Origin of the sequence: Pseudomonas sp. AU11447, from assembly GCF_001672555.2 — a bacterium.
Taxonomy (GTDB): domain Bacteria; phylum Pseudomonadota; class Gammaproteobacteria; order Pseudomonadales; family Pseudomonadaceae; genus Pseudomonas; species Pseudomonas nitroreducens.
Genome location: NZ_LZDG02000047.1, coordinates 111,686 through 166,581, shown reverse-complemented (window position 1 = coordinate 166,581; position 54,896 = coordinate 111,686). Strand labels below are relative to the sequence as shown.

Here is a 54,896-nt window from a genome sequence, read left to right as displayed (position 1 = left end):
GGGCTCCATCTGCTCGCCAGCGGTGATGCGGCGGTCGACGCGCTTCCACAGGCGATAGCGCGCCATGGAATCGGTCGGAATCTCGAAGGTGCTGGGAGCGGCCAACGCGGCGGCGTAGCGGCGGGCCTCGCTGATCTGCTCGGCACTCAGGTCGGCAGTTGGCGCGGCCTTTGGCACAACGCGCAGTTCGACGTCCTGACCGGTGAGGGTCTTGATCTTGGTGACGGCGCGGGCGATCTGGCCCTTCTCGCGGCGGTCTCCCGCCTTGTCCAGCAGGGAGCGCGGCATGGCTGGCGATGCGTTGCCATCCACCAGGGCCTCGCAGATCAGCTCGCCGTCCAGGTTGTGGACCCACACGCGGCTGGCATCGCGGAAGTCGTAGGCGACGCGCACTTCCTGGCCGTGCAGCGCTTCCAGCTCACGAGCGAAGTAGATGCCACCGCCAAACCTCACTTCGGCGCGGTTGGTGGTGCGAACGACCTGCGGGCGAGTCAGGCCAGCTACGACATCGGCAGGCGCCTGCAGCGGCTCCCATCCCTCAGCGACCGCCGACTTCCAGGACTCCATCGGGGTTTGGCTACGCATCCGGCCTGTTTCCAGGTCGCGGACTTTCGGGAGGCCGCGATGTGACTTGTGGTTGTAGTCGTCCAGGGCGTCCTGCAGGTCGCGGAAGAACACGTCGAAGGTGGGAATCTGAGTGGGCTGGATGCCCTCGGCCAGTTGCTTGCGGGACAGGCGATGCACGCGGGTAGCGGCTTCTTTGTCCATGTCCTTGCCGATGTAGCTGTCGTACGTCTTTGCCAGCTTCACCAGGATGCTTTTGTGCGGGCGCTCAATGACGCCGCGTGCCTGAGAGTTGTAAGCAATGGAGTGGGTCATATCACCACCCAGGCGATCCACCACTTCCCGCACCGTGTCGTTATCGAAGCCGCTGCCGTTGTCGACATAGAAAAGCTTGAACATGCCGACGCGGGTTACGCCGTCGCGGATGGTGTCGACGGTGGCAATGGTCGACTCGGCCAGGTTGACCGAGAAACCGACGATGCGGCGGGTCCCCCAGTCGATGACCATGGTGATCTCGGGCTTGAAAATCTGGCCGGTCAGCGGGTTCATGACCTCGGCGTCGAAGGTGTGGCCGTCCGCCACCCATACATCGTTAGGCCAGAGCATGTCGGCCTTACGGCGGTTGAACGCCTTGACCGCTTTGATTTCGCGGGAGCCCATGCGGCCATGCTCACGGGCTTCCGGGCTGAGCTTGGCCAGAAATCGACGTACTGCATGGATGCTCGGGCAGCCCTGGTACTCGCCCTTGAAGCGCTCATACGCCGCCTCAACGCTGGGCTTCTGCGGCTTCTGGTAATGCTTGAGGAACACGGGCGCCCACACCGGCACGCTCATGTCAGGCTTGCGGCGAGCCGGAGCCAGGGCGATTTCGCCATGCTTGCGATAGTCGGCCAGCCAGCGCTTGAGAGTGCGCTCGCTCAGGGTGCGGTCTGCGGTCTTACGGTCGTTGGCGCGCTCTACACGCTCCACCAGGTAAGGGCTGAGATTGCCCTCACGCGCCAGGCCGACCAGGGTCAAGATGGCGCGCTGCTGGCTGACGAACTGGCTCATCCGCTCGACTTCACGGATTAAGGACACGCGCGCGGCCATCACTTCACGCTGATCATCGTTCAAGCGTGACGTGGAAATACCGTCACGCTTCGGCGTAATCAGTGTGTGCGGGGCGGCAGGCTCTTGCGCTTCGGCAGGCGCCTCTTGCTGGACCAGGCGCGCAACTAGTGCTGCCTGAGTTTCAGCAGGAAGCTGATGGAAGTAGTACTCCACGGCCTTGGTGCCGATGCGGCGCTGGCCTTCCCAGTGCTCCCGCTTTGCCATGATTTGAATCGCGCGATCAGTACCTGGCAGACCTGGCAGGCCTGCAAGTTCCCGAGCGGAGAACCACTTATGCATGGGATTCCTCGCTTGCCTCAAGATCGGCAATCAAGGCCGCCCCTAGGTTCAGGGCCGCAGTGCGAAGCCACTCATGGGCGTCAGTCCATGCACCGTTTTCTACTGCAGGGCTTTCAGCCTCCACGCACTTGTAGAACTCGGTCGCATGGCGCAGATCGTCGAGCAGGCCTTTCTGGATGTCCTGAAGGCGGGTCATTGGGCACCCCCGAGGCGGCGGCGCAGTTCGCGGGCTTGGCGGGTCGCCTCATCCTTGATGCTCTCGACGCGGCCCAACTCAGCCAGCAAGGCATCGCGCCCCCAGCTAACCCGACCACCACGCACGGTGACGATCAGGTCGGTCAATTGATGGCTGCCGCAGACTTGCTCCAGGAGGGCCGCGCGGTAGAACGGCAGGTTGTGATCGATGCGGGCCGTCGATGACCAGGCGTCCAGCATGGCTTTGCTGATGTCTTCGCCGGCCAGGTGCGACATCTGCGCGGCTACATCAATGCGCTCAAGCCCGGTGCTCTTTGCCCCTGTCAGCATCTCGCTGACGATTTCGCTTACCTGGACCCGGAAGTCGCAGGCGCTAACCAGCTGGGGCTGCGGCACATCGAAATCGATGTTTATGGTGCGGTCGTCTTTTCCGTGACGCATGTTCAAGCCTCCGTGCCGGTTTTACGGTGCGGAACAGGAGAGTAACGGCTATCCTTGGCAGCACTTCTCGGTCGGCTTTCCGCCCTGTTTGGGCGTTGGCGCCGAGGGGAACCATCAAGGTTCCAACGCTCCGGCCAAAGCTCAAACGGCTCCACACCGAGCTTTTTGGCGATCTCGCGCTCGATGCGTGGATACGGTGCGTTCTTCACCGCACGAATAGCGCGGTCGGTGATGTCGAGCTGGCGAGCCAGCTCAGCCGGCGGACAGCCATGGATGCGCAGCTGGTATTTGATCCACTCCCAGCGGGGAGCCGGATCGAGCGGCATTTCGGCGATGTTCATCAGTAACAACCATCTTGGCGGGTGGTTTTTTTAGGCCGTCTAACAGCCTGTTACGGATAAACATAGCCATAACCAACTATGCGGTAAAGCGAAAAATGGCGTTTCGCTTTCCAAAACCAGCCATAAAGGTGGTTATATTTGGCTAAGTCATTGATGCATAAAGGGTTTGCGACAAAGCGAAATTTCGCTTTGTCGGATGCGCGTATTTCGTTTTCTGCTGGGGGAAAGCGAAATGACTGATGGATTGGCGGCTCGCATCCGTCAGTGCGCGGAGATAGCCAAAAGTGGCGACGAACTGGCGCGATTGACTGGCATCCCTCGGCGGACACTTGAGTACTACCTGACCGGGCAAAGTGAGCCCAAGGTCGCGCGCTGCGTGGAGATAGCAAAGGCAGTGGGCGTTGACTTAGGCTGGCTCGCCTCTGGTGAGGGCGAGCCTTTCCCGGCAGCTCCCAAGCAGGAGCCCCTGGACTTAGAGACGTACGCGTTCATTCCTCTCTACGACGCTCGCTGCAGCTCAGGTCATGGCGCGTGGAATGAGCGCGCGCGCGTACTGACAGAGCTTGCATTCACTCGATATTCCTTGCGGAAGAAGGGGCTGAGCCCGGAGCGCCTGGCTTGTCTGCGGAATGACGGTGACTCGATGAAAGGACTCATCGAAGACGATGACACGGTGATGATCGATCAGAGCCGCAATTTGCTTGAGGGGGAAGGCGTCTATGTCATCCTCCTGGATGACCACCTTTACGCGAAGCGCCTGCAGCGCCAGTTCGACGGCTCTGTGCTGATCATCAGCCACAACAAGGACTATCAGCCCATGACGGTCCCTAAGGATCGCCTGGCTGAGTTGCAGATCGTGGGGCGTGCGGTTTGGGCTGGGGGGTGGTTGATCTAATCCCGGCTGACAGGGGGTATGCCAATTACCCCCGCTAAATTTTCCGTTTGCCCCATTTGCCAGTTTTGGCACTGTTCAGCTGGGCTTGTCCGCTAAGCCCGCGCCATCCGGGGCTCTCCGGCGTCTTCCGGTTTCTTCCGGCTTCCTCCGGCCCTGTGCCAATACTCCCACTAGCTCACAGCAATGACGCTACTTGTCAGGCCCCCAGGAGCCGGCCCTGCCAGCGTTAGCCCATCGGCCAGAACAGCAACGTCAGTACCAGCATCCCGGCGTAGAACCCCGTCTCCACGGTCTCCGTCCACGGCTGAATCCTGCGCAACGCGCCGTAGATGTGCACCACCACCATGAGCCCTGCCACTGCCGCCAGCACCTCGAAAGTGGTCACCAGGGCCTCGCCGGTCAACGCCGCGCGCAACATCAGCCCCTCGACGATGAGGATGAACGCCCCCAGGCAGCGCCCGAAATACACCGCAAGATCGGTGTGTTCCGGCAACTGCCACTGCATCACCCGCGCCCACAGCAGCGGCACCAGGAAGATGGGCAAGGCGAACACCAGGGTGGTGGCGATGGACAGAACCAGCAGGTAAGTCTGCGCGTGCGCGCTCCACGATCCGATCATGACGAACCTTCCTTGAAGTGAAGAAAAAAGGCGGGCGACACGCTGTGCCAACCCGCCGAAATGGAGCCAAAGGAGTTTGCGGAGTTACCAGTTGAGGACGGCGCCCACCGCGAAGGTGTCGGTGTCCTCGCTGACGGTGGAGCCCTTGCGCCCGTCGATCTCGTAGACGTTGTACTCGGCCACCAGCTTGAGGTTGTCGTTGATGGTGCGGAAGTAGGCGATGCCCTTGGTGGAGTAATCCGCCGCGCTGCCCAGGCCATTGCCGTCGTCGCGGGTCTCGCCGGTGGACAGCGCCACACGGTTCTTGCCCCAGCTGTAGGAGCCCTGCAGCAGCACGCCGCGGCTGTCTACTTCGCGCAGCGCGGCTTCGCCGGCGTTGTTGGTGAAGAACGGGTTGATGCCCTTGGCGGTGAAGCCCGAACCGGTCAGCGAGAGGCCGCCCATCTTCGCCTGGATGCCGTAGCCCAGGCCCTTGGAAGTCACGCTGTCGACTTCGTCGTTGGTGTTCTTCGAGGTCTGGTAGGCGCCGTTGACCCAGCTGTAGATCTGGGCGCCGCCGACGTCGAACTGGTAGCTGATCTCACTCTCGTAGCGCGGGTTGTCCTGGTAGGCCTTGTCGTCGAGGCCGTCGCTGGCGTCCTTGTCGATCTGGTTGGTGTCGATCGGGTCCATGATGCCGACGGCGACGCGCAGGCCGTCCACCAGGTTGTTGTTGCGGTAGGTAATCTGCGAGGTCGGGAACGGGTACGGGTAGCCGGTGCCGATGTTGCCGAAGGACACGCCCTTGCCATCCACCAGGCCAAGGGTGTCGCTGGCGTTGCCGAAGCCGGCGAGCAGTTCGTCGAGGAAGATGTTGGAGCGCGAGAACAGGCCGAAGTCCTTGCCGATCAGCACCTCGCCCCAGTCGCCGGCGACATTGCCGTAGAACTGGCGAACGTCGATGGCGGTATCGGTGCCGTCCTGCTCGCTGTCGTTGATGGTCACCCAGAACGACGAGCGCCCGGTGAGGGTCAGGCCGTCGATCTTCTTGCCGAAGTTGAAGCCGATGTAGTTGGGCAGGAAGCCCATCTTCACCCGCGACTGGCGGCGGTCGTAGGTATCGCCGTTGCGGTCGACGTCGCTGTTCACATAGAAGGCGTTGAAGTAGCCGTCGGTGGAAAAGGTGGTGTCATCCTTGTCGTACAGCAGGATGTCGGCGCGAGCCCCGCTCGACGCTGAAGACAGGGCCAGGGTGGCCAGTGCCAGCGGCAGAAGCTGGCGGCGGACGGCGATGTTGTTCTTGTTCATGGCGCTCTCCGGGTGAATGGAACGACTGCGGTTTCAGTCGTGACGGAGGCGATTATCGAAATGGCGGAAGCGGCGACATACGCTGCTTTGGCGCCGCTTCACCGGGCCCTTCGGGCGTTCTGCCAGAGCGCTGCGCAAGGCTCTGCGACCGCCACTACCTCAGGCTCGCGGCGATGGTCGCGCAGGGTCGCGACCGCCGGGCCACTACCTGGGACCCGACCCTGGGAGCAGGTCGCGGGGCGTAAGGCAGAAGTCGACCGGGCAACCGCCTTGCGGACGGTACCCTCGGTCGAAAGTACGAGTCTCAGGCGCGGCTGAGCAGCAGCCAGTGGCCGCCCTGGGCAGAGGTCAGCGCGGAATGCGCGGCGCGTAGCTCGGTGCCGCAAAGGCTCTCCAGGGCCTCGGCGATGAGTGCCCGATGAGGCGGCAGGACACCCGCCAACTGGTCATGCCAGGCCTGCTGCAGGCGCTCGGCGAAATCGCCCGGCGCGCGGGCCAGCTCGGCAGCCAGCGAAGCACGCAGGCTGTCGACACGCTGCGGGTCGATGCGCAGCAGGGCCTCGCTCTGCTGGTAGAGGAAGCTGTCCACCTCGGCCTGCAGTTCCACGGCCGAGAGCAACGGCGACTGCACCGCGAAGAGGATGCCGCGCCGCATGCCTACCTGGCGGAAACCGCAGTACAAGGCATAGGCCAGCTGCCGCTCACCGCGCAGCCAATGGAAGAAAGCCGGCTCCAGCACACGGGCCAGCAGGCGCCACGCGGCTTCGTCCGTCACCGAGCGGGACACCAGTGGGCAGAACAGCAGCAACGCTGCTTCACCCGGCATCTCCAGCACCTGGCGGTGGCGGCCGGGCGGCCCGCTGCGCGGTGGCAGCGCGCTGGTGGTCGAGTGATCGGCCAGGGTATCCGGCAACTCGATGCCCAGGGCCAGGGCGTCCCAGTGAGCAGCCGACCAGTCCGGCAGTGCTTCGCTGTCCCCCGCCAGCATCTGCGGCAGCAGGTCGATCAACTGACGGATGGGCATTTCGCCTTCGCGGCGACGGCGTTCGGCCGCCAGCAGGCGCGCGCCCTGCCCCAGTACTGCGGCTGGAGGATGCTGGAGGGCATTGATAGCGCACTCGGCCAGGTCGGCGAGCTGGTTTCTTGCGCCGGACAGCAGCAGCGTCCAGTCACTTTCCAGGGCTTCCAGGCGCAGCGTGACACCTTCGTGCCGCGCCGCGCCAGCCAACGGGCGCAACACCTGCCGCGCACTGAGGAAGGCCTGTCGACCCGGCGCCTGGGGGAAGCGCCAGCGCAGGTGCAGGGCCGCGGGCTCGCTGTCGGCCGGGAGCTGCGTCGGTGCAAAGGACCAGGGCTCGGCACGCAGCGGTTCGGCGGGGCGCTTCGCGCAGCGCACGACGTCGAGAATGAAGCCGGCCGAGGTCAGGGATTCGCCGATCACCGACTCCGAGGCCAACAGGCGGATCATTCGCGACGCCACCAATTGGCCGAGCCACGCCGATGACGCGTCGCTGCGCGCTCTGCGCTGCAACTGCGCCAATGAGCCCGTTGCCCCATCGGCAGGCGCAGCGGCGAGCACATCCGCCGGCAACTTGCGCAGCGCCTCCAGCCAGGAGAGAAAGGCCGACTCCACGAGATCGGCCGTGGACGCTTCGGCCAGTTCGAAATCGAAACGCAGCAACGCCTGGCCGTCGGCGAAGCGGCTCAGGCGCGCACGAGCACTGTCGGCCAGCCCGTTCTGCCCCAGGCAGGCCAGCAGCGAGCCGGGCGCCTCGTCGGCCAGCCAGCCCTGCAGTTGCTCCAGCAGCGCGCCGCCCTCGCCCGCCATGCCATCCAGGGCGAATGCCAGGACCAGCCGTGGCGCGCCCGGCAGGCGCAGCTTAAGTTCCTCACCGCTGAGCGGCAGAAGGGATTCCCGGTCAGCGCTTGCGACGGCCGCGCCCAGGGGAAACACACTCCCTTCACGCTCCGCCAATACCGCCAGCTCTTCCAGTGTTTGCGGCCCCTGCAACCAGAGTTCCAGCGCACCGCTGACCTGGCAGGAGCGGATGAAATCACGCAGCGCCTGCTGGAACTCGGCGCTTTCCACCTTCAGCGTGTCGCGCCGGCCAGCCACGAAACGCCCCAGCGCGTGCCCCGGCACCACCGCCAAGGCCAGGGCGGCGTCGATCAGGGTGTCGGGATCGCGGCCGCGGGCAAGAAACTCGGCCTCCAGCACTTCACGTTCAGCCACCTGCACGGTTTCATCCAGGCGCGGTCGCGCGAGCATGTCCACCAGGCGCGCCAATCCATCCCCCAATGCATCGGCCGGCACCTCGAAGAAGTAGTCGGTCTGCCGCGCGCGAGTGCTGGCGTTGACCCGCCCTCCGCGCGCCTGCACCCAGGGCATCAGTCGCTCGCCCTCGACGAAGCGTTCGCCGCAGAGGAACAGCAGGTGTTCGGTGAAATGCGCAAGGCCCGGGAAGGCTTCGGGCTCGTCGTGGCTGCCCCGGGCAATGCGCAGCAGCGCAACGGCGTGGCTGGCGCCGGGAGCATGAACGACAGTGGCGCGCAGGCCGTTGGCGAGGGTCAGGGTCTTGGCGGGGAATGTGTTCATCGGCATCCGGTCCGGTTCATGGCCGACACCATCGCCCAAGCCAGGGCAAAGGGAAATACGGCTTTGGCAGCAAGTGCCTGCCGGCATTGGCCCGCCGCACTCGGGCGGCTACCATTCCCAGCTTCACTGAACCTTCGGAATTCCCTGACCATGAGCACCGCCCTGCTGATCATCGACGTCCAGTCCGACCTGTGTTCCGGCGACTCCGCCTGTTTCGACATCGACAACGTCCTGCAGCGCATCAACAGCATGAGCCGAGCAGCGCGGGAGGCCGCTGTGCCGGTGGTGCTGGTACAGCACGAGGACGATGACCTGCAGTATGGCAGCGCCGGCTGGCAGCTGGAAACGCGCCTGCTCACCGATCACTCCGACCTGAAGGTGCGCAAGACCACCCCGGATTCCTTCCTGCGCACTGACCTGGCCGAGCTGCTGCAATCGCGCGGCATCGACCACCTGGTGATCTGCGGCCTGCAGAGCGACTACTGCGTCGACACCACCACCCGCCGCGCCCTGGCCCAGGGCTATGCGGTGACGCTGGTGGGCGATGCCCATTCCACCGTCGACAACGCCGTGCTCAGCGCCGCGCAGATCACCGCGCATCACAATGCGGTGCTGGGCAGCATCAGCAGCTTCGGCCCGCGAGCCAAGATCATCCCGGCCGCCGACGTGTGCTTCTGAAGCCCGCCAGGAGATCGCCATGAACTTCGACTGGAACGACATCCCGATCCTCCTCGCCCTCGCCCGCCACGGCAGCATGAGCGCCGCCGGCCGCGCGCTGGGCGTCGATCCCTCGACCATGAGCCGGCGCCTGGTGGCGGCGGAAGCCGCACTGCAGACGCGGCTGTTCATTCGCGACAACTCCGGCTACAAGGCCACCGACGCCGGCGAGGCCTTCCTCAGCCATGCCGAACGCATCCTCGGCGATGTGCAGAGCATGCTGCTGGAGACCCGCGACGAAGCCAGCGCCATCAGCGGCAGCGTGCGCATCACGGCGGTGGACTTCCTCTTCAGCCACTGGCTGGTGCAGCACATGCCCCACCTGGCGCGCACCTACCCAAGCCTGCAGTTGCAGCTGATCCCGGCGAACCGTTCGTTGTCCTTCACCCGTCGCGAGGCCGACTTCGCACTACGCCTGGCACGCCCGGCGGAAGACGCCGCACTGGTGATGCGCAAGGTCGCCGACATCGGTTTTGCCGTGTACGCGGCCACGTCCTTTTCCCGCGTGCCGGTGGAGCTGTGGCCACAGCAGGCCTGGCTGGGCTACGGCGAGGAACTCGACGATACGCCGGAGATGGCCTGGGTGCGGCGCTTCGCCCCCGGCGCCGGCTTCGCCCTGCGCGCCAGCAGCGTGACTACGCTGATCCATGCCTGCCAGAGCGGCCTGGGCATGGCCCTGCTGCCGTGCATCCTCGGTGATCGGGAGGGATTGGTGCGGCTGTCCGGGCCGGTGGTCGTGCGGGAAATCTGGCTGCTCAGCCACCGCGACGCCGGCCGTATCGGCCGCTTCCAGGCGATCAGCGACTGGCTGCGCGAAGTGTTCGACCAGGATGCCGCGCAACTCAGCGGCGAGCACCTGGACGCCCGCGTGCTGGGCCCGGTGGAAATCAGCCGCGGCTGACCATGAAAAAGCCCGGATGTCTTGCGACATCCGGGCTTGCTGCTGCCGGGACCGAATGCGTGGTTACGGCTGGACCGGCGGCAGGTACTGCAGAGTGGTGCCCAGCGCCCAGAGCAGGAACAGCACCAGCGGGATGTGCACCAGCAACTGGACGAAGCTGAAGCCGATCAGGTCGCGGGCCTTCAGGCCCAGCACACCCAGCAGCGGCAGCATGTAGAACGGGTTGATCAGGTTCGGCAGCGCCTCGGCGGCGTTGTAGATCTGCACCGCCCAGCCCAGGTGGTATTGCAGCTCATTGGCCACCTGCATCACGTAGGGTGCCTCGATGATCCACTTGCCGCCGCCGGACGGGATGAAGAAGCCCAGCACCGCCGAGTACACGCCCATGAGCAGCGCATAGGTGTCGTGGGAGGCGATCTGCACGAAGAAGGTGGAGATATGGTGGGCGATGGTCGAGCCGTCGCCGCCCTTCACCGTGGTCAGGATCGCGGCGATGGAGCCATACAACGGGAACTGGATCAGCACACCGGTGGTGGTCGGCACGGCGCGGGCGACAGCATCAAGGAAGTTGCGCGGGCGCCAGTGCAGCAGCGCGCCGGCCATGATGAACAGCAGGTTGTAGGTATTCAGCCCGGAGATCGCGGTGATCGCCGGCTTGGTGCTGAACTCGTGGACCAGCCAGCCACCGGCAAGGGCCACCAGCATCAGGATCAGCAGCGGGCTGTGCTCCAGCCACTCGCCCGGGCGGGTCGCCTTCGGCGCGCTGGGTGGGGTGAAGCTGACGTCCACGCCGCAGGCCTTGGCATCGCGAGCGCTGCCGGCGCCGGGTGCGGTCATGTAGGCGATCACCAGCGACACCAGCACCAGGGCCAGCAGCATCACGCCGGATTGCCAGAGGAAGATGGTCTCGGTGAACGGGATGACGCCCGTGATCGCCAGGATCGACGGCGGCAGGCTGGCCGGGTTGGCCTGCAACTGCGCGGCGGACGACGACAGGCCCAGCGCCCACACGGCGCCCAGGCCCAGGTAGGCGGCTGCGCCAGCGGCGCGGTAATCCATCTTCAGGTCTTCGCGGCGAGCCAGTGCGCGCACCAGAAGGCCGCCGAACACCAGGGACAGGCCCCAGTTGAGCAGCGAAGCGACCATGGAGATCAGCGCGACCCAGGCCACCGCCGAGCGGCCGTTCTTCGGTACGCGGGCGAACAGGTCGATGAGCCTGGAAGCCGGGCCGGAACTGGCGACGACGTAACCGCCGATGACCACGAAGGCCATCTGCATGGTGAAGGGAATCAGGCTCCAGAAACCGTCACCGAAGGCCTTGGCGGTTTCAGTGGCCGGCGCGCCGATGGCCAGGGCGGCGACAGTGACGATCAGCACCGCGAGCGCGGCGAAGACCCAGGAGTCGGGGAACCAGCGTTCGGCCCAGTTGGAACAGGCCATGGCGAAGCGCGCGGAGCGGCTGTCCTGCAAGGCGGTGCCGGGGGTGTGCACGTGGGAAGTCATAATGGTCTACCTCATTATTCTTGTAATGGCTCATTTGTGATGAGCTCGTCTGTATCGACAAAACAGAAAAACCGCCCGGCCTGCGTGGGGCCGGACGGTGACGCAAGGTTTGTCGACGCCGGGGGACGTCGAAAACCGCGGCGGATGTCGTCTGTCGGTGTGCCCACCGCCCATCCGCCAGCCGGTCCGGCATTGCTACATGCCGGCCGGCGCTCGCCAATTGGTCGTTGGTCGCGTGGTCCTCAGTCTCTGACAAGAGCCATGGCGACACCCTGGCCGCCACCGATGCACAGAGTGGCCAGACCCTTCTTCGCATCGCGGCGGAGCATTTCGTGGAGCAGCGTCACCAGCACGCGGGCGCCCGAAGCGCCGATCGGGTGGCCAAGGGCGACGGCGCCACCGTTGACGTTGACCTTCTCCGCGTTCCAGCCCAGTTCCTTGCCGACCGACAGCGCTTGCGCCGCAAAGGCCTCGTTGGCCTCGATCAGCTCGACCTCGTCCAGGCTCCAGCCGGCCTTCTCCAGGCAGCGACGGGTAGCAGTCACCGGGGCGATACCCATGATCGACGGGTCGACGCCGCTGCTGGCATAGGCTTGGATGCGCGCCAGAACCGGCAGGTTCAGACTGCGTGCGCGCTCGGCGCTCATCAGCAGCACGGCGGCGGCGCCATCGTTAAGGGTGGAAGCGTTGCCGGCGGTGACGGTGCCGTCCTTCTTGAAAGCCGGCTTGAGCTTGGCCAGGGACTCGGCAGTGGTGCCCGCGCGGGGCTGCTCGTCGGTGGCGAAGGACAGCGGGTCGCCCTTGCGCTGGGGAATCAGCACCGGGGTGATCTCGTCCTTGAAGCGCCCGGCCTCGATGGCCGAGGCGGCCTTGAGCTGGGACTGCGCGGCAAAGGCATCCTGGGCTTCACGGCTGATGCCGAACTTCTCCGCCAGGTTCTCGGCGGTGATGCCCATGTGGTAGTCGTTGAAGGCATCGATCAGGCCGTCGCGCAGCAGGGTGTCCTGCAGCTCGGCGTGGCCCATGCGCAGGCCGGTACGAGCCTTGGGCAGCACATAGGGCGCGAGGCTCATGCTTTCCTGGCCGCCGGCGATCACCACGTCGGCGTCGCCGCAGCGGATCGCCTGGACGCCGAGGAACAGCGATTTCAGGCCCGAGCCGCAGAGCTTGTTGATGGTCATCGCGGGTACTTCAACCGGCAGACCCGCGCCGATGGACGCCTGGCGCGCAGGGTTCTGCCCGGCGCCGGCAGTGAGTACCTGGCCGAGGATGACTTCGTCGATCTGGTCCGGCTTTACGCCGCTGCGTTCGAGCAGCGAGCGGATGACCAGGCTGCCCAGTTCATGGGCGGGAATATTCGCCAGGCTGCCCTGGAAGGCGCCGATGGCGGTGCGGGTGGCGGCAACTATCACTACGTCTTGCATCTGAGGTACTCCGAAGCTGGCTTTGCCCCCTGTAGGAGCGAGCTTGCTCGCTCCTACAGGGGGCAGGGGATCAGAAGGTCATTTCCTTCACATCGTCCGGCACGATCAGGCGGCCGGCGGTCTTCTCGGCGATCTCGGCAACGCTCACACCCGGCGCCGTCTCGCGCAGGATGAAGGCGCCGTCCTCGATCTCCAGGTAGGCCAGGTCGGTGAGTACCTTGCGGATGCAGCCGGCGCCGGTCAGCGGCAGCGAGCACTGATCCAGCAGCTTGGATTCACCGTCCTTCGAAGCGTGGGTCATGGTGACGATGATGTTGTCCGCGCCGGCCACCAGGTCCATGGCACCGCCCATGCCTTTCACCAGCTTGCCGGGAATCATCCAGGAGGCGATGTTGCCCTGTACGTCTACCTCGAAGGCACCCAGCACGGTGAGGTCGACGTGGCCGCCACGGATCATCGCGAAGGATTGCGCGGAGTCGAAGATCGACGCGCCCTTCACGGCGGTCACGGTCTGCTTGCCGGCGTTGATCATGTCGGCGTCGACGCTGTCTTCCGTGGGAAACGCGCCCATGCCGAGCAGGCCGTTCTCCGATTGCAGCATCACTTCCATGCCCTCGGGCACGTAGTTGGCGACCAGGGTCGGAATGCCGATGCCCAGGTTCACGTAGAAACCGTCCTGCAGCTCGCGCGCCACGCGCTGGGCCATTTGTTCGCGGGTAAGTGCCATCTTCTTGTCTCTCTTGTCCGGTGGTCTCAGGAACGCACGGTGCGTTTTTCGATGCGCTTCTCGAAGGAGCCCTGAATGATGCGGTCGACGTAGATGCCGGGGGTGTGGATCTGGGTGGGGTCCAGCTCGCCCGGTTCGACGATCTCTTCCACTTCGACGACGGTGATGCGGCCCGCGGTGGCGACGATGGGATTGAAGTTCTGCGCGGTGTGGCGATAGATGACGTTGCCGTAGTGGTCGGCCTTCCAGCCCTTGACGATGGCGAAGTCGCCGGTGATGGCGCGCTCCATCACATAGTGGCGGCCGTCGAACTCGCGCACTTCCTTGCCTTCGGCGACTGGGGTGCCGTAGCCGGTGGCGGTGAAGAAGGCCGGGATGCCGGCGCCGCCAGCGCGGAGTTTTTCCGCCAGGGTGCCTTGCGGAGTGAGTTCGACCTCCAGTTCACCCGACAGCAGCTGCTGCTCGAATAGCGCGTTCTCGCCAACGTAGGACGCGATCATCTTGCGGATCTGCCGGTCCTCCAGCAGCACGCCCAGGCCGAAGCCGTCGATGCCGCAGTTGTTGGAAACCACGGTCAGGCCCTTCACGCCCAGCTTGCGGATCTGCGCGATGAGGTTTTCCGGGATGCCGCAGATGCCGAAACCGCCTGCCAGAACCGTCATGTCGTCGGTGAGCCCGGCGAGGGCCTCTTCATAACTGCCTACACGCTTGTCGAGTCCTGCCATGTTGCTGCCTCTTTCTTATTTGGAATGTCCGACCCATCGGTCAGAGAGCGAATGCAGCTTCACCGGCACAGACTGATTTGTTAAGTTTGTTTTTCCAATCGATTGATTTGGTATTTTTATCAATGACCGTAAAGCAACTGCGCGCCTTCCTCGCCGTCGCCCAGAGCCTGAGCTTCGCCCAGGCCTGCGAGCGCCTGCACCTGTCGCAACCGGCGCTGAGCCTGGCGATCAAGAGCCTGGAGGAATCCCTTGGCGGGCAATTGCTGGTGCGCACCACGCGCAATGTGGCGCTGACGCCGGAGGGCGAAACGCTGCTGCCGGTCGCCCGGCGCCTACTGGCGGACTGGGACAATGCTGAAGAACTGATGCACCAGCACTTCACCCTGCAGCTGGGCAAGGTCTCCATCGCTGCCATGCCCTCCTTCGCCGGCAACCTGCTGCCCGCCGTACTGCGCACCTTCCGCGATCACCACCCGAAGGTGAACGTGGCGGTGCACGACGTGATCAACGAGCAGGTGCTGGAGATGGTCCGCAACCGCCGTGTCGAACTGGGCATCGCGCTGGAACCGGACAGTCTCGACGGGCTGACCTTCACGCCCTTCTATACCGACCGTTTCGTCGCCGTGCTGCCGGCCGATTCGCCCTTCGCGGGCGCATCGAAAATCACCTGGGAGCAATTGCTGGAAGACCACTTCATCACCCTGCAGCGCCCGTCCGCCGTGCGTTTGCTGCTGGAGGACCAGTTGGCGTCACGGCACGGGCGGCTGCCGGTGGCCTTCGAAAGCCATCAGTTGGTGACGGTGGGCCGCATGGTCGCCGAAGGGCTGGGCGTCAGCGCGGTGCCGCGCCTGTGCCGGCAGCAGATGGAAGAGCTGGGAGCGCGTTGCGTGGCGCTCGAAGAACCCTGCATCGAGCGCCGCGTCGGGCTGTTCTGCCTGGCGGAGCACAAGCTCTCCAGCGCGGCGCAGGCGCTGAGCGATGTGCTGGTAAAAGGAACGGATTGGGCGGACTTGGAATAGCACCGCTCGCGTCAGGTCGAGCGGTGCCTGATACGGCGACCTCAGGACGCGAACTTCTCCTTGTAACTGCCATCGTGCATCCAGGCCGCGTGCTTCGGGGCCCGCTTGGTCTGCGCCCACTCATCGAGCATGGCCCATTTCACCTCATCGAGCGCCGCAAGCATCTTCGCTGAGCCCGTGTTGGCGGCCAGCTCCAGACGGTGACCGCTGGGGTCGAAGAAGTAGATCGACTGGAACATGGCGTGATCGGTCGGGCCAATTACCTCGATACCTGCGCTCTCCAGCCTTTGCCTGGCAGCCAGCAACGCCTCCAGCGACTCCACTTCCAGCGCCAGGTGCTGGGTCCAGACCGGCGTATTGCGATCGCGGTCCTGGGGCGGGCTGCCGGGCAGTTCGAAGAACGCCAGAACGTTGCCCTGCCCGGCGTCGAGGAAGATGTGCATATAGGGGTCGCTTTCCCCGGTGGACGGCACGGCGTCTTCGGCAATCGACAACATCAGCTTCATCCCCAGGTGCTTCTCGTACCAAAGGGCAGTCTCGCGGGCGTCACGGCAACGGTACGCCACGTGGTGAATCTTCTTGATGCTCGGGTCCATGGGAGTTCTCCGGGGCAGATACAGGAAAGGCGTCGGCGAATCAGCTCATCAGTCATAATTCACTTACGATTAACGTAATTTTAAAAAAGCCCGCGCGTCAACATCAAAATGGGCTGCCCGCATAGCGCTCCGTCAGTAGTGCTGCCTATCCAGAAAATTCCGCCATCATCCTGCGAATTAGCCCCGTCAATTACCTCTTGCTCAGGCGAATCTTCAAAATTACTCTTACCGTAATTGCTTTACGATAAATGTGATTCAGCATGCCGGACGGGCCAGTTAATGCAGCTTTACACCTACTACCGCTCCACTTCTTCCTACCGGCTGCGCATCGCCCTGGCACTCAAGGGCGTGGATTACCAGGCAATCACGGTGAACCTTCATCCCGACTGCGCCGAGCAACAACAGCCGGCCTTTCTGGCAATCAACCCGGAAGGCCGCGTGCCGGCGCTTCGTCTCGACGAAGGCGACCTCCTGATCCAGTCGCCGGCGATCATCGAGTATCTGGAAGAGCGCTACCCACAACCGCCGCTGCTGGCCGCCGAGCCTATTCAGCGCGCCCGTGAACGGGGCATCGCGGCTCTGATCGCCTGCGACATCCAGCCCTTGCACAACATTGGCGTACTCAGCCATTTGCGCCGGCTGGGGCATGACGAAGACGTGATCGCACAGTGGATCGGTCACTGGATCAGCCAAGGGTTGAAGGCGGTGGAACAACTGATTGGCGACCACGGCTGGTGCTTGGGCGATGGGCCCGGCCTGGCCGATGTATTCCTCGTTCCCCAGCTCTACGCCGCGCAGCGCTTCGGCGTCGCCCTGGATCAGTTCCCGCGCATTGCGCGCGTTGCCGCGCTGGCGGCGCAAGACCGAGCATTCCTGGCAGCGCATCCGAACCACCAGCCCGACACCCCGAAGAGCTGATAAGGCCCTTTAAATAACAATTAAAACAATAGGTTATCCATATGAACAACCAGATAGAGAGCTTTCGCAATGCCCTCGACCGAGCCTCGGTCTCACGCTATCAGTGGCGTTTGCTGTTGGTACTCTGCCTACTGCTGGTGACCGATGGTTACGACGCGCAAGTCCTGGGCTACGTCGTGCCGTCGCTGGCCCAGGACTGGGGGCTCGACCGGCCCGCGTTCGGCCCGGTATTCAGCGCCAACCTCCTGGGCCTGACCCTGGGATCACTGCTGGTCACGCCGATTGCCGATCGCTTCGGCATCCGCCGGGTGCTGCTGTGCTGCGTGCTGATCTATGCCGGCCTGACCCTGTGGATGGTCACCGTGAGCTCCCTGCAAGATCTGATGCTGGCCCGCTTTATCTGCGGCATCGGCATGGGTGGCGCCATGCCCAGCGCTATGGCGCTGATGTCGGACTACTCGCCGCCACGCCTGCGCACCCTGATGGTGACGCTGGCAGCCTGTGGCTTCTCCTTCGGCGGTGCCGCCGGCGGTTTCGTCGCTGCAGCGCTGATGGATAGCCATGGCTGGAAGGCGGTGTTCCTCGCCGGTGGTATCACCCCCCTGCTGTTGCTGCCCTTCCTTTACTGGCTACTACCCGAATCCCTGCCCCGCCTGCTTCGCGATGCCGCGCCCTACGCGCGGCTATTGAAAGTCACTCGTCAGCTTCTGCCCGACTGGCAACCGCCGGCGGCACAGCTTCAGGAAGGCGAACAGCGCCCGGCACGCCTGGCGGTACTGGAACTGCTGCGCGGTCGCTATCTGCGGCCCACCCTGCTGCTTTGGGGAGCCTTCTTCTGCAGCCTGATCCTGCTCTACCTCATGGTCAGCTGGCTGCCTTCACTACTGCAGGACGGTGGACTCAGCCGCAACGCCGCAAACCTCGCAACCTCGATGTTCCTGCTCAGCGGAACGTTCGGCGCGATCATCCTGGCCTACTTCGCCGATCGGATTCGCCACAAGGCCCGCCTGCTGGCCGGCATCCTCAGTGCTGCCGCGGTCTGCACCTGGTTACTCGGGATGAGCAATGGCCATCCCGGCTGGTTGCTGTTCTTCGTCGCCATTGCGGGCTTCTGCATCATCGGTGGCCAACTCACCCTGAATGCTTTCGCCAGCAACTTCTATCCCGCCCAGGTTCGCGCCACCGGTGCCGGCTGGGCACTGGGCGTCGGCCGCTGCGGCTCGATCCTCGGCCCGCTGATCGGCAGCACGCTGCTGGACATGCACCTGCCGGTCAGCCAGATCTTCATGGTCGCCGCGCTGCCCGCCCTGCTCAGCGCGGCACTGATCCTGCCGGTGCGCTCGCCGGAGGAGCCATCCCATGAGAAGCCCGGCGCCATCGCACTGCAGGGCTGAACCACTTCATCGGTAACCGAGCGGCACCAGGCTGGAGGTTCAACTCCCGCCCGGACCCGCTGCGGAACCGGCCTGCAGCGCCCTGCACTGAACAGGCAGGAAGTGCCCGACAGCCATGGCGAACCCAGAGGAGACGTCAATGCTCGCTGCCCATCTGCAGGCTGATCTTTCGGGCCGTATCCAGCAGCGCACGTGCCGCGCTGCCAAAGGGGTCGGCATCGAAACCGGCAGTCGAGCCGACCACGGTAATGACTCCCGCCAGCGCCCGGCCGGTGGTGAAGACCGGCGCGGACAACCCGTTGACCCCCGGCATCAGCGTGCCGTGCACCGCGCACAAGCCATCCTGGCGGATGCGCTCCAGAGCGCGCTGCTCAATTTCGGTGGCCTGCGCAGCCGAATGAAAGGCGCAGAACACCCGCCCGGTCGACGAGTTCTGCAACGGCAGGACCGAGCCCATCTGCGTCACCAGTGTCACGACGCCCTGCGCTGGCTCCACATGCACGACGGTCGGGCCGTGATTGCCCCAGATAGCCAGGAAGCAGGTCTGTTCCAGCGCATCACGCAGCGCCGCCAGCAAGGGCGTGCCGATCCGCACCACATCCAGCCGACGAATTGCTGCCAGCCCGACATGCAGCGCGCCCGCTCCCAATCCATAGTGGTTGGTGAGCGGGTCCTGTTCGGCGAAACCGCTGGCGAGCAGCGCCTGCAGATACCGGTGCACCTTCGCCGGCGGCATGCCCAGATGCTCGCTCAGGCGCTTCAACGAAGTGCTGGGCGAGAGATCGGCCAGAGCCTTGAGTATCTCCGTCCCCAATTCGGCGGACTGGACCTTCTTGCCTCGCGCAGCCTGTTCTTCATCCTGCAACGGCCGCGTAATGGCCTTGCTGGTTTTTTCCACTGCCATGTCGACTACCTTCGGTGCTTGACGACGACCTTCAAGAAAATTACGTTAATCGTAATCAAGTTATCACAATAACAAATGGCCATTGCGATGCACACAATCACCCTTGCCTACCAATCCGGATTCGGCAACGAATTCGCCAGCGAGGCCCTGCCGGGCGCCCTGCCCGTGGGCAGGAATTCGCCGCAGCAGGTGCCGTTCGGCCTCTACGCCGAGCAGTTCTCCGGCACCGCCTTTACCGTCCCGCGCAGCGAAGCCCGGCGCACCTGGCTGTATCGCATCCGCCCGTCCGCCGCGCACCCGCGCTTCGAGCGCCTGGAGCGGCAGATCACCGGCACGGCGCTTGGCCCGGTCACGCCCAATCGCCTGCGCTGGAACAGTTTTGAAATCCCGCAGGAGCCTACCGACTTCGTCGACGGCCTGCTATGCATGGCCGCCAACGCCGAGGCAGAAGCCTGCAGTGGCGTCAGCCTGTACGCCTACCGCGCCAACATTTCCATGCGCCGGGTGTTCTTCAACGCCGATGGCGAACTGCTGGTCGTGCCCCAGGCCGGCCGCCTGCGCCTGGTCACCGAGCTGGGCGTGCTGGAGGTCGAACCGCTGGAAATCGCCGTGATCCCGCGCGGCATGCGCTTGCGCGTCGAACTGCTCGACAGCGAGGCCGCCGGCTATGTCGCCGAGAACCATGGCGCCGCCCTGCGCCTGCCTGACCTCGGCCCCATCGGCAGCAACGGCCTGGCCAATGCCCGCGACTTCCTCGCCCCGGTAGCGCATTACGAAGACGTGGAAGGCCCGGTGCAACTGGTGCAGAAGTTCCTCGGCGAACTCTGGGCGACCCAACTCGACCACTCGCCGCTGGATGTAGTCGCCTGGCACGGCAACAACGTGCCCTACAAGTACGACCTGCGCCGCTTCAACACCCTCGGCACGGTGAGCTACGACCACCCGGACCCATCCATCTTCACCGTACTGACCTCGCCCAGCGATACGCACGGCATGGCCAATATGGACTTCGTGATCTTCCCGCCGCGCTGGATGGTCGCCGAGAGCACCTTCCGCCCGCCATGGTTCCATCGCAACCTGATGAACGAATTCATGGGCCTGATCCAGGGCGTGTACGACGCCAAGGCCGACGGCTTCGTCCCCGGCGGCGCCTCGCTGCACAACTGCATGAGCGCCCACGGCCCGGACAACGCCACCACCCGGCAGGCCATCGCCGCCGACCTCAAACCCCACAAGATCGACCAGACCATGGCCTTCATGTTCGAGACCGGCCGCGTGCTGCGCCCCAGCCGCTTTGCCCTCGACTGCCCACAGCTGCAACGTGATTACGACAGCTGCTGGAGCGGCATGCAGAAGACCTTCGACCCTTCCTTGGAGCAGTAACATGAGCGTACTTTCCACCACGCAAAGCAGGACTAGCCTGCAAAGCTGGATCGAATCGGCCAACGGCCACCCGGATTTCCCCCTGCAGAACCTGCCGCTGGGCGTGTTCAGCCCGCCGGGTGACTCGCCCCGTGGCGGCGTGGCCATCGGCGACTACATCTTCGACCTGAAGACCGCCTGCGAAACCGGCCTCTTCCACGGCGCCGCGCACCAGGCCGCGCTGGTCGCCAGCGGCGATCACCTGAATGCCTTCTTCGCCCTTGGCGGCACCGCCCGCCGCACCCTGCGCGAGGCACTGATCCACCTGCTCAGCGAAGGCAGCAGCGAACAGAAGCGCATGGAGCACCTGGGTGCAGCGCTGCTCAAGCCACAGGCCGCGTGCCGCATGCACCTGCCGGCAAAAGTCGGCGACTACACCGACTTCTATGTCGGCATCCACCACGCGATGAACGTCGGCAAGCTGTTCCGTCCGGACAACCCGCTGCTGCCCAACTACAAGTACGTGCCCATCGGCTACCACGGCCGCGCCTCCACCATCGTGCCCTCCGGCACCGAAGTGCGTCGCCCCAACGGCCAGACCCTGCCCGCCGGGGTGGATGTGCCGGTGTTCGGTCCCTGCGCGCGGATGGACCTGGAGCTGGAGCTGGGTATCTGGATCGGCCAGGGCAACGATCAGGGCAAAGCTATCCCGATCAATGCCGCCTCCGGCCACATCGCCGGTTTCTGCCTGCTCAACGACTGGTCCGCGCGCGACATGCAGGCCTGGGAATACCAGCCGCTGGGGCCGTTCCTGTCGAAGAGCTTCGCCACCACCGTGTCGCCCTGGGTGGTCACCGCCGAGGCGCTCGAGCCTTTCCGCGTCGCCCAGCCGGCACGCCCGGAAGGCGACCCGCAGCCACTGCCATACCTGTACGACGAAGGCGACCAGCAGCACGGTGCACTGGATATCGAACTGGAAGTGCTGCTGCACACCGCGCGCATGCGCCGCGAGCATCAGCCGGCGGAACGCATCGCCCTGAGCAACACACTGAACATGTACTGGACGGTCGCACAGATGGTCGCGCACCACAGCGTCAACGGCTGCCGCCTGCAACCGGGCGACCTGTTCGGCTCCGGCACCCTCTCCGGGGAAACCCCGGACAGCTTCGGCAGCCTGCTGGAACTGACCTTCGGCGGCAAGCAGGCGCTGGTGCTCGGCAATGGCGAGGAGCGCCGCTTCCTGGAAGATGGCGACGAGATCATCCTGCGTGCCCGCTGCCGTCGAGACGGACATGCGTCCATCGGCTTCGGCGAGTGCCGCGGACGGATTCTGCCAGCGCACTAAGGCGATTACCGCGGACCGTAGGGCGCATAACGCGCCAGCGTTATCCGCCGAGTAGCCGGCGAATAACCTGTTCCAGGTTATTCGCCCTACGCCTCATACCGCTCTGCGTAGGATGGCGTGGAGCGCAGCGATACCCATCGATTTGGTACGCACTCAGCATGGGTAACGCTGCGCTCCACCCATCCTACGAATCGTCATCCCGATCTCCGCTGTGAACTGGCTCTTCGTAGGAGCGAGCTTGCTCGCGAACCGCCCTGCAGCAGTGCCGCCGGCTGATCGCGAGCAAGCTCGCTCCTACAGGTTCTCCCCCTCTGAATCCCGCGCAAAAAAAACGGGCCCGAAGGCCCGCTGCTAAACGAGGGTGTTGCTCGAGCGATCAATCAGTGCGCGATGCACACCGACTTGATCTCGGTATAGGCCTCGACCACGGCGCGGCCGAACTCGCGGCCCATGCCCGACTGCTTGACGCCGCCGAAGGGCATGCTCGGGTCGAGCAGCACGTGGGCATTCACCCAAACGGTGCCGGACTCGATGCGCGGCACCAGGTTCATTGCCTTGGACAGGTCGTTGGTCCACAGGCTAGCGCCCAGGCCGTACTCGCTGTCGTTGGCCATTTCGATGGCCTGGTCTTCATCGTCGAACGGCAGCACTGCCAGCACGGGGCCGAAGACCTCGTCACGGGCCACGGCCATCTGCATGGTCACGTCGGCCAGCACAGTGGGCTGCACATAGAAGCCATTGCCAGCAATCTGCTCACCGCCACAGACGATGCGCGCGCCCTGCTCACCGGCGCGGGCAATGTGCTCCAGCACGCTGCGCTGCTGCTTGGCAGACACCAGCGGGTTGATCTGCGCGGACGGGTCCATGCCCTCGCCCAGACTCATGCCGGCGACGGCGGCAGCGAGCTTCTCGACGAACTCGTCGTAGCGCGAGCGATGTACATAGAAGCGCGAAGCCGCGGCGCAGACCTGACCGTTGTTCAGCAGACCGCCCAGCAGCGCGCCCTGCACGGCGTTGTCGATATTGGCGTCGGCGAGGACGATCATCGGGTTCTTGCCGCCCAGTTCCAGGGCGAAGCGGGTCATGTTCTGCACGGCGGCCAGGCCGACGCTGCGCCCCACCGCGGTGGAACCGGTGAAGGAGACCTTGTTCACCAGCTTGTGGCTGGCCAGCCCGCCGCCAATGCGCGGGCCATCGCCGGTCACCAGGTTGAACACGCCGGCCGGCACGCCGGCTTCGAAGGCCAGTTCAGCCAGGCGCAGGGCGGTCAGCGGAGTTTCCGAGGCAGGCTTGATCACCACGCTGTTGCCGGTGGCGAGCGCCGGGATCAGCTTCCACACAGCGATCATCAGCGGGAAGTTCCACGGCACGATGCCGGCGACCACGCCTACCGGCTCGCGGCGGGTGTAGGCGGTGAACTTGGCGCCCGGCGGCAGCGGGATGGAAACGTTCAGCGACTGGCCTTCGATCTTGGTCGCCCAGCCGGCCATGTAGCGCATGAACTCGACGGTGGCGCCCACGTCCAGCATGCGCGCAATGTTGATCGACTTGCCCTGGCTGAGGGTTTCCAGCTGGGCCAGCTCTTCGCCGTTGGCTTCCACCAGGTCGGCGAAGCGCAGCAGGATGCGTTCGCGGTCGGCCGGGCGCAGGTCCGCCCAGACGCGGGACTTGAACGAAGCCTGGGCGGATTTCACCGCGCGGTCGAGCAGGTCGGTGTCGATGTCGGCGACGCTGGAGATCGCCTCGCCGGTGGCCGGGTTGAGCACGTCGGTACGCGCGCCCTCGGGCACCACCCAGGCGCCGTCGATGAAGCAGCCATGCTTGCGCTGCAGGAAGGCCGTGACCTTGGGCAGAGTCTGTGTGACGTTCATGGTCTCTCCTGGAATATCAGTGCTGCTGGCTCAGCCAGCAGGTGAGCGCCCGCCGCTCGGCCGCGTCGGCCAGGCCTGCGAAGGGCATGTAGGTTCCGGGCACGGCGGCCTGGGGCTGGCTGACGAAGGCATCGAGGTTGTCGCGCGACCATGCCGCGCCCTTGCCTTTCATCGCCTGGGAATAGCTGAAGCCGGCGAGCGAACCGGCCATGCGGCCGACCACGCCATGCAGGTTGGGGCCCATCATGCCGGGGCCGTCGGCCTTGGCGGTGTGGCAGATCGAGCAGTCGCGGGCGAAGACGGTCTCGCCTTTCTGCGCATCGTTCGCCGGGCAGTCCCCGGCGAACGCCAGGACCGGTTGCAGCAGCGCGCCGGCCAGCAGCAGGCCGAGGGCGCCGAATCGGAGCTTGTTGCGGGACATCGGGAAATCACCTTCGAGTACAGCTTGCGGCCGGATGGCGCGCGTCATCGAAGGTGATTGTTGCCAGCGGCGCTCGGGAGGGTCTTTTCCTCTGTGCCAGTCGTGTTGGCGGGAGTGCCAGGATGGCGCTCAGGTGACGAGGGTCATTGTGCGAAAGCGTTCGCGAGCAAGCTCGCTCCTACAGGATCAGGCTCAGCGCGCTCTTCGTAGGACCGAGGGTGACGCCTAGTCCTTGCTCGCGAACCCGCATGACACGGTACAGGTACAACCCGGCAGCGATACCCATCATTCCCGTGGATACCGCTCGCACCACCTGAATCAGTTCGCGTAACGCTTGCGATACTCGCCCGGCGACACACCAAAGCGGCCCTTGAACGCCGTGGAAAAGTAGCTCGAATCGGAGAAGCCCCAGGCATAGCCGAGCGCCGACAGCTTCTGCTCGAACTGGGCGTTGCGCAGGGTTTCGGCGCAGAAGTCCAGGCGGCGGTTCTTGATGTACTGCGCCACCACCAGGCCCTTCTTGGCGAACATGCGGTACAGGCCGCGCACCGAAATGCCCACTTCACGGGCGATCAGCTCGGGGCAGAGCTCTTCGGCACCGATGTGCTGGTCGATGAAGGCGGTGGCCTTGCGGAACATGCGTTCGTGGTTGTCCTGCTCGGCGTCGTGGCTGGCCAGCGCCGGGCGCAGCAGCGTCACCAGGGCGTCCAGGGTCGCTTCGCTTTCCAGCATGCCGAGGCTTTCCTGCTGGCTGGTCTCGACGATCAGTCGATTGGCCAGTACGGCAATCGGCGAGCTGGCGGGGATCTTCGAGGCGCAGGTCACTTCCGACATGCGCAGGCCGCGCTCGATCACCTGGCGCGGCAGGATCAGCGAGAGCTGCCGGGATTCCTCCAGGTAGGTCATGTCGCTGGGCCGGCTGGCATCGATCAGGCTGATGTCACCACGCGACAGCTCCACACGGTTGTCGCCCTGCTCCAGGCGCGAGCGCCCTTCGAGCTGGAACACCGCGTAGTAGTGGCCGCCGGCGCTGGAGCCGACCTCCTTGCTGGTCCGGTACAGGTGCACCTGAGCCATGTCGACCACGGAAAGCTTGATCGCACCGCCCTGGTACTCACGCAACCGTCCATGGAACTGGGGGCCGAGGGTACGCGCATCGAAACGACCGCACGCCCGGTTGACCTGTCCCAGCCACGCCTCGAAAGCGTCATCCCTCAATGTCGATGAAGAATTCATGACCTGCAAAGCCTCACACGCATTGTTTGTTGTTATTCAGCGACGGCCTCATGGGCCTGTCGTCATCGTCCGCCGCGTACCTTCTCAGGAAGGATTCGCGCCGGTGTCCCCGTTCTGCAACCGCAGCGTTGCAGAGCGGGAGGCATTTTTCACGCCAACTCCTGTCAGTTCAATCCGCCGAAACGCTTGTAGAAGCTTTCCCCGACGTCCGGCAGCGGGCCGTCGGCGGTCTCCAGGTTGCGGTTCAGCCAGTCCTCGGCCTTGGCGTGGATCAGTCGGTAGATGTTGCGGCACAGCTGTCGCGCGGCGCGACCTTCCCAATCGCCCGGAAGCAGTTCGTCGGGCAGTTGTGGGTCGCGCAGCAGCAGCCGGCGGTATTCGTGGATCAAAAGGGTGCGCGCCAGGAAGCAGTCTTCCGGGCGCAGCTGGTCCTGCTCGCGCAGCGCCTGCCAGAGCGGGCGGAACAGCTGGATGAATTCGCTGTAGTGCTCGCCGAGTTCGTCGATCTTCCAGCTCTCGCGCACCTGCATGCGCATGGCACGGGAGGCCAGTACGTCCTGGGCGCGAGTTTCGAAGACGATGCAATCGTCGGCGACTTCGAGGTCCTGCAGGGTCGCCATGACGTCGCTGCGGTCGGCGCGCGGGCAGGCCATGACGGTCGGCGAAATCGCGCCGAAGCCCTGCCATTCCAGCTCCTCGCGGACCTGCTTGCGCTTGTCGGCAGCGATCTGCGAGAGCATTACCAGGGTCCAGGAGCCGTCCCAGGCCGGCAGGCTGGAGCTGTAGACACGCTTGAAAGCCTTTTCGAACCGCCGCCGGCCGGTGCCGGTCAGGCTGTAGTAACTGCGCCGGCCGACCTTCTCGGCGGTCAGCCAGTCTTCCTTGGTCAGGCGGAAGATCGAGGTGCGGATCAGCCGCTCGTTGATGCCGAACGGTTCCAGCAGATTGATCAGGCTACCCAGCCAGACGGTACCGCCATGGGGTTCGATGGCATCGCCGTAAAGGGTGATGATCAGCGAACTGGCGCGGATCGGCGTCTGTTCCTGGAAGCGATTGATCAGCTGATTCAGCGGTGCTAGAGCGGTCATGGCACGTTGCGCAGGCGAAGGAGCGGCGACTATACCTGCCCGCCGCACCGCCTGGCCATTGGAGCGAACCCCAGTACTCATGCGCCCTTCCCTGTCTTGGGCCGGAAACCGGAATCACCCAGGCGCGGGCGCTCTTCTTCTATTGCCGCCAGAGGCTGGCATTCCACCAGGCTTCCGATGCAGCGCTTGGCCAGCGCCTGGTATTCCTCGGTACCACGACGCTTCCAGGCGATCTCTTCGTCGCTGAGGCTGCGCTTGACGCTGGCCGGCGCGCCCATCACCAGGCTTTGCGGGGCGCACTCGAACTTGGCCTTGACGAAGGCGGCGGCTGAAACGATGGAGCGAGCGCCGATCCGGGCGTAATCCATCACCACGGCATTCATGCCCACCAGGGCGTCCTCGCCGATCCGGCAGCCGTGCAGGACGGCGCCATGGCCAATGTGGCCGTTGCGCTCGACGACGGTGTCGCTGTCCGGGAACCCGTGCATGACGCAGGTGTCCTGAAGGTTCGCACCCTCTTCGAGGACGATCCGCCCGAAGTCACCGCGCAGTGCCGCCAGAGGGCCGACGTAACAGCCAGGGCCGACGATAACGTCGCCGATCAGCACGGCGGTGGGATGGACATAGGCGGTCGGGTGTACGACGGGGCGCACGCCCTCGAGGCTGTAGCAAGGCATCGGGTTCTCCAGCTTTACGGCATCGCTGCGCAAAGCGATTTGTTCTTTTGCAAATCTTGTATCACATCAAATCAAAACCAACCAATCTAAATCTGCCGTATCGCTTTTTAGGAAGGTCGGATACCACTCAAAAACCCTTATAAAACCAGTAAATACGCCATAAAAGCGCTTACAGGAGAGCGGTATCGTCATGCTCTCTCTGGCACCGGCAGAAACATTTTAGACACGCGATACAACTTTCGTAGTTGTTTTTCTGTATCGCTTTAGGCCTATACTGCGGAAAGGCCGGAGACGGGCAACGCCTGCCTCCCATAATTCCAATACCAGCCGGCCACGAAGCCGTGCGTGCAGCCTGAGGACGATGTCATGCCTCGCACCCTTGCCGTTCAGATGCCTGAAGCGGGCGTTCGCCTGATCACCCTGCAGCGCCCCGAAGCGCTGAATGCCCTGAACACCGAACTGCTCGGTGAACTGGCCGCCGAACTCGACGCCGCCGAGCAGGACAGCGAAACCCGCGCCGTGGTGCTCACCGGCAGCCGCAAGGCCTTTGCCGCCGGCGCCGACATCAGGGAGATGGCCGAGCGCGACCTGGTCGGCATCCTCAACGACCCCCGCGTCGGCTACTGGCAGCGCATCGCCGCCTTCTCCAAACCGCTGATCGCTGCCGTCAACGGCTTCGCCCTGGGCGGCGGCTGCGAGCTGGCCATGCACGCCGACATCCTGATCGCCGGGGAAGACGCCCGCTTCGGCCAGCCAGAAATCAACCTCGGCATCATGCCCGGCGCCGGCGGCACCCAGCGCCTGCTGCGCGCCGTGGGCAAACCGCTGGCCATGCAGATGGTGCTCACCGGTGAAGCCATCGACGCGCGCCACGCCCAGCGCGCCGGCCTGATCAGCGAAGTCACCCAACCCGAATTCACCGTCGAACGCGCCCTGCAGATCGCCAAGCTCATCGCTGCCAAGGCGCCGCTCGCCGTGCGCCTGGCCAAGGAAGCGCTACTCAAGGCGCAGGACACCGATCTTGCGACCGGCCTGCGCTTCGAACGCCACGCCTTTACCCTGCTGGCCGGCACCGCCGACCGCGACGAAGGCATTCGCGCCTTCCAGGAAAAGCGCAAGCCAGCCTTCCTTGGCCAATAGAGCCAGGGCCGCTGAGCGAATCCCCCTTTTTTCTGGCAAAAGCCTGCCTATTGATGGAGCGAGCCCGCCCATGAACTTCGAGCACATCCTGTTTTCCATCGAGGACGGCGTCGCCCTCCTCAGCCTGAACCGCCCGGAGCAGCTGAACAGCTTCAACGCCGCCATGCACGGCGAAGTGCGCGAGGCGCTCAAGCAGGTCCGGCAGAACCCGGAAGCCCGCGTCCTGCTGCTGACCGGCGAAGGCCGCGGCTTCTGCGCAGGCCAGGACCTGTCCGACCGCAACGTCGCACCCGGCGCGGAAGCGCCTGACCTCGGCCAGTCCATCGAGCAGTTCTACAACCCGCTGATCCGCACCCTGCGCGACTTGCCGCTGCCGGTCATCTGCGCGGTGAACGGCGTGGCCGCCGGCGCCGGCGCAAACATCCCGCTGGCCTGCGACCTGGTGCTGGCGGCGCGCTCGGCCAGCTTCATCCAGGCCTTCTGCAAGATCGGCCTGATCCCCGATTCCGGCGGTACCTGGACGCTGCCGCGCCTGGTCGGCATGGCCCGCGCCAAGGCACTCGCGCTGCTGGGCAACCGCCTGACTGCCGAACAGGCCGAGCAATGGGGCCTGATCTACCAGGTGGTGGACGACGCCAACCTGCGCGAGGAAGCCCTCAAGCTCGCTCGCCATCTGGCCACCCAGCCGACCTACGGCCTGGCGCTGATCAAGCGCAGCCTCAACGCCAGCCTGAACAACAGCTTCGACGAGCAGCTGGAGCTGGAGCGCGACCTGCAGCGCCTGGCCGGCCGCAGCGAGGACTACCGCGAGGGCGTGTCCGCCTTCATGGAAAAACGCACTCCCAGCTTCAAGGGCCGCTGATCGATGAGCGCACTTCAGCAAGACGCGAAAGTCGCAGTCATTGGCGCCGGCGCCATGGGCGCAGGTATCGCCCAGGTCGCCGCCCAGGCCGGCCATCCGGTGAAGCTCTACGACAACCGCCCCGGCGCCGCCGCCCAGGCCATCGACGGCATCGACCGCCAGCTCGGCCGGCTGGTGGAAAAAGGCAAGCTTGACGCCGAAGCTCGCAACGCCATCGTCGCCCGCCTGCAACCGGTGGAAGCCATCGACGCGCTGGCCGATTCGCAGCTGGTGATCGAGGCCATCGTCGAGAACCTGGAGATCAAGCGGAGCCTGTTCCAGCAGTTGGAAGCCCTGTGCGCAGAAGACTGCATCCTCGCCAGCAACACCTCGTCGCTATCCATCACCAGCCTCGCCGCCAGCCTCAAACGCCCGCAGCAGGTGGTCGGCATGCACTTCTTCAACCCGGCGCCGCTGATGGCGCTGGTGGAAGTCGTCTCCGGCCTCGCCACCGATCCGGTACTGGCCGACAGCCTGTATGCCACCTCGCTGACCTGGGGCAAGAAACCGGTTCACACCAAATCCACGCCCGGCTTCATCGTCAACCGCGTGGCGCGCCCCTTCTACGCCGAAAGCCTGCGCCTGCTGCAGGAAGGCGCCGCCGACTGCGCGACGCTGGATGCGCTGATGCGCGATGCCGGCGGTTTCCGCATGGGCGCCTTCGAGCTGACCGACCTGATCGGCCACGACGTCAACTACGCCGTCACCTGCTCGGTATTCGCCGCTTACTACGGCGACTTCCGCTTCCAGCCCTCGCTGATCCAGAAGGAATTGGTGGACGCCGGCCGCCTCGGCCGCAAGAGCGGTCGCGGCTTCTATGACTACGCCGAAGGTGCCGAGCGCCCGCAGCCGGCCAGTCTGAGCAGTGCCTCGCCTGTCAGCGCCTGCGTGCTGGAGGGCGACCTGGGCGTCGCCCAGCCGCTGGTGCAGCGCCTGAAGGACGCTGGCATCGAGATCGTCCAGCGCGCCGGCAATGGCCTGCTGCGTGTCGGTGATGCAGTGATCGCGCTGTCCGATGGTCGCCTCGCCAGCCAGCGCGCCAAGCAAGACGGCCTGCGCAATCTCGTGCTGATCGACCTCGCGCTGGATTACACCAAGGCTTCGCGCCTGGGCATTGCCTGCTCGGCGGACACCACACCCGAAGCACTGGACCAGGCTGTCGCCCTGCTGGCCAAGGCCGGCGTCGCCACCAGCCGCCTGAGCGACACACCCGGCCTCGCCGTGCTGCGTACCGTGGCGATGCTCGCCAACGAAGGCGCGGATGCCGTGCTGCAAGGCGTGGGCAGCGCCGCTGATATCGACCTCGCCATGCGCGCCGGCGTGAACTACCCGCAGGGCCCGCTGGCCTGGGCCGGGCAGATCGGCATCGGCAACGTGCTGCGAGTACTCGACAACCTGCAGACCGCCTACGGCGAGGACCGCTATCGCCCGTCCCTGCTGCTGCGCCGCCTGCACGCCGAGGCCCCGCATGCCGAGGAGAGCACCTTCCATGACTGACGCAACCCAGCTCGCCCGCGCCTGCGCCGAGGCCATGTACGAGCGCGACCAGGCCACCCGCCGCATGGGCATCCAGTTGCTGGATGCCGGCCCGGGCAACGCCAAGCTGTCGATGCGCGTGCGCGAGGACATGATCCAGGGCCACGGCACCTGCCATGGCGGCTACCTGTTCGCCCTGGCCGACTCGGCCTTCGCCTTCGCCTGCAACAGCTACAACGACGCCACCGTCGCCATCGGCTGCAGCATCGATTACGTGGCACCGGCCCGCGAAGGCGACGAGCTGGTCGCCAGCGCCTTCGAGCAGAGCCGCAGCGGCCGCACCGGCAACTACGACGTGCGCATCGAGAATTCCCAGGGCCAACTGATCGCCCTGTTCCACGGCAAATCCTACAAAGTGCGCGGCACCGTGCTGGCGCAGGAGACCTCCGAATGACAGACCTCACTGACGCCCTGATCATCGACGCGGTGCGCACGCCGATTGGCCGCTACGCCGGCGCCCTGTCCGGCGTGCGCGCCGACGACCTCGCGGCGATCCCGATGAAGGCCCTGATGCAGCGCCACCCGGAGCTGGACTGGAGCACCATCGACGACGTGATCTTCGGCTGCGCCAACCAGGCCGGCGAAGACAACCGCAACGTCGCGCACATGGCCTCGCTGCTGGCCGGCCTGCCGGTCACCGTGCCCGGCACCACGCTCAACCGCCTGTGCGGCTCCGGCCTTGACGCCGTGGGCAGTGCCGCACGCGCCCTGCGCTGCGGCGAAGCCGGACTGATGCTGGCTGGCGGCGTGGAATCCATGTCCCGCGCGCCGTTCGTGATGGGCAAGTCCGAGCAGGCCTTTGGCCGCACTGCGGAAATCTTTGACACCACCATCGGCTGGCGCTTCGTCAACAAACTGATGAAAAAGCAGTTCGGCATCGACTCCATGCCCGAGACGGCGGAGAACGTCGCCGAGCAGTTCAACATCAGCCGCGAAGACCAGGATGCCTTCGCCCTGCGCAGCCAGCACAAGGCCGCCGCCGCCCAGGCCAATGGCCGTCTGGCGAAGGAAATCGTCCCGGTGGAGATTCCCCAGCGCAAAGGCCCGGCCAAGGTGGTCGAGCAGGACGAACACCCGCGCGGCGATACCACCCTGGAACAGTTGGCCAAGCTCGGCACGCCGTTCCGCGAAGACGGCAGCGTCACTGCCGGCAACGCCTCGGGCGTCAACGACGGTGCCTGTGCGTTGCTGATGGCCTCCCCAGCCGCCGCCGCGCGTCACGGCCTGAAGGCCCGCGCCCGCGTGGTCGCCATGGCCACCGCCGGCGTCGAGCCGCGAATCATGGGTATCGGCCCGGTGCCGGCGACCCGCAAGGTGCTGGAACTGGCCGGCCTGTCGCTGAACGACATGGACGTGATCGAACTCAACGAAGCCTTCGCCGCCCAGGGCCTTGCCGTGCTGCGCGAGCTGGGCCTGAAGGATGACGACGCACGGGTGAACCCCAACGGCGGCGCCATCGCCCTCGGCCACCCACTGGGCATGAGCGGTGCGCGCCTGGTCACCACCGCCCTGCATGAACTGGAGGAACGCGGTGGCCGCTACGCCCTGTGCACCATGTGCATCGGCGTCGGCCAGGGCATCGCCCTGATCATCGAACGAATCTGATCCAAAGGGAGCTTCGGACCCCGCACCGCCAGTCGCCAAGTGCACCGGCTGGCAGACAGAGCAACGTCTCTGGCAGGGGTTCGAATCCTTCCGCGAACGGGGGCGTTATGCTGCTCCCATGACACTCGCAGCCCGCTTACGGGCTGGCGTACAAGAACAAATCGAGTGAACCCATGAACATGTACCATGATGCCGAACGTGCCCTGCTTGACCCGATGGAGACTGCCAGTGTCGACGAGCTGCGCCAGCACCAGCTGGAGCGCCTGCGCTGGAGCCTCAAGCACGCCCACGACAACGTCCCGCTGTACCAGAAGCGCTTCGCCGAGGCTGGCGTACACCCGGACGACCTGACCTCCCTGGACGATCTCGCCAAGTTCCCCTTCACCGGCAAGAACGACCTGCGCGACAACTACCCCTACGGCATGTTCGCCGTGCCGCAGAACGAGATCGTGCGCCTGCACGCCTCCAGCGGCACGACCGGCAAACCCACCGTGGTCGGCTACACGCAGAACGACATCGACACCTGGGCCAACGTGGTCGCGCGCTCCATCCGCGCCGCCGGCGGCCGCAAGGGTGACAAGGTGCATGTGTCCTACGGCTACGGCCTGTTCACCGGCGGCCTGGGTGCGCACTACGGCGCCGAGCGCCTGGGCTGCACCGTGATCCCGATGTCCGGCGGCCAGACCGAGAAGCAGGTCCAGCTGATCCGCGATTTCCAGCCGGACATCATCATGGTCACCCCGTCCTACATGCTCAACATCGCCGATGAGATCGAGCGCCAGGGCGTCGACCCGCACAGCCTCAAGCTGCGCCTGGGCATCTTCGGCGCCGAACCGTGGACCGCCGAACTGCGCCGCGCCGTGGAAGAGCGCATGGGCATCACCGCCCTGGACATCTACGGCCTCTCGGAAATCATGGGCCCGGGCGTGGCCATGGAGTGTGCCGAGACCAAGGACGGCCCGACCGTCTGGGAAGACCACTTCTACCCCGAGATCATCGACCCGGCGACCGGCGCCGTGTTGCCGGACGGCCAGTACGGCGAGCTGGTGTTCACCTCGCTGTCGAAGGAAGCGCTGCCGATGATCCGCTACCGCACCCGCGACCTGACCCGCCTGCTGCCGGGCACCGCGCGGCCGATGCGGCGCATCGACAAGATCACCGGGCGCAGCGACGACATGCTGATCATCCGTGGCGTCAACGTCTTCCCGACCCAGGTCGAGGAACAGGTGTTGAAGATCAAGCAGCTCGCCGAGTGCTACGAGATCCACCTTCACCGCAATGGCAACCTCGACTGCATTGACGTCCACGTCGAACTGCGCCACGACCAGCAGAACCTGTCGGCGGACGAACAGAAGGCCATCGGCAGCGAACTGGGCAAGCAGATCAAGACCCACATCGGCGTCAGCGCCCGCGTGCTGGTGCAGCCGAGCCACAGCCTCAAGCGTTCGGAAGGCAAGGCCTGCCACGTGTATGACAATCGGCCCAAGGGCTGATTGATCGGCGTGACTGAAAGCCCCGCTTCGGCGGGGCTTTTCTTTGGCTTTTTTGTAGGAGCGAGGGGGACGCCCAGTTCTTTCTCGCGAACACGCCCAACTTCGTCGCCACGCATTGCACCTCTCCCAGCTCCGGAGTAGCCCACCACTCCTACCACCCGTCGCCCCGCCCTCCCTGCCTGTCGATCCTTCACCCTGCCCTTCGACTATTCCTCAAAGGCAGGCGGCATCCGGCCGTCTGCCCAATCGCAGGAGAAGAGCGATGACCTATGTCGATGGTTTCCTCGTACCGGTGCCCACCGCCAGCCGTGAGCGCTACATCGAAGTGGCGCGCAAGGCGGCGGCGCTGTTCAAGGAGCATGGCGCACTGAGCGTCGTCGAGTGCTGGGGCGACGACGTGCCCGAGGGCAAGGTGACCTCCTTCCCCATGGCCGTAAAACGCAAGGAGGACGAAACCGTGGTGTTCTCCTGGATCACCTGGCCGAGCAAGGCGGCACGGGACGAAGGCATGAAGAAGTTCATGGAGGACGCGCGGATGAAGACCGACTTCAACGACATGCCTTTCGACGGGCAACGCATGATCTTTGGCGGCTTCCAGGTGATCGTCCAGGCCTGACGCCTGCCGCTCCCCACACGCACTGCTCTTTGTAGGACCGAGGGGGACGCCTAGTTCTTGCTCGCGAACCGCTCGACGCCTGGTCATCGGCAAGCATGGTTCGCGAGCAAGCTCGCTCCTGCAAACCCTCCGAACAACCACATATGATTCATTCATAAAAATACATTTGCGTATCACTTTGTCATCTTTCCGGTGAATGGCAGGCGATTTTCACGCCCAGGCAAATACGCCGCAGAATTCCGATAAATCCCTGCAAAATTCTTACTTTTTACCGAATTATCTCGGTGAATTGCGCTCCTTTGCGCGCCCGTTTGTCCCCAAAAGACCGCCAAAGCGATACACAATCCACTTACGACACATCATTTATTGTTAGACATTCATTTCTGTATCATTTAAAACTACAGCCATGGCCTAGGCCGTCCCACGAACAAGACAAAAGGCTGGAGACACAGCATGTACGCACAACTGGTTGAGACCGGCGTGAAGCGCATCAAGGCGCTGGACGAGATGTCGCCGGAAGAACGCGCCTTCCAGGAAAAGATCGATGCCGAGATCAAGATCGAGGCAAAGAACTGGATGCCCGACGCCTACCGCCAGACGCTGATCCGGCAGATTTCCCAGCACGCCCACTCCGAGATCGTCGGCATGCTGCCCGAGGGCAACTGGGTGACCCGCGCGCCGACCTTGAAGCGCAAGCTGCAGCTGATGGCGAAGATCCAGGACGAAGCCGGCCACGGCCTCTACCTCTACAGCGCGATGGAAACCCTGGGCGCCGACCGCGACGCCGAGATCGCCAAGCTGCACAGCGGCAAGGCCAAGTACTCGAGCATCTTCAACTACCCGACGCTTAACTGGGCCGACATGGGCGCGGTGGGTTGGCTGGTGGATGGTGCGGCGATCGTCAACCAGGTGGTGCTGCAGCGCACCTCCTACGGCCCCTACTCGCGCGCGATGATCCGCATCTGCAAGGAAGAGAGCTTCCACCAGCGCCAGGGCTACGAAATCCTCCTGACCATGATGCGCCACGGCAACCAGGCGCAGAAGGACATGGTCCAGGACGCCATCAACCGCCTCTGGTGGCCGGCGCTGATGATGTTCGGCCCCAGCGACGCCGACTCCCCCAACAGCGCCCAGTCCATGGCCTGGAAGATCAAGCGGCAGAGCAACGACGAACTGCGCCAGCGCTTCGTTGACCAGACCGTGCCGCAACTCGAACTGCTCGGCTGCACCGCCCCGGACCCGGACCTGAAGTGGAACGAGGAGCGCGGCCACTACGACTTCGGCGACATCCAGTGGGAAGAGTTCTACGAAGTGCTCAAGGGCAACGGCCCGTGCAACACCGAGCGCGTCGCCACCCGCCGCAAAGCCATCGAAGACGGCGCCTGGGTCCGCGAAGCCGCGGTCGCCTACGCCCGCAAACAACAACAGAAGAAAGACGCCGCCTGAGTCGCGAGGAGACAGAAGCCATGTCCGAATGGACCCTTTTTGAAGTGTTCGTGCGTAGCAAACACGGCCTGAACCACAAGCATGTCGGCAGCGTCCACGCCGCCGACGCCGCCATGGCCATCGAGAACGCCCGCGAGCTGTACACCCGCCGCAACGAAGGCGTGAGCCTGTGGGTCGTGCCCTCCGCGCTGATCACCGCCTCCTCCCCCGACGAGAAGGACCCGCTGTTCGACCCGGCGCAGGACAAGGTCTACCGCCACGCCAGCTTCTACGAGCTGCCGCCCGAAGTCGGCCACATGTGAGATCGCGTGCGATGAACACGAATTCTGACAAGATCGAATACCTGCTGCGTCTCGCCGACAGCGCCCTGATCCAGGGCCAGCGCCTGTGCGAATGGTGCGGCCACGCCCCGGCCCTGGAAGAAGAGCTGGCGCTGATGAACGTCGGCCTCGACCTGGTGGGCCAGGCGCGCAACTGGTACGAGTACGCCGTGGAACTGCTGGACGACGGCCGCGACGCCGACCACCTGGCCTTCCGCCGCGACGAGCGCGCCTTCCGCAACCTCCTGCTGGTCGAGCAGCCCAACGGCGACTTCGCCGTGACCATCGCCAAGCAGTTCCTCTATGACGCCTGGCACTTCCATGTGCTGCACGCCCTGAGCAGCTCCAGCGACGAGCGTATCGCCGCCATCGCTGCCAAGGGCCTGAAGGAAGTCACCTACCACCTGCGCCGTTCCTCCGAGTGGATGCAGCGTCTGGGCGACGGCACCGAGGAAAGCAATGCACGCATGCTCGCGGCGATCCCGCAGGTATGGCGCTTCACCGTCGAACTGTGCAACGCGGATGAAGTGGAACAGCGCCTGTCTGCCGAAGGCGTCGCGCCGAACCCGGAAGAACTGGCCGCCGCGTGGAAAGCCAAGGTCGCCGACATCTTCGCCGCCGCGACCCTGCCGCTGCCGGAGCCTGCGGTGAACTTCTACCTCAGCGGCCGCCGTGGCCTGCACACCGAGCACCTGGGCATTCTCCTGGCCGAGATGCAGTTCCTCCAGCGGGCCTACCCCGATGCAACCTGGTGAGCTGATTACCAGCGATCGCGGCGCGCGCGCCGGTACGGCTGATGACCTCAGCCGCGCCTGGAACGTGCTCGGCGCGGTGATGGACCCGGAAGTGCCGGTGGTCAGCGTGGTCGAGCTGGGCATCGTGCGCGGGCTCGACTGGCAGGACGGGCACCTGCACGTGGTGGTCACCCCGACCTACTCCGGCTGCCCGGCCACCGAAGTCATCGAGCAGGACATCCAGCACGCCCTGGAGCACGCCGGCTTCGCCGCGCCGCAACTGGAGCGCCGCCTGAGCCCGGCCTGGACCACCGACTGGATCAGCGACAGCGGCCGCCAGGCGCTACGCGACTACGGCATCGCCCCGCCGGCCGGCAGCACCAGCAAGCGCAGCCTGCTTGGCGAGACCCCGGAAGTGCGCTGCCCGCAGTGCGGCAGCCTGCACACCGAGCAGCTCAGCCAGTTCGGCTCCACCGCCTGCAAGGCGCTGTACCGCTGCATCGACTGCCGCGAACCCTTCGATTACTTCAAGTGCATCTAGGAGGACGAAGACAAACCGCTGCGCTAAGCCACGCGTCGCTGAAAACGACTTCGAATTGCTCATTCACCGATGTGAACCCTGCTTCCGAAGCCGCTTCCGCCTCGCCTGACCTTCGCTCGCGACGTTTGTAGTCGCCCTCCGCGCGGTAGAACCGCAGGAGAACAACAATGAGCAAATTCCACAGCCTGAAAATCAAGGAAGTGCGCGCCGAAACCCGCGATGCCGTGTCCATCGCCTTCGACGTCCCGGCAGACCTGGCCGACAGCTTCCGCTTCCAGCATGGCCAGCACCTGGTCATGCGCACCCAGCTCGACGGCGAGGAAGTGCGCCGCTCCTACTCCATCTGCAGCGGCGTGAATGACGGCGAGCTGCGCGTGGCGATCAAGCGCGTACCGGGCGGGCGCTTCTCCGCCTACGCCAACGAGACGCTGAAGGTCGGCGCCAGCCTGGAAGTCATGCCGCCAGCTGGCCACTTCAATGTCGAACTGGACCCGGCGCGCCATGGCAACTACCTGGCGGTCGCCGCTGGCAGCGGCATCACGCCGATCCTGTCGATCGTCAAGACGACCCTGGAAACCGAGCCGCACAGCCGCGTCACCCTGCTCTACGGCAACCGCTCCAGCAACGCCGCGATGTTCCGCGAGCAGCTCGAAGACCTGAAGAACCGCTACCTGCAGCGCCTCAACCTGATCTTCGTGTTCAGCCGCGAGCAGCAGGACGTCGACCTCTACAACGGCCGTATCGACGCCGACAAGTGCGGCCAGCTGTTCAGCCGCTGGCTCGACGTGAAGAGCCTGGACGCTGCCTTCATCTGCGGCCCGCAGGCGATGACCGAGACCGTGCGCGACCAACTCAAGGGCAACGGCATGCCGGCCGAGCGCATCCATTTCGAACTGTTCGCCGCCGCCGGCAGCGAGAGCAAGCGCGAGGCCCGCCAGGCTGCCGCTGCCGTCGACAGTGCGAAAAGCCAGATCACCGTGATCAGCGACGGCCGCGAGCTGTCCTTCGAGCTGGCCCGCAACAGCGTCAGCGTGCTCGACGCCGGCAACGCCCAGGGCGCCGAACTGCCGTACTCGTGCAAGGCCGGCGTGTGCTCGACCTGCAAGTGCAAGGTGGTTTCCGGCGAGGTCGAAATGGACAGCAACTTCGCGCTGGAGGACTACGAAGTGGCAGCGGGCTATGTGCTGAGCTGCCAGGCGTACCCGATCAGCGACAACGTCGTACTCGATTTCGACCAGCTCTGATCTGGCCCTGCGCCTTTGCAGGAGCGAGCTTGCTCGCCCCTGCAGAAATAATTCAGCTCCACCGCCAGCGCCCACAAGGCCCCTGGCGGACCAAATCCGGCGGCATCGTCCCGCCAATGAAGAATGCGCCGCCGACGCCCACCCGGCGCGGCGGTCACCGGCAGCAGCCGGCACCCTTGCGTAGCGATCCGGAGGACAACAACCATGGCCCAAGAGCCTATCCTGCAAAGTTTCATCGGCGGCCGCTGGGTCGGCCAGCATGGCGCCCAGGCGCTGCGTAGCGCGCTCAACGGCCAGACCATGGCGCGCACCCACGAAGAGGTGCTGGACTTCGCCGAAGCCGTCGCCCACGCCCGTGAGCAAGGCCTGAAAGAACTGATGTCCATGGACTTCCAGCAGCGCGCCCAGCGCCTGAAAGCCCTGGCGCTGTACCTGACCGAACGCAAGGAGCAGCTCTACGAGATTTCCCGCCACAGCGGCGCCACCCGCGCCGACAGCTGGATCGACATCGAAGGCGGAGCCGGCACCCTGTTCGCCTACGCCGGCGTCGGCGGCCGCGAGCTGCCCTCGGGCAACGTGGTCCACGAAGGCCCGGCCATGCCGCTGGGCAAGACCGGCAAGTTCGCCGGCAGCCACATCCTGGTGCCGCGCGGCGGCATCGCGGTGCACATCAACGCCTTCAACTTCCCGATCTGGGGGATGCTGGAGAAGTTCGCGCCGAGCTTCCTCGCCGGCATGCCGTGCATCGTCAAACCGGCCACCGCCACCAGCTACATTACCGAAGCCGCCGTGCGCGTGATGCACGAATCCGGCCTGCTCCCGGCCGGCAGCCTGCAACTGATCATCGGCGGCACCGGCGACCTGCTGGACCGCCTGCAGGGCCAGGACATCGTCACCTTCACCGGCTCGGCGGATACCGCCGCCAAGCTGCGCGTCAATCCGAACCTGATCCGTAACTCGGTGCCGTTCAACGCCGAGGCCGACTCGCTGAACTGCGCCATCCTCGCGCCGGACGTCACCCCGGACGACGAGGAATTCGACCTCTTCGTCAAGGAAGTGGCCCGCGAGATGACCGTCAAGGCCGGGCAGAAATGCACCGCCATCCGCCGCGCCATCGTGCCCGCCAAGCACATCGACGCCGTGGCCGAGCGCCTGCGTGAGCGCCTGGCCAAGGTCGTGGTCGGCGATCCCTCAGTGGAAGGCGTCAAAATGGGCGCCCTGGCCTCCCATGCCCAGCAGACCGACGTCGCCGAGCGCGTGGAAGCCCTGCTGAAATCCAGCGAACTGGTCTTCGGCGCAAAGGACGGCTTCACCCCGCGCGGCGACGGCGTGGCCGAAGGCGCATTCTTCGCCCCGACCCTGCTGCGCAGCCGTGATCCGCACGCCGAAGGCGGCGCCCACGACATCGAGGCATTCGGTCCGGTGACCACCCTGATGGCCTACGACGATATCGACGAAGCCGTCGCCCTCGCCGCTCGCGGCAAGGGCAGCCTGGTGGCGAGCCTGATCACCCGTGATCCGCAGGTCGCCGCAAAAGTCGTCCCGGTGATGGGCGCCCTGCACGGCCGCCTGCACATCCTCGACCGCGAGTCCGCCGCCGAATCCACCGGCCACGGTTCGCCGCTGCCGGTACTCAAGCACGGCGGCCCGGGTCGCGCCGGCGGTGGTGAAGAACTGGGCGGCGTGCGCGCGGTGAAGCACTACCTGCAGCGCACTGCCGTACAGGGCTCGCCGACCATGCTGATGGCCGTCACCGGCGAGTACGTGCGCGGCGCCAAGGTCTACGAGACGGAGGTGCACCCGTTCCGCCGCTACTTCGACGACCTGAAGATCGGCGAATCGCTGCTGACCCACCGCCGTACCGTCACCGAGGCGGACCTGGTCAACTTCGGCTGCCTGTCGGGCGACCACTTCTACATGCACTTCGACGAGCTGGCGGCCAAGGATTCGCAGTTCGGCAAGCGCATCGCCCACGGCTACTTCGTGCTCTCGGCGGCGGCCGGCCTGTTCGTCTCGCCCGGCGTCGGCCCGGTGCTGGCCAACTACGGCCTGGACACCCTGCGCTTCATCAACCCGGTGGGCATCGGCGACACCATCCAGGCGCGCCTGACCTGCAAGCGCAAGATCGACCAGGGCAAGAAGAGCCCGAAGGGCGAGCCGCAGGGCGTGGTCGCCTGGGACGTGGAAGTCACCAACCAGCTCGGCGAACTGGTGGCCAGCTACGACATCCTCACCCTGGTGCTCAAGCGCGCGTGATGTGCTGAGCGCTCAACTCCGCTGTCATCTTCGACCGGCCTTCGGGCCGGTTTTTTCACGCCCGCGCGCTGCCGACATGCAGGCGCCAGCGGAGCCTCTCCGCTGCCAGGGCCCTACAGGTCGGGCGCCGCCACGGTGGTCATGCTCCGGCCATCCACCCGCCGCAGCGGCAGCGATTCAGGATCGAACCCGTCGATGCAGCAGGCGTTCACGCTGAGCAGCGCCGGGTTGCTGCGGCGCTGGTGATAGACGTAGATCCCGCACGTTCCGCAGAAATAGTGCAGCGCCACGCCGCTGTTCCAGCGATACAGGCGCAAGGCCTGATCGCCGCGGGTCAGACGGAAGTTGCCCTTCGGCACGGTTGCCATCAGCGCGTTGCGCTTGCCGCACAACGAGCAGTCGCAGCGCACCAGTTCGTCGAGTTCCGCGTCGAAGGCGAAAGCCACCGCGCCGCAGTGGCAGGTGCCGGTGTAGTGCATGGCTGATTCCTCGTCACAAGTGCCCTTGATCACTGCCTGCAAGCGTAGACCCTCGCCCTATTCGTGATTCAGGATCAACTATCCTTTGCCCTTCACCGCGTTTTTCTCAAGGGCTGACTTCCGGACAATGCCTCCCATCGCATCCCATTCGTCCGGAGCCCCACACCATGCCCCTCGCCCTCCTGGCGCTGACGCTCAGTGCCTTCGCCATCGGCACGACGGAGTTCGTCATCGTCGGCCTGATTCCCACCATCGCCAGCGACCTGGGGGTCACCCTGCCCTCCGCCGGCCTGCTGGTGAGCCTCTATGCCCTGAGCGTCGCCATCGGCGCGCCGCTGCTGACCGCCATGACCGGGCGCATTCCACGCAAGGCGTTGCTGGTCGGGTTGATGGCGCTGTTCACCATCGGCAACCTGGTGGCCTGGCAGGCGCCCAGCTACGAATCGCTGATTGTCGCGCGAATCCTCACCGGCCTCGCCCACGGCGTGTTCTTCTCGGTCGGCTCGATCATCGCCACCAACCTGGTGAGCAAGGACAAGGCCGCCAGCGCCATCGCCACCATGTTCAGCGGCATGACCGTCGCCTTCGTCACCGGCATTCCGCTGGGCACCTTCATCGGCCAGCACCTGGGCTGGCGCGTGACCTTCCTGGTGGTGGCCGCCTTTGGCGTGATCGCCCTGCTCGGCAGCCTGCTGTTCGTGCCGAAGAACATCCAGCACACCCCGCCGGCGCCGCTGCTGCGCCAGGCCCGCGTGCTGCTGCAGCCGCGCCTGCTGCTGGTCTACGCGATGACCGCGGTGGGCTACGGCGGCTCGCTGATCGCCTTCACCTTCCTCGCACCGATCCTCCAGGACCTCGCCGGTTTCAGCCCGAACATGGTCGGCGTCGTGCTCCTGGCCTACGGTGTCTCGGTGGCCATCGGCAATATCTGGGGCGGCCGCCTGGCTGACAAACGCGGCCCGGTGAGCGCCCTGAAGATCATCTTCGGCCTGCTGGCCTCGGTGCTGCTGGTACTCACTTTCACTGCCGGCAACCCATGGCTGGTGGTGTTGACCGTGCTCGCCTGGGGCGCCGTCGCCTTCGGCAACGTGCCGGGGCTGCAGGTCTACGTGGTACAGCAGGCCGAGCGCGTGGCGCCGGACGCCGTGGACGTGGCCGCCGGCTTCAACATCGCCGCGTTCAACCTCGGCGTGGCCGGTGGCTCCTGGGCCGGCGGCCTGGTGGTCAGCCACCTGGGCCTGGGCCATACGCCCTGGATCGCCGCTGTCGTCACCCTCGCCGCCTTCGGCCTGACCGCCCTGAGCGGTCGTCTGGACCGGCGCAATTCCATGGAACCGGCCGCCCCTGGCGCGGTTCCCACTCACTGATCGACCACAAGGAGTTCTTCCATGAGCGTTCCCGCCTTCGGCCTCGGCACCTTCCGCCTCAAGGGCCAGACCGTCATCGACTCGATCCGCACCGCGCTGGACCTGGGTTACCGCGCCATCGACACCGCGCAGATCTACGGCAACGAAGCCGACGTCGGCGAAGCCATCGCCGGCAGCAAGGTAAAGCGCGACGAGCTGTACCTGACCACCAAGATCTGGACCGAGAACTACGCCGCCGACAAGCTGATCCCCAGCCTCAAGGACAGCCTGCACAAGCTGCGTACCGACCGCGTCGAACTGACCCTGATCCACTGGCCGTCGCCCAAGGGCCAGGTACCGGTCGCCGAGTTCATGGACGCCCTGGCCGAAGCCAAGGCCCAGGGCCTGACCGGCGAGATCGGCGTGTCCAACTTCACCATCGCCCTGATGCAGGAGGCCATTGCCGCTGTCGGCGCCGGCCAGATCGCCACCAACCAGGTGGAACTGCACCCCTACCTGCAGAACCGCAAGGTGGTGGAGTTCGCCCTGAGCCAGGGCATCCACATCACCTCCTACATGACCCTGGGCTACGGCAAGGTGCTCAGCGACGAGGTGATCATCGGTATCGCCAAGCGCCACGGCGTCACGCCGGCGCAGGTCACCCTGGCCTGGGCGATGCAGCTGGGCTACTCGGTGATCCCGTCGTCCACCAAGCGCGAGAACCTCGAAGGCAACCTGCGCGCTGTCGACCTGCGCCTGACCGACGCCGACATGGCCGCCATCGCTGCACTGGACCGCAACGAACGCATCACCAGCCCGGAAAGCCTGGCCCCGGCCTGGGATTGATCCGCCGCTGACCGACAGCCGCCCCACCGAGGGCGGCTTTCCCGTTTCCAAGGAGTCTTCATGAGCGCTATCACTGCAGATTATGCCGCCTGGACCTGGACGCCCGGCGCCGGCCTCGATGGCCTGAAACAGGTGCGCCTGCCGATTCCGCAGCCCGGCCCGGACGAGGTGCTGGTGGCCAACACCGCTATCGCGCTGAACCCGGTGGACTGGAAGATGATCGACTGGGGCCGCGACGACTGGCAGCAAGGCCAGGTACCTGGCGTGGATGGTGTCGGCATCGTCATTGCGGTGGGCAGCGAGGTGAACCTGCGCGCCGGCGCCCGCGTCGCCTACCATCAGGCGCTGCCCCGTGGCGGCAGCTTTGCCGAGTACACGCTGCTACGCGCCCGTGCTGTCTACCCGGTGCCCGATTCGCTCGACGATGCCACCGCCGCCAGCCTGCCCTGTCCCGGCCTCACGGCCTGGCAAGCGCTGGACAAGCTGCCGGCCTGCAACCACCGCGATGTGCTGGTGACCGGTGCCGGTGGTGCAGTCGGCTATCTGCTCGCGCAACTGGCGCTGCAACGTGGGCTGCGCGTGTGGGTGACCGCCGCGCCGAAACACCGCGAACACCTGCTGCAACTGGGTATCGCCGGGGTCTTCGACTACCGCGACGGGCAGTGGTCCCAGCACCTGCGCGAAGCCCTCGGCCCGCGCCGCCTGCAGGGCATCTTCGATACCGTCAGCGGCAACCACGCCGCCAGCCTCGCCCCGCTGCTGGGCTACAACGGCCACCTGGTGTGCATCCAGGACCGCCAGGAAAGCGCCCCGCTGCCAGCCTTCAGCACTGCCATCTCGCTGCACGAAGTGGCACTCAACAGCATCCATGCCCACGGCGAAGCGCTGGACTGGCAGGAGCTGCACCAGGCGGCAGCGAGCCTGATGCAGGGCGTCGCCAACGGCCAGTTGCAGGCGCCAGCGAAGCAGTTGTTCGACTTCGCCGAACTGCCCGAAGCGCTGCGGCGCTTGAAGTCCGGCGAAGGCAGCGGTAAATGGATCAGTCTGCTGCCGGCGCCGATGGTCGTTGCCTGACCAGAGCGCTTCGGGCGAAAGCGGAACTCCCATTTCGCAGGACGAACACGTCGTAGGATGGCGTGGAGCGCAGCGATACCCATCAATGCCTTGCACCCGCAGCATGGGTATCGCTGCGCTCCACCCATCCTACAAAGCACTCCCCGGGCAAACACACAGGAGAACAACATGGATCTGGGCATCAAGGGCCGCTGGGCCGTGGTCTGCGCCGCCAGCAAGGGGCTGGGCAAGGGTTGCGCCGTGGCGCTGGCCCGCGAGGGCGTGAACCTGGCGATCAACGCCCGCGACGTCGACACCCTCGCCGCCACCGCCGCCGAGCTGCGCCAGCTGGGCGTGGAAGTGCGCGAAGTGGCCGGCGACATCAGCCAGCCGGAGGTGCGTGCCGCGCTGCTCGCCGCCTGCCCGCAGGTGGACATCCTGGTGAACAATGCCGGCGGCCCGCCACCCGGCGATTTCCGCGACTGGGAACGCGAAGACTGGCTGCGCGCCCTGGAGCTGAACATGCTCACGCCGATCGAGCTGATCAAGGCCACGGTGGACGGCATGGCCGAGCGCGGTTTCGGCCGCATCGTCAACATCACCTCCGGCTCGGTGAAGGCGCCAATCGCCACTCTCGGGCTGTCCAACGGCGCGCGCAGCGGGCTGACCGGCTTCGTCGCCGGCCTGGCACGCCAACCGCAGGTGGCGGGCAGGAACGTGACCATCAACGGCCTGCTGCCCGGCTCCTTCGATACCGATCGCCTGCGCAGCGGCTTCCACCGTGCTGCCCAGCTGAGCGGGCGCGACGAAGATGAGCTGGTGGAGGCCGGCAAGCAGGAAATCCCCGCCGGGCGCTTCGGCAGCGCGGAAGAATTCGGCCAGTTCTGCGCCTTCCTGTGCAGCGCACAGGCGGGCTACCTGACCGGGCAGAACCTGTTGCTCGATGGCGGGGCTTATCCGGGAACCTACTGACGGCGCCACCCTATAGGAGCGAGCTTGCTCGCGAACCGCATCGCAGCGAAGGTTGGTTCGCGAGCAAGCTCGCTCCTACAGAAAAGCGACCCCACCTGGACCAAACCTCTAGAATCCACCCCGCCGCTCCCGAACAGGCCCACCGATGAAAGCCCACTCCGACGAACTCAAGACCTTCGCCACGGTGATCGACTGCGGCTCCATCACCGCCGCCGCCGAGCAGCTGGGGCTGACGCCCTCGGCCGTGAGCCGGGCATTGTCGAAGCTGGAGGAGAAACTCGGCACCACCCTGCTCAACCGCACCACGCGGCGGATGAAGCTGACCGAGGAAGGCGAGTTCTTCCTGGAGAACGCCCGGCACATCCTCGAACAGATGGACGCCCTGGAGGAACGCCTGGCCCTGCGCCAGCAATCCCCGGCCGGGCGACTGCGGATCAACGCCGCCTCGCCCTTCATGCTGCACGCCGTGGTGCCGCATATCGGCGCGTTCCGCGAGCGCTACCCGGACATCGAGCTGCAACTCAACACCAACGACCTGAACATCGACCTGTTGGAACAGAGCACCGACATCGCCATCCGCATCGGCCACCTCGCCGACTCCAGCCTGCACGCGCGCCCCCTGGGCAGCAGCCGGCTGAACCTGCTAGCGGCGCCGCAATACCTGGAGCGCCACGGGACGCCGGGCAACCTGGAAGAGCTGCTCGGCCACTCGCTGCTGGGCTTCACCCAGCCCGAAGCGCTGAACATCTGGCCGATCCGTCACGCCGGTGGCGATACCCTGACCGTCAATCCGTCGCTGTCCGCCTCCAGCGGCGAGACCCTGCGCCAACTGGCCATCGGCGGCCAGGGCATCGCCTGCCTCGCCAGCTTCATGACCTGCGACGACATCCGTGCCGGGCGGCTGGTACGTGTGCTGCCGGAGCTGACCAGTGAGCGTCGCCAGCCAATCCACGCGGTGTACTACCGCAACTCGCAGCTGGCGTTGCGCATCCAGTGCTTCCTCGACTTCATCCAGGAGCGCCTGGCGCAGTCCCTGCACGCCACCGGCTGACTTAAGAAATTTCCCACAGCCGGAAAACCTCGACCACACTGAACAGGGTTCGCGACGCACCGCATCGACGGGCGTCCTCCCGCCAAGATCGAGGGCCCGGCATGTCACCCATGCTGCTGTACCTGCGCGCCATCATCCATCCCGGCCGCGACACCCTGCTGTTTGCCCTGCGCACCGTAGTCGCGGGTCTGCTGACGCTGTACCTGGCGTTCCTGCTGGACCTCGACCAGCCCAAGTGGGCGACCATGACGGTCGTCATCATCAGCACCCCGCTGGCCGGCATGACGCTGCAGAAGAGCTTCGCCCAGGTGATCGGCACCACCATCGGCGCCATGGTCGCGGTGGCGATCATGGCGCTGTTCCCCCAGGCACCCCTGCCCTTCATCGTCACCCTGGCGCTGTGGCTGGCGATCTGCACGGCCGGCGGCACGCTGATGCGCTTCACGCATTCCCATGCCTTCGTGCTCAGCGGCTTCACCGCCGTGATAGTCGCCCTGCTGGCCCAGCCGGCGCCCGAATCCACCTACACCCTGGCCATCACCCGCGTCACCGAGACTTTGCTGGGCGTAGCCTGCGTGACGCTGGTCAGCCTGTTCTTCGCGCGCCCGCAGAGTGTGGCGCGTGGCTACTTCGCCAAGGTCGACCAGCTGATCCGCCTGATCGCCGTGCACGCCGCCGCGGTGATCCGTGGCGAAGAGCTGGAGGAGGACTTTCAGCAACGCCAGAAGCAATTGCTGGGCGAGATCGCGGCCCTGGAGATGCTCCGCCGCCACCTCTACTTCGACGCCCCGCGCCTGCGCGGAGCCGATGAACTGGTGCAGCAGCTGGCCAACCAGCTGGTGCTGATGACGTCGCGGCTGGCGATCCTGCGGCGCCAGCGCAAACTGATCGAGGCGCGCCTGACCGGCCCGCTGCCGGAATCCGTGCGGCGGCTGCGCGAGGATGAACTGGCCTGCCTTGCCGAACTGGCCGAATTCGGCCGCGACCTGCCCGCCGCCACCCGCAAACGCATCACCCAGCTGCGCCAGCGCTTCGATGCCGCCGCGCGGCAGGCCGAGGAACTCGCCGACGGCTTGCCCACGTCGCTGCGCTCCCTGGCCTGGGCCCTGCGCTTCGAGCAGGCACGGCTGATGCAGCAGCTGGACGAGATGATCGAGCTGAGCGAAGCGATCCAGGAGGGCCGCCCCGGCAGCAGTTCCTACCCGCAAAGCCAGGCCCACGCGCTGCACCTGGACTTCCACCTGGCGGCGATGAACGCCACCCGCGCTTTCGTCGCGCTGTGCTGCGCCGGCTGGATCTGGGTGGAAACCGCCTGGGACGGCGCGCGCGCCGGGATGATCCTGATCGGCATCCTCTGCTCCCTGCTGGCCACCTTCCCGCGCCCGCTCATGGCCAGCCTGGCGTACATGCGCGGGCTGGCTATGGCGCTGGTGGCGGCGGCGCTGCTGCAATTCCTGCTGCTGCCCAGCGTCGGCGACTTCGAGATGCTCGCATTGTTCCTCACGCCGCTGCTGTACGTGATCGCGGTCGGCCTGGCCAATCCGCAGACCGCCGGGATCGGCATCGGCCTGGGGCTGTCGACCTTCCTGCTGGTCGGTCCGCAGAACCAGGGCGCGTGGATCAACACCTCGCTGCAATGGTTCGAGTTTGCCGGCGGCTATGTCAGCGCCGGCGTGCTGGCGCTGCTGGTGTACGCCTGGGTGTTCCCTTTCGATGCCGACGCCCGGCTGCGCCGCCAGTCGCGGCGGACCCGCGCCGAGGTGCGCTCGGTGCTGCTGTCCAAACCCAGCGAGGCGCGCCGGTTCCTGTTCGAGAGCCGCATGGTGGATCGCCTGGCGATCATGCTCGGGCTGCTGCCGGCGGCGCGCGACAGCCAGTCCGGCGAGCGCTTCCAGTGCAGCCTGGCGAGCATGACCCTGGGCGTAGTGCTGCACCAGCTGCGCCGCGAGAGCCTCAACCCCGGCGGCCTGCCGCAAGCCCTGCGCGCCCGGCTGTCGCTGCTGCTGGATGAGCTCGCCGCCTGCCTCGACCAGCCACCCGCCGCCCCGCTGCACCGGGTACTGCCGGCCATGCGCGAGCTGGGAAATGAGCTGGACGAGCTGCAGAGCCTCGGCAGCTACCCCAGTGGCGACGCCATGCGCCCGGTGTTCGTCAGCGGCGTGGCGCTGCTGGTGGCCGCCGACCTGCTGGAGCGCTTCCGCGACCTTTACGGCGAATCCACCGCCTTCCACGACGACCCTGGGGAACCCGCGCTGCATGCCCGTTGATATCGAACTGGGCGGGGTCTACCTGCCTCCGCTGGCCCAGGCCCTGCTGCTGGCCTTGCCGATCTTCCTGCTGCTGGACTGGAGCCTGCGCCGACTCGGCGTACTGCGCCTGGTCTGGCACGAGGCGCTGTTCGAAGGAGCGCTCTACGCCTGCCTCTGTGCCGGCCTGATCCTGCTCATGGGAGCCCTGCACTGAATGGCCGGCCTGCGCAAAGCCCTACCGCCGCTGATCACCCTGGCCGTCGTGGCGCTCGCCCTGGTCCTCGGCTTCTTCGCCTGGACCTACTACACCCGTGCGCCCTGGACCCGCGACGCCCGGGTGCGTGCCGACGTGGTGACGGTCTCGGCTGACGTCACCGGGCGCATCGTCGAGTTGCGGGTGAAAGACAACCAGCACGTCAGCAAGGGTGAACGGTTGCTGAGCATCGACCCGGCGCGCTACGAGCTGGCGGTATTGCACGCTGATCGCGCGGTGGAGGTTGCCCGCGCCGCGCTCGGCCAGTCCCAAGCCGCCATCGCTGCCAACCAGGCGCTGCTGCATCAGCGGCAGAGCGAGGAAGTCCGCCGAAAGGCACTGAAAGCACGCTCGGCGATCTCCAACGAGGAATGGGAGAAGGCCAACACCGATGTCACCGTGGCGGAGGCGCAGCTGCTGCGCGAACAGGCCAACCTCGGCCTGGCGCAGGCCAACGTGGCCCTGGCCGAAGCTGCGCAGAAACAGGCCCGGCTGGACCTGGAACGCACCCAGGTGGTGGCGCCCGTGAACGGCTATGTGACCAACCTGCTGACCCGCGCAGGCGACTACGCCACCGCCGGTAACTCACTGGTGGCGCTGGTAGACAGCGATTCCTTCTACGTCGGCGGCTACTTTGAGGAAACCAAGCTGCCGCGAATCCGCGAGGGCGACGCGGTGAACGTGCAACTGATGAGCGGCGAACGCTTCGACGGCCGCGTCGAAAGCATCGCCTTCGCCATCACCGACCGCGAGAACGCCCCTGGCGCGCGCCTGCTGGCGAACATCAACCCGAGCTACACCTGGGTCAAACTGGCCCAGCGCATCCCGGTACGCATCGCCATCGACCCGGACTACAAGGGCCGAGACCGCCTGCGCGCCGGTACTACCGCCACCGTCAGCGTGGTCGAGAGCGGGCGCTGAAACCAAGGTTCCGATGGGCAGACGGAACTTTCATCACCGCCTCGTCATCAACTCATCGCGTGATTGTCACTCGCCTGGTGCAGCATGCCCCCAGCTTCCCGCATCCCGCGCGGCAGCCACCGCCGAGGATCGCCCTTGCCCCCCCTTCGCCTTCTGGCCGTTTCCCTGCTGACCTGCACCACCCTCGCCCTGGTGGCCTGGCGCTCGCTGCCCTCGCCACTGGAGGACGTGCCCAGCAGCAGCCTGTTCGCACAGAACTGGGCCCGTGGCGGAGTCGTCCTGCTGGTTCGCCACATGGAGCGCTGCGACCGCTCCAGCGCCGAGTGCCTGGGCGCCGCCGACGGCATCACCGCCCGCGCCGCCAAACTGGCCAAGAGCATGGGCGACAGCATCACCCGCCTGGGCCTGACCGCCACCGACATCTACAGCAGCCCGACCAACCGCACCATGCAGACCGCCGACCTGATGTTCGACCGCAGCGTGGCGCGCCAGGACTGGCTGCTCACCTGCAAGGACGGCGACCTCGCCGCGCAGATCCGCGAGCACAAGGCCGAGCACCGCAACCTGGTGCTGGTCACCCACAGCGAATGCTTCGACCTGCTGCGCGAGAACCTCAAGGTGCGCGAGACCGACACGCCCGAGTACGGCAGCGCCCTGGTGCTGTTCGACGAGGCCCAGCCGCGGTTGCGCATCGCCGGCGAAGTCGAGACCGATGAATGGCTGAAGCTGGTGGACTCGCACAACCCGGGCTGAGGCCGCTGCCAGAAAGCGCTTTCTGTGCCATCTTCTTGCGATCGTTCCAAGGAGAGGCTCGATGCCCGCCCTGCTCACTAGCCACCCACTGTTCGCCGCCCCCATCCTGCTGCTGATCGACCTGCTGCTCTGGCGCCTGGTCGGCCCGGCCCATCCGCATTGGCGCCTGGCCGTGCGGCTGGTCGGCTTCCTGCTGTTCAGCCTGCTGCTGTTCAACGCCGGGATGAACCCGCTGCGCGCCGCGCCCTGGGCGGACGACCTGCCCAGCCACATGGTCGCCACCGCCGTGCAGATCATCTGGTGGCTGTTCGCCGCGCGCTGCCTGACGGTCGTGCTGGGCTTCCTGCTGGTGCAGCGTATCGGCCATGGCGGGCGGTTGCTGCAGGATGTGGTCGGCGCGCTGATCTTCCTGGTCGCCATCATCGCTGCCGCCGGCTATGTGCTGGAGCTACCGGTGAAGGGCCTGCTGGCAACTTCCGGGGTGGTCGCCATCGTCCTCGGCCTCGCGCTGCAGAGCACCCTGAGCGACGTGTTCTCCGGCATCGTGCTGAACACCACCAAGCCGTACCAGCTCGACGACTGGATCTCCATCGACGGCATCGAGGGCAAGGTCACCGAGATCGACTGGCGCTCCACCTACCTGCAGACCTCCCAGGGCACGCTGGCGGTGGTGCCCAACTCCCTCGCCGCCAAGGCCAAGGTGCTCAACCTGAGCCGCCCGGCGAACCTGTATGGCGTCAGCGTGAGCCTGACAGTCAGCCCGCACATCCGCCCGCGCAAGGTGATCGAGGCGCTGGAGCACGCCCTCGGCGGCTGCCGCGCCCTGCTGGCCAACCCGGCGCCGGCGGTCAGCGTGCGCAAGTCCGCGCCCGATGGCGTGGAGTACGAGATGAGCGGCTTCGTCGCCGCCATGGGCGAGAAGCGCGAGGTGCGCAACCAGTTGTTCGACCTTGCCTACCGCCACCTGCAGGCCGCCGGCATCAATCTGCTGGCCGAGGCCGACGCACCGATGCGCGAAAGCGCCTCGCGGGCGCGGGCGTTGCTGGTGCGCTCGGGGCTGTTCGATGCGCTGCGGGACGAGGAGCGCGACGAACTGGCGAACCGCATGCAGCGCCGGCCCTTCAAGCGCGGTGAAGTACTGCTGGCGCCGGGGGATGTCAGCGACCGCCTGCTGATCATCGACTCGGGCGTCGTCAGCGTCACCCTGCCCCAGGAAGCCCAGAGCATCGAAGCCGGACGCATGGGGCCGGGCGAAGTCTTCGGCGAGGCCGGCGTGCTCACCGGCTCCGGCTGGCAGGCGCAATTCACCGCCATCAGCGACGGCGCGGCCTATTACATCGACAAGGAAACCCTGGCGCCCTGCATGGAAGCCCGCCAGGAGATCGCCGAGGCCATGGGCCGCCTGCTGGACTTCCGCCAGAAGGCCAGCGCCGCGCTGCTGGTCGAGCAGCCCACGGTGGTGCAGCAGCGCGGGCTGATGGCCTGGCTCAGGCAGCACGCCGGGCGCCGCTACAAGGCCTGATCCGTCACCGGGTCAGGCGCTGACTTCCTGCAGGCAATCCAGCGGCACCCAGCCGGCCTCGCCGCCGGAGCGGACGCACCAGAGCCAGCCACCGAGCTCGCGGCCGCCTTCGAGCCGCTCGCCGACCTCCACGTCGAGTTCGCGAGCGGTGTAGTCCTCCATCGCCACCCCGGCGCCCGGCGCGGTCATGTTGAACACCTGCGCCGGCACCCAGCCCTCGCGCTGCCCTGGCGTGGAGCAGAAGTACCAGTCTTCCCAGCCCTCGGCACCTTCGTAGCGTTCGCCGACGAACAACGGCGCCCCCTTGGCGAAGGTTATGGGCGTGGGGTACTCGCTACGGTGGCGTTGAATCACTTCGTAGTGCATGTCTCTCTCCCGGCTCCCTGGACCGATCCATGCTACTCCTCACAACGCATCGTGGAAGATCACTCCGAGGGTGAAGCGCTCGCCGGTATGCAGGCGGCTGACGCCATGGCGCAGGTTGACCCGGTGGTAGCCGCGCGCACCCCGTACCGGCCGCTGGGCCACGGCGAACACCACGGCATCGCCTTGCCTGAGCGGCACCACGGCCACCCGCGACTGCATGCGCGGCCGCTGCTCGGTGAGGACGAACTCGCCGCCCTCGAACTCCTCGCCCGGTTGCGACAGCAGGATCGCCACCTGCAACGGGAAAGCCAGCTCCCCATACAGGTCCTGGTGCAGGCAGTTGTAATCGCCGGCGCGGTAGCGCAGCAGCAAGGGCGTCGGCCGCCGCTGCCCGGCGGCATGGCAGTGAGCGAGGAAGCCGGCGTGCTCCGGCGGATAATGGATACCGGTACCCATGCGCTCGTGCCAGCAGTTGGCGATGGCGCGCAGTGGCGGGTAGAAGGCTCCGCGCAACGCCTGCAGCAGGGCCGGCAAGGGATAGGCGAAGTAACGGTACTCACCGAGGCCGAAGTTGTGCCGGGCCATGATCACCTGGCTACGAAACGGCTCGTCCTGGTCGTAGAGCGCGCGCAGGGCTTCGCATTGCGCCTTGTCGAGCAGGCCCGGGATCACCGCATGGCCGTCAGCGTCGAGACGCTCAGCCAGCAGCGGCCAGTCCAGGGCAGCGATTCGATGGGCAAGGATAGGGGTGGCGGGCATCTTGAAGGTCCGTGGAAACAAGGCTCCAGTCTAGGCTCGCCCCTGCCCCAGCGCGCCCCGAGGCCGACTTTCAAACTGCCCCGCAGCGACGCATTGTAGAATCAGCCAATCATTCTCGATCGAACACGGCCATGACTCCCGAAGACCCGATCCTGCGGGACATTTCCCGCGTGACCCTGCAGCATTACCAGGAGCGCGCCGAAGCGTTTCGCGAAGGTACCTGGGACCACGATGTCACCCAGAACATCGCCGCGCTGCTGCGGCATATCCAGGGCGATGCGCCCTTCGCCCTGCTCGACTTTGGCTGCGGCCCGGGGCGTGACCTGTGTGCACTGAAGCGCCTGGGGCATGAGCCGGTCGGCCTGGACGGCTGCGCCGACTTCGTCGCCATGGCCCGCGAGGCCAGCGGCTGCGAGGTCTGGCAGCAGGACTTCCTGGCTCTCGACCTGCCCGCCGGGCGCTTCGACGGTATCTATGCCAATGCCAGCCTGTTCCACGTCCCGCGCAGTGAACTGCCACGCGTGCTCGGCCAGTTGCAGGCAGCGCTGAAGCCGGGTGGCGTGCTGTTCAGCTCCAACCCACGCGGGGAGAACCAGGAGGGCTGGAATGGTGGGCGCTATGGCTCCTACCACGATCTGCAGAACTGGACGCGCTTGCTGGAAGCCGCGGGATTCCGCGAGCTGGAACACTACTTCCGCCCCGCCGGCCTGCCGCGCGAGCAGCAGCCCTGGCTGGCCAGTGTGTGGCGCAAGGTTTGACGGCTACAGCAGCCGGAAGTGATTCGCGAGCAAGCTCGCTCCTACAGGCCAATGTCGGTGCAACCGTGTAGGAGCGAGCTTGCTCGCGAACCCGCCTGACGTCAGGCCGAAGGCCAGACGTTCCCCTCTGGACGGCGCGGGCAGTATTACCCGCGCCGCTGCGGTCAGCCCTTCGCCGCCCAGGCGTTGAAGCGCTGCTCCAGGTCCTCGCCGTGGTCGACCCAGAACTCGAAGTTCACCGGGACGGCCTGTTCGAGGTTCGACGGTGCGGTGTTCAGGCGCTCCACCAGCTTCGGATCGAGCAGCTTGGTAGTCCCCAGGTTGACCGAGCCGTAGCCCAGCTTCACCGTGTGGATCTTCTGCTGTTCGGGCTGGAGCGAGAAGGCGATGAAGTCCTCGGCCGCCTTCTTGTTCGGGCTGCCCTTGGGGATCGCCCAGGAGTCGATGGCATACAGGCTGCCATTCCACACCACCTTCATCGGCGCGCCCTCTTCCTGGGCGGCGAAGGCGCGGCCGTTGTAGGCGGTACTCATGGCCACGTCGCCGCTGGCGATGAACTGCATCGGCTGCGCGCCGGACTC

At 65.9% G+C, this 54,896-nt stretch carries 54 protein-coding genes (1 of these 54 cut by a window edge); 32 read left to right on the top strand and 22 right to left on the bottom strand.

The window, feature by feature from the left end:
- The 4 genes from A6723_RS17660 to A6723_RS31345 form a co-directional block, all read right to left on the bottom strand.
- A partial coding sequence (locus A6723_RS17660; RefSeq protein ID WP_139093010.1) for a Mu transposase C-terminal domain-containing protein occupies positions 1-1,953 on the bottom strand: 1,953 nt, incomplete at its 3' end.
- Positions 1,946-2,149, bottom strand: a complete 204-nt coding sequence (locus A6723_RS17655; RefSeq protein WP_054906995.1) for a hypothetical protein — start codon at positions 2,147-2,149, stop codon at positions 1,946-1,948. The genes A6723_RS17655 and A6723_RS17660, both read right to left, overlap by 8 nt.
- Complete coding sequence (locus tag A6723_RS17650; protein WP_054906996.1) at positions 2,146-2,589, bottom strand: hypothetical protein; 444 nt, start codon at positions 2,587-2,589, stop codon at positions 2,146-2,148. The genes A6723_RS17655 and A6723_RS17650 overlap by 4 nt, the downstream gene beginning before the upstream one ends.
- Positions 2,590-2,591: 2 nt before the next feature.
- Positions 2,592-2,930, bottom strand: coding sequence for a helix-turn-helix domain-containing protein (locus tag A6723_RS31345; protein WP_082450482.1), 339 nt, complete (start codon positions 2,928-2,930; stop codon positions 2,592-2,594).
- Between the two features lie 232 nt (positions 2,931-3,162).
- Between A6723_RS31345 and A6723_RS17645 the strand changes: the two genes are divergently transcribed.
- Entirely contained in the window at positions 3,163-3,825 is a 663-nt protein-coding gene (locus A6723_RS17645; RefSeq protein WP_054906997.1) for a helix-turn-helix transcriptional regulator, read from the top strand.
- A gap of 226 nt (positions 3,826-4,051) precedes the next feature.
- On the opposite strand, the gene A6723_RS17640 is transcribed toward A6723_RS17645, so the two are convergent.
- From A6723_RS17640 to pqqF, 3 genes are all read right to left on the bottom strand, one after another.
- Positions 4,052-4,444 (bottom strand): hypothetical protein, encoded by a 393-nt coding sequence (locus A6723_RS17640; protein ID WP_054906998.1) that lies wholly within the window; start codon positions 4,442-4,444, stop codon positions 4,052-4,054.
- Positions 4,445-4,528: 84 nt separating this feature from the next.
- A complete protein-coding gene (locus A6723_RS17635; RefSeq protein ID WP_024764449.1) occupies positions 4,529-5,731 on the bottom strand; it encodes a porin in 1,203 nt (400 codons plus the stop codon).
- A gap of 304 nt (positions 5,732-6,035) precedes the next feature.
- Positions 6,036-8,327, bottom strand: coding sequence for a pyrroloquinoline quinone biosynthesis protein PqqF (pqqF, locus tag A6723_RS17630; RefSeq protein ID WP_139093009.1), 2,292 nt, complete (start codon positions 8,325-8,327; stop codon positions 6,036-6,038).
- 150 nt (positions 8,328-8,477) lie between these two features.
- On the opposite strand from pqqF, the gene A6723_RS17625 reads away from it, so the two are divergent.
- Positions 8,478-9,005, top strand: coding sequence for a cysteine hydrolase family protein (locus A6723_RS17625; RefSeq protein ID WP_054906999.1), 528 nt, complete (start codon positions 8,478-8,480; stop codon positions 9,003-9,005).
- A 19-nt stretch (positions 9,006-9,024) separates the two neighbouring features.
- A complete protein-coding gene (locus A6723_RS17620; RefSeq protein WP_054907000.1) occupies positions 9,025-9,945 on the top strand; it encodes a LysR family transcriptional regulator in 921 nt (306 codons plus the stop codon).
- A 63-nt stretch (positions 9,946-10,008) separates the two neighbouring features.
- Here A6723_RS17620 and A6723_RS17615 read toward each other — a convergent pair whose 3' ends face one another.
- The 4 genes from A6723_RS17615 to A6723_RS17600 form a co-directional block, all read right to left on the bottom strand.
- The gene (locus A6723_RS17615; RefSeq protein ID WP_054907001.1) at positions 10,009-11,448 is read right to left on the bottom strand and encodes a short-chain fatty acid transporter; all 1,440 of its coding nucleotides are present in this window, start codon (positions 11,446-11,448) and stop codon (positions 10,009-10,011) included.
- Positions 11,449-11,690: 242 nt separating this feature from the next.
- Complete coding sequence (locus A6723_RS17610) at positions 11,691-12,872, bottom strand: acetyl-CoA C-acetyltransferase (protein WP_054907002.1); 1,182 nt, start codon at positions 12,870-12,872, stop codon at positions 11,691-11,693.
- A 70-nt stretch (positions 12,873-12,942) separates the two neighbouring features.
- On the bottom strand, positions 12,943-13,599 hold the full coding sequence (locus tag A6723_RS17605; RefSeq protein ID WP_054907003.1) for a CoA transferase subunit B: 657 nt from the start codon (positions 13,597-13,599) through the stop codon (positions 12,943-12,945).
- A 26-nt stretch (positions 13,600-13,625) separates the two neighbouring features.
- Positions 13,626-14,324: a CoA transferase subunit A gene (locus A6723_RS17600; protein WP_054907004.1), complete on the bottom strand. Its 699-nt coding sequence runs from the start codon at positions 14,322-14,324 to the stop codon at positions 13,626-13,628.
- A gap of 122 nt (positions 14,325-14,446) precedes the next feature.
- On the opposite strand from A6723_RS17600, the gene A6723_RS17595 reads away from it, so the two are divergent.
- Complete coding sequence (locus A6723_RS17595) at positions 14,447-15,343, top strand: LysR family transcriptional regulator (RefSeq protein WP_054907005.1); 897 nt, start codon at positions 14,447-14,449, stop codon at positions 15,341-15,343.
- A gap of 41 nt (positions 15,344-15,384) precedes the next feature.
- Here A6723_RS17595 and A6723_RS17590 read toward each other — a convergent pair whose 3' ends face one another.
- Positions 15,385-15,939, bottom strand: a complete 555-nt coding sequence (locus A6723_RS17590) for a VOC family protein (RefSeq protein WP_054907006.1) — start codon at positions 15,937-15,939, stop codon at positions 15,385-15,387.
- 279 nt (positions 15,940-16,218) lie between these two features.
- Here A6723_RS17590 and maiA point away from each other — a divergent pair, with 279 nt between their 5' ends.
- Complete coding sequence (maiA, locus tag A6723_RS17585) at positions 16,219-16,857, top strand: maleylacetoacetate isomerase (RefSeq protein WP_054907007.1); 639 nt, start codon at positions 16,219-16,221, stop codon at positions 16,855-16,857.
- 41 nt (positions 16,858-16,898) lie between these two features.
- A complete protein-coding gene (locus A6723_RS17580) occupies positions 16,899-18,251 on the top strand; it encodes an aromatic acid/H+ symport family MFS transporter (RefSeq protein ID WP_054907008.1) in 1,353 nt (450 codons plus the stop codon).
- A 136-nt stretch (positions 18,252-18,387) separates the two neighbouring features.
- Here A6723_RS17580 and A6723_RS17575 read toward each other — a convergent pair whose 3' ends face one another.
- Complete coding sequence (locus A6723_RS17575; RefSeq protein ID WP_082450485.1) at positions 18,388-19,155, bottom strand: IclR family transcriptional regulator; 768 nt, start codon at positions 19,153-19,155, stop codon at positions 18,388-18,390.
- A gap of 87 nt (positions 19,156-19,242) precedes the next feature.
- On the opposite strand from A6723_RS17575, the gene hmgA reads away from it, so the two are divergent.
- Both hmgA and fahA read left to right on the top strand, forming a co-directional pair.
- Entirely contained in the window at positions 19,243-20,538 is a 1,296-nt protein-coding gene (gene hmgA, locus A6723_RS17570; protein WP_082450488.1) for a homogentisate 1,2-dioxygenase, read from the top strand.
- Position 20,539: 1 nt separating this feature from the next.
- Complete coding sequence (fahA, locus tag A6723_RS17565; RefSeq protein ID WP_054907010.1) at positions 20,540-21,862, top strand: fumarylacetoacetase; 1,323 nt, start codon at positions 20,540-20,542, stop codon at positions 21,860-21,862.
- 380 nt (positions 21,863-22,242) lie between these two features.
- On the opposite strand, the gene A6723_RS17560 is transcribed toward fahA, so the two are convergent.
- The 5 genes from A6723_RS17560 to paaY form a co-directional block, all read right to left on the bottom strand.
- Entirely contained in the window at positions 22,243-23,733 is a 1,491-nt protein-coding gene (locus tag A6723_RS17560; protein WP_054907011.1) for an aldehyde dehydrogenase family protein, read from the bottom strand.
- A gap of 16 nt (positions 23,734-23,749) precedes the next feature.
- Positions 23,750-24,154, bottom strand: a complete 405-nt coding sequence (locus A6723_RS17555; protein ID WP_054907030.1) for a cytochrome c family protein — start codon at positions 24,152-24,154, stop codon at positions 23,750-23,752.
- 318 nt (positions 24,155-24,472) lie between these two features.
- Positions 24,473-25,390: a transcriptional regulator FeaR gene (gene feaR / locus A6723_RS17550; protein ID WP_054907012.1), complete on the bottom strand. Its 918-nt coding sequence runs from the start codon at positions 25,388-25,390 to the stop codon at positions 24,473-24,475.
- Between the two features lie 164 nt (positions 25,391-25,554).
- Positions 25,555-26,478: a phenylacetic acid degradation operon negative regulatory protein PaaX gene (paaX, locus tag A6723_RS17545; protein ID WP_054907013.1), complete on the bottom strand. Its 924-nt coding sequence runs from the start codon at positions 26,476-26,478 to the stop codon at positions 25,555-25,557.
- A gap of 77 nt (positions 26,479-26,555) precedes the next feature.
- Positions 26,556-27,155, bottom strand: coding sequence for a phenylacetic acid degradation protein PaaY (gene paaY, locus A6723_RS17540; protein WP_054907031.1), 600 nt, complete (start codon positions 27,153-27,155; stop codon positions 26,556-26,558).
- A 366-nt stretch (positions 27,156-27,521) separates the two neighbouring features.
- On the opposite strand from paaY, the gene paaF reads away from it, so the two are divergent.
- The 13 genes from paaF (at position 27,522) to paaZ (ending at position 40,987) form a co-directional block, all read left to right on the top strand.
- Positions 27,522-28,295: a 2,3-dehydroadipyl-CoA hydratase PaaF gene (gene paaF, locus A6723_RS17535; protein WP_054907014.1), complete on the top strand. Its 774-nt coding sequence runs from the start codon at positions 27,522-27,524 to the stop codon at positions 28,293-28,295.
- A gap of 70 nt (positions 28,296-28,365) precedes the next feature.
- Positions 28,366-29,157: a 2-(1,2-epoxy-1,2-dihydrophenyl)acetyl-CoA isomerase PaaG gene (paaG, locus tag A6723_RS17530; RefSeq protein ID WP_054907015.1), complete on the top strand. Its 792-nt coding sequence runs from the start codon at positions 28,366-28,368 to the stop codon at positions 29,155-29,157.
- Between the two features lie 3 nt (positions 29,158-29,160).
- Complete coding sequence (gene paaH, locus A6723_RS17525; protein ID WP_054907016.1) at positions 29,161-30,693, top strand: 3-hydroxyacyl-CoA dehydrogenase PaaH; 1,533 nt, start codon at positions 29,161-29,163, stop codon at positions 30,691-30,693.
- Positions 30,686-31,126 (top strand): hydroxyphenylacetyl-CoA thioesterase PaaI, encoded by a 441-nt coding sequence (gene paaI / locus A6723_RS17520; protein ID WP_054907017.1) that lies wholly within the window; start codon positions 30,686-30,688, stop codon positions 31,124-31,126. Before paaH ends, paaI begins: the two co-directional genes overlap by 8 nt.
- A complete protein-coding gene (gene pcaF / locus A6723_RS17515; RefSeq protein ID WP_054907018.1) occupies positions 31,123-32,337 on the top strand; it encodes a 3-oxoadipyl-CoA thiolase in 1,215 nt (404 codons plus the stop codon). Before paaI ends, pcaF begins: the two co-directional genes overlap by 4 nt.
- Positions 32,338-32,510: 173 nt before the next feature.
- On the top strand, positions 32,511-33,830 hold the full coding sequence (gene paaK / locus A6723_RS17510; protein ID WP_054907019.1) for a phenylacetate--CoA ligase PaaK: 1,320 nt from the start codon (positions 32,511-32,513) through the stop codon (positions 33,828-33,830).
- A gap of 262 nt (positions 33,831-34,092) precedes the next feature.
- Positions 34,093-34,446, top strand: coding sequence for a DUF1428 domain-containing protein (locus tag A6723_RS17505; protein ID WP_054907020.1), 354 nt, complete (start codon positions 34,093-34,095; stop codon positions 34,444-34,446).
- Between the two features lie 453 nt (positions 34,447-34,899).
- Positions 34,900-35,892 (top strand): 1,2-phenylacetyl-CoA epoxidase subunit PaaA, encoded by a 993-nt coding sequence (gene paaA / locus A6723_RS17500; RefSeq protein ID WP_054907021.1) that lies wholly within the window; start codon positions 34,900-34,902, stop codon positions 35,890-35,892.
- A 20-nt stretch (positions 35,893-35,912) separates the two neighbouring features.
- Entirely contained in the window at positions 35,913-36,194 is a 282-nt protein-coding gene (paaB, locus tag A6723_RS17495) for a 1,2-phenylacetyl-CoA epoxidase subunit PaaB (RefSeq protein WP_024764426.1), read from the top strand.
- Positions 36,195-36,205: 11 nt separating this feature from the next.
- Positions 36,206-36,967, top strand: coding sequence for a 1,2-phenylacetyl-CoA epoxidase subunit PaaC (paaC, locus tag A6723_RS17490; RefSeq protein WP_054907022.1), 762 nt, complete (start codon positions 36,206-36,208; stop codon positions 36,965-36,967).
- Positions 36,954-37,487, top strand: coding sequence for a 1,2-phenylacetyl-CoA epoxidase subunit PaaD (gene paaD / locus A6723_RS17485; RefSeq protein ID WP_054907023.1), 534 nt, complete (start codon positions 36,954-36,956; stop codon positions 37,485-37,487). Before paaC ends, paaD begins: the two co-directional genes overlap by 14 nt.
- A 167-nt stretch (positions 37,488-37,654) precedes the next feature.
- Positions 37,655-38,731 carry a 1,2-phenylacetyl-CoA epoxidase subunit PaaE gene (gene paaE / locus A6723_RS17480; RefSeq protein WP_064979819.1) on the top strand — a complete coding sequence of 359 codons (1,077 nt, stop codon included), beginning with the start codon at positions 37,655-37,657 and terminating at the stop codon, positions 38,729-38,731.
- Between the two features lie 204 nt (positions 38,732-38,935).
- Positions 38,936-40,987, top strand: coding sequence for a phenylacetic acid degradation bifunctional protein PaaZ (gene paaZ, locus A6723_RS17475; RefSeq protein ID WP_054907032.1), 2,052 nt, complete (start codon positions 38,936-38,938; stop codon positions 40,985-40,987).
- Between the two features lie 113 nt (positions 40,988-41,100).
- Here the strand turns inward: paaZ and A6723_RS17470 are convergent, their stop codons facing one another.
- The gene (locus A6723_RS17470; RefSeq protein WP_054907033.1) at positions 41,101-41,466 is read right to left on the bottom strand and encodes a GFA family protein; all 366 of its coding nucleotides are present in this window, start codon (positions 41,464-41,466) and stop codon (positions 41,101-41,103) included.
- Positions 41,467-41,633: 167 nt separating this feature from the next.
- On the opposite strand from A6723_RS17470, the gene A6723_RS17465 reads away from it, so the two are divergent.
- The 10 genes from A6723_RS17465 (at position 41,634) to A6723_RS17420 (ending at position 52,432) form a co-directional block, all read left to right on the top strand.
- Positions 41,634-42,833, top strand: a complete 1,200-nt coding sequence (locus A6723_RS17465) for an MFS transporter (RefSeq protein ID WP_054907034.1) — start codon at positions 41,634-41,636, stop codon at positions 42,831-42,833.
- Positions 42,834-42,854: 21 nt separating this feature from the next.
- A complete protein-coding gene (gene dkgB, locus A6723_RS17460) occupies positions 42,855-43,658 on the top strand; it encodes a 2,5-didehydrogluconate reductase DkgB (RefSeq protein WP_054907035.1) in 804 nt (267 codons plus the stop codon).
- A gap of 69 nt (positions 43,659-43,727) precedes the next feature.
- Positions 43,728-44,732: a zinc-binding dehydrogenase gene (locus tag A6723_RS17455; protein WP_175405559.1), complete on the top strand. Its 1,005-nt coding sequence runs from the start codon at positions 43,728-43,730 to the stop codon at positions 44,730-44,732.
- A 168-nt stretch (positions 44,733-44,900) separates the two neighbouring features.
- Positions 44,901-45,683, top strand: a complete 783-nt coding sequence (locus tag A6723_RS17450) for an SDR family oxidoreductase (RefSeq protein WP_024764417.1) — start codon at positions 44,901-44,903, stop codon at positions 45,681-45,683.
- Between the two features lie 145 nt (positions 45,684-45,828).
- On the top strand, positions 45,829-46,734 hold the full coding sequence (locus A6723_RS17445; protein ID WP_054907037.1) for a LysR family transcriptional regulator: 906 nt from the start codon (positions 45,829-45,831) through the stop codon (positions 46,732-46,734).
- A gap of 101 nt (positions 46,735-46,835) precedes the next feature.
- Positions 46,836-49,001, top strand: a complete 2,166-nt coding sequence (locus A6723_RS17440; protein WP_054907038.1) for an FUSC family protein — start codon at positions 46,836-46,838, stop codon at positions 48,999-49,001.
- A complete protein-coding gene (locus A6723_RS17435; protein ID WP_037010560.1) occupies positions 48,991-49,197 on the top strand; it encodes a DUF1656 domain-containing protein in 207 nt (68 codons plus the stop codon). The genes A6723_RS17440 and A6723_RS17435 overlap by 11 nt, the downstream gene beginning before the upstream one ends.
- Positions 49,198-50,157 carry an HlyD family secretion protein gene (locus tag A6723_RS17430; protein ID WP_082450491.1) on the top strand — a complete coding sequence of 320 codons (960 nt, stop codon included), beginning with the start codon at positions 49,198-49,200 and terminating at the stop codon, positions 50,155-50,157.
- A gap of 135 nt (positions 50,158-50,292) precedes the next feature.
- Entirely contained in the window at positions 50,293-50,910 is a 618-nt protein-coding gene (locus tag A6723_RS17425) for a histidine phosphatase family protein (RefSeq protein WP_054907039.1), read from the top strand.
- A gap of 61 nt (positions 50,911-50,971) precedes the next feature.
- The gene (locus A6723_RS17420; RefSeq protein WP_054907040.1) at positions 50,972-52,432 is read left to right on the top strand and encodes a mechanosensitive ion channel domain-containing protein; all 1,461 of its coding nucleotides are present in this window, start codon (positions 50,972-50,974) and stop codon (positions 52,430-52,432) included.
- 12 nt (positions 52,433-52,444) lie between these two features.
- On the opposite strand, the gene A6723_RS17415 is transcribed toward A6723_RS17420, so the two are convergent.
- Positions 52,445-52,798 (bottom strand): SH3 domain-containing protein, encoded by a 354-nt coding sequence (locus A6723_RS17415; protein ID WP_024764411.1) that lies wholly within the window; start codon positions 52,796-52,798, stop codon positions 52,445-52,447.
- A 39-nt stretch (positions 52,799-52,837) separates the two neighbouring features.
- Positions 52,838-53,557, bottom strand: coding sequence for a 2OG-Fe(II) oxygenase (locus tag A6723_RS17410; protein ID WP_054907041.1), 720 nt, complete (start codon positions 53,555-53,557; stop codon positions 52,838-52,840).
- A 131-nt stretch (positions 53,558-53,688) separates the two neighbouring features.
- On the opposite strand from A6723_RS17410, the gene A6723_RS17405 reads away from it, so the two are divergent.
- Positions 53,689-54,315: a bifunctional 2-polyprenyl-6-hydroxyphenol methylase/3-demethylubiquinol 3-O-methyltransferase UbiG gene (locus A6723_RS17405; protein ID WP_054907042.1), complete on the top strand. Its 627-nt coding sequence runs from the start codon at positions 53,689-53,691 to the stop codon at positions 54,313-54,315.
- 164 nt (positions 54,316-54,479) lie between these two features.
- On the opposite strand, the gene A6723_RS17400 is transcribed toward A6723_RS17405, so the two are convergent.
- A protein-coding gene (locus A6723_RS17400; RefSeq protein WP_054907043.1) for an ABC transporter substrate-binding protein crosses the window boundary here: on the bottom strand, positions 54,480-54,896 show its final stretch. 612 nt of this gene lie beyond the right edge of the window; 417 of the gene's 1,029 nt are visible here — the last part of the coding sequence; its start codon lies off the right edge, out of view; its stop codon occupies positions 54,480-54,482.

Excerpts from the sequence above, each read along its gene's own strand:
- A6723_RS17655 (WP_054906995.1), bottom strand. The coding sequence starts at position 2,149 with ATGACCCGCCTTCAGGACATCCAGAAAGGCCTGCTCGACGATCTGCGC.
- A6723_RS17650 (WP_054906996.1), bottom strand. The coding sequence starts at position 2,589 with ATGCGTCACGGAAAAGACGACCGCACCATAAACATCGATTTCGATGTG.
- A6723_RS31345 (WP_082450482.1), bottom strand. The coding sequence starts at position 2,930 with ATGAACATCGCCGAAATGCCGCTCGATCCGGCTCCCCGCTGGGAGTGG.
- A6723_RS17645 (WP_054906997.1), top strand. The coding sequence starts at position 3,163 with ATGACTGATGGATTGGCGGCTCGCATCCGTCAGTGCGCGGAGATAGCC.
- A6723_RS17640 (WP_054906998.1), bottom strand. The coding sequence starts at position 4,444 with ATGATCGGATCGTGGAGCGCGCACGCGCAGACTTACCTGCTGGTTCTG.
- A6723_RS17635 (WP_024764449.1), bottom strand. The coding sequence starts at position 5,731 with ATGAACAAGAACAACATCGCCGTCCGCCGCCAGCTTCTGCCGCTGGCA.
- pqqF (WP_139093009.1), bottom strand. The coding sequence starts at position 8,327 with ATGAACACATTCCCCGCCAAGACCCTGACCCTCGCCAACGGCCTGCGC.
- A6723_RS17625 (WP_054906999.1), top strand. The coding sequence starts at position 8,478 with ATGAGCACCGCCCTGCTGATCATCGACGTCCAGTCCGACCTGTGTTCC.
- A6723_RS17620 (WP_054907000.1), top strand. The coding sequence starts at position 9,025 with ATGAACTTCGACTGGAACGACATCCCGATCCTCCTCGCCCTCGCCCGC.
- A6723_RS17615 (WP_054907001.1), bottom strand. The coding sequence starts at position 11,448 with ATGACTTCCCACGTGCACACCCCCGGCACCGCCTTGCAGGACAGCCGC.
- A6723_RS17610 (WP_054907002.1), bottom strand. The coding sequence starts at position 12,872 with ATGCAAGACGTAGTGATAGTTGCCGCCACCCGCACCGCCATCGGCGCC.
- A6723_RS17605 (WP_054907003.1), bottom strand. The coding sequence starts at position 13,599 with ATGGCACTTACCCGCGAACAAATGGCCCAGCGCGTGGCGCGCGAGCTG.
- A6723_RS17600 (WP_054907004.1), bottom strand. The coding sequence starts at position 14,324 with ATGGCAGGACTCGACAAGCGTGTAGGCAGTTATGAAGAGGCCCTCGCC.
- A6723_RS17595 (WP_054907005.1), top strand. The coding sequence starts at position 14,447 with ATGACCGTAAAGCAACTGCGCGCCTTCCTCGCCGTCGCCCAGAGCCTG.
- A6723_RS17590 (WP_054907006.1), bottom strand. The coding sequence starts at position 15,939 with ATGGACCCGAGCATCAAGAAGATTCACCACGTGGCGTACCGTTGCCGT.
- maiA (WP_054907007.1), top strand. The coding sequence starts at position 16,219 with ATGCAGCTTTACACCTACTACCGCTCCACTTCTTCCTACCGGCTGCGC.
- A6723_RS17580 (WP_054907008.1), top strand. The coding sequence starts at position 16,899 with ATGAACAACCAGATAGAGAGCTTTCGCAATGCCCTCGACCGAGCCTCG.
- A6723_RS17575 (WP_082450485.1), bottom strand. The coding sequence starts at position 19,155 with ATGGCAGTGGAAAAAACCAGCAAGGCCATTACGCGGCCGTTGCAGGAT.
- hmgA (WP_082450488.1), top strand. The coding sequence starts at position 19,243 with ATGCACACAATCACCCTTGCCTACCAATCCGGATTCGGCAACGAATTC.
- fahA (WP_054907010.1), top strand. The coding sequence starts at position 20,540 with ATGAGCGTACTTTCCACCACGCAAAGCAGGACTAGCCTGCAAAGCTGG.
- A6723_RS17560 (WP_054907011.1), bottom strand. The coding sequence starts at position 23,733 with ATGAACGTCACACAGACTCTGCCCAAGGTCACGGCCTTCCTGCAGCGC.
- A6723_RS17555 (WP_054907030.1), bottom strand. The coding sequence starts at position 24,154 with ATGTCCCGCAACAAGCTCCGATTCGGCGCCCTCGGCCTGCTGCTGGCC.
- feaR (WP_054907012.1), bottom strand. The coding sequence starts at position 25,390 with ATGAATTCTTCATCGACATTGAGGGATGACGCTTTCGAGGCGTGGCTG.
- paaX (WP_054907013.1), bottom strand. The coding sequence starts at position 26,478 with ATGACCGCTCTAGCACCGCTGAATCAGCTGATCAATCGCTTCCAGGAA.
- paaY (WP_054907031.1), bottom strand. The coding sequence starts at position 27,155 with ATGCCTTGCTACAGCCTCGAGGGCGTGCGCCCCGTCGTACACCCGACC.
- paaF (WP_054907014.1), top strand. The coding sequence starts at position 27,522 with ATGCCTCGCACCCTTGCCGTTCAGATGCCTGAAGCGGGCGTTCGCCTG.
- paaG (WP_054907015.1), top strand. The coding sequence starts at position 28,366 with ATGAACTTCGAGCACATCCTGTTTTCCATCGAGGACGGCGTCGCCCTC.
- paaH (WP_054907016.1), top strand. The coding sequence starts at position 29,161 with ATGAGCGCACTTCAGCAAGACGCGAAAGTCGCAGTCATTGGCGCCGGC.
- paaI (WP_054907017.1), top strand. The coding sequence starts at position 30,686 with ATGACTGACGCAACCCAGCTCGCCCGCGCCTGCGCCGAGGCCATGTAC.
- pcaF (WP_054907018.1), top strand. The coding sequence starts at position 31,123 with ATGACAGACCTCACTGACGCCCTGATCATCGACGCGGTGCGCACGCCG.
- paaK (WP_054907019.1), top strand. The coding sequence starts at position 32,511 with ATGAACATGTACCATGATGCCGAACGTGCCCTGCTTGACCCGATGGAG.
- A6723_RS17505 (WP_054907020.1), top strand. The coding sequence starts at position 34,093 with ATGACCTATGTCGATGGTTTCCTCGTACCGGTGCCCACCGCCAGCCGT.
- paaA (WP_054907021.1), top strand. The coding sequence starts at position 34,900 with ATGTACGCACAACTGGTTGAGACCGGCGTGAAGCGCATCAAGGCGCTG.
- paaB (WP_024764426.1), top strand. The coding sequence starts at position 35,913 with ATGTCCGAATGGACCCTTTTTGAAGTGTTCGTGCGTAGCAAACACGGC.
- paaC (WP_054907022.1), top strand. The coding sequence starts at position 36,206 with ATGAACACGAATTCTGACAAGATCGAATACCTGCTGCGTCTCGCCGAC.
- paaD (WP_054907023.1), top strand. The coding sequence starts at position 36,954 with ATGCAACCTGGTGAGCTGATTACCAGCGATCGCGGCGCGCGCGCCGGT.
- paaE (WP_064979819.1), top strand. The coding sequence starts at position 37,655 with ATGAGCAAATTCCACAGCCTGAAAATCAAGGAAGTGCGCGCCGAAACC.
- paaZ (WP_054907032.1), top strand. The coding sequence starts at position 38,936 with ATGGCCCAAGAGCCTATCCTGCAAAGTTTCATCGGCGGCCGCTGGGTC.
- A6723_RS17470 (WP_054907033.1), bottom strand. The coding sequence starts at position 41,466 with ATGCACTACACCGGCACCTGCCACTGCGGCGCGGTGGCTTTCGCCTTC.
- A6723_RS17465 (WP_054907034.1), top strand. The coding sequence starts at position 41,634 with ATGCCCCTCGCCCTCCTGGCGCTGACGCTCAGTGCCTTCGCCATCGGC.
- dkgB (WP_054907035.1), top strand. The coding sequence starts at position 42,855 with ATGAGCGTTCCCGCCTTCGGCCTCGGCACCTTCCGCCTCAAGGGCCAG.
- A6723_RS17450 (WP_024764417.1), top strand. The coding sequence starts at position 44,901 with ATGGATCTGGGCATCAAGGGCCGCTGGGCCGTGGTCTGCGCCGCCAGC.
- A6723_RS17445 (WP_054907037.1), top strand. The coding sequence starts at position 45,829 with ATGAAAGCCCACTCCGACGAACTCAAGACCTTCGCCACGGTGATCGAC.
- A6723_RS17440 (WP_054907038.1), top strand. The coding sequence starts at position 46,836 with ATGTCACCCATGCTGCTGTACCTGCGCGCCATCATCCATCCCGGCCGC.
- A6723_RS17435 (WP_037010560.1), top strand. The coding sequence starts at position 48,991 with ATGCCCGTTGATATCGAACTGGGCGGGGTCTACCTGCCTCCGCTGGCC.
- A6723_RS17430 (WP_082450491.1), top strand. The coding sequence starts at position 49,198 with ATGGCCGGCCTGCGCAAAGCCCTACCGCCGCTGATCACCCTGGCCGTC.
- A6723_RS17420 (WP_054907040.1), top strand. The coding sequence starts at position 50,972 with ATGCCCGCCCTGCTCACTAGCCACCCACTGTTCGCCGCCCCCATCCTG.
- A6723_RS17415 (WP_024764411.1), bottom strand. The coding sequence starts at position 52,798 with ATGCACTACGAAGTGATTCAACGCCACCGTAGCGAGTACCCCACGCCC.
- A6723_RS17410 (WP_054907041.1), bottom strand. The coding sequence starts at position 53,557 with ATGCCCGCCACCCCTATCCTTGCCCATCGAATCGCTGCCCTGGACTGG.
- A6723_RS17405 (WP_054907042.1), top strand. The coding sequence starts at position 53,689 with ATGACTCCCGAAGACCCGATCCTGCGGGACATTTCCCGCGTGACCCTG.